The sequence below is a fragment of the Actomonas aquatica genome (genome assembly GCF_019679435.2).
Classification (GTDB): Bacteria; Verrucomicrobiota; Verrucomicrobiia; order Opitutales; family Opitutaceae; genus Actomonas; species Actomonas aquatica.
On the sequence record NZ_CP139781.1, the window covers coordinates 3,516,508 to 3,574,178 of the forward strand.

The 57,671-nt window shown below is 64.4% G+C and carries 48 protein-coding genes (2 of these 48 only partly in view); 29 read left to right on the forward strand and 19 right to left on the reverse strand.

The features are described from left to right. From K1X11_RS13680 to K1X11_RS13735, 12 genes are all read left to right on the forward strand, one after another. Positions 1–2,182, forward strand: partial view of an MASE1 domain-containing protein gene (locus K1X11_RS13680; RefSeq protein ID WP_221032677.1) — the 3' portion only. It extends 329 nt beyond the left edge of the window; 2,182 of the gene's 2,511 nt are visible here — the last part of the coding sequence; its start codon lies off the left edge, out of view; its stop codon occupies positions 2,180–2,182. Between the two features lie 189 nt (positions 2,183–2,371). Then, positions 2,372–3,469, forward strand: coding sequence for a mannonate dehydratase (locus K1X11_RS13685; protein WP_221032678.1), 1,098 nt, complete (start codon positions 2,372–2,374; stop codon positions 3,467–3,469). 108 nt (positions 3,470–3,577) lie between these two features. Continuing rightward, positions 3,578–5,242: an ASKHA domain-containing protein gene (locus tag K1X11_RS13690; RefSeq protein WP_324725982.1), complete on the forward strand. Its 1,665-nt coding sequence runs from the start codon at positions 3,578–3,580 to the stop codon at positions 5,240–5,242. 145 nt (positions 5,243–5,387) lie between these two features. Further along, on the forward strand, positions 5,388–6,620 hold the full coding sequence (locus K1X11_RS13695; RefSeq protein ID WP_221032679.1) for a hypothetical protein: 1,233 nt from the start codon (positions 5,388–5,390) through the stop codon (positions 6,618–6,620). A gap of 101 nt (positions 6,621–6,721) precedes the next feature. Then, complete coding sequence (locus tag K1X11_RS13700) at positions 6,722–7,057, forward strand: hypothetical protein (protein ID WP_221032680.1); 336 nt, start codon at positions 6,722–6,724, stop codon at positions 7,055–7,057. A 171-nt stretch (positions 7,058–7,228) separates the two neighbouring features. Next, the gene (locus tag K1X11_RS13705) at positions 7,229–8,284 is read left to right on the forward strand and encodes a uroporphyrinogen decarboxylase family protein (RefSeq protein ID WP_221032681.1); all 1,056 of its coding nucleotides are present in this window, start codon (positions 7,229–7,231) and stop codon (positions 8,282–8,284) included. A 76-nt stretch (positions 8,285–8,360) separates the two neighbouring features. Next, positions 8,361–9,326 carry a virulence factor gene (locus K1X11_RS13710; RefSeq protein WP_221032682.1) on the forward strand — a complete coding sequence of 322 codons (966 nt, stop codon included), beginning with the start codon at positions 8,361–8,363 and terminating at the stop codon, positions 9,324–9,326. Between the two features lie 132 nt (positions 9,327–9,458). Beyond that, complete coding sequence (locus tag K1X11_RS13715; RefSeq protein WP_221032683.1) at positions 9,459–11,009, forward strand: methylenetetrahydrofolate reductase C-terminal domain-containing protein; 1,551 nt, start codon at positions 9,459–9,461, stop codon at positions 11,007–11,009. A gap of 171 nt (positions 11,010–11,180) precedes the next feature. Further along, on the forward strand, positions 11,181–12,128 hold the full coding sequence (locus K1X11_RS13720; RefSeq protein WP_221032684.1) for a dihydropteroate synthase: 948 nt from the start codon (positions 11,181–11,183) through the stop codon (positions 12,126–12,128). A gap of 139 nt (positions 12,129–12,267) precedes the next feature. Then, positions 12,268–13,557, forward strand: a complete 1,290-nt coding sequence (locus K1X11_RS13725; RefSeq protein WP_221032685.1) for an amidohydrolase family protein — start codon at positions 12,268–12,270, stop codon at positions 13,555–13,557. 56 nt (positions 13,558–13,613) lie between these two features. Continuing rightward, positions 13,614–13,865 carry a hypothetical protein gene (locus K1X11_RS13730; protein ID WP_221032686.1) on the forward strand — a complete coding sequence of 84 codons (252 nt, stop codon included), beginning with the start codon at positions 13,614–13,616 and terminating at the stop codon, positions 13,863–13,865. Then, on the forward strand, positions 13,865–14,299 hold the full coding sequence (locus K1X11_RS13735; protein WP_221032687.1) for a TA system VapC family ribonuclease toxin: 435 nt from the start codon (positions 13,865–13,867) through the stop codon (positions 14,297–14,299). Before K1X11_RS13730 ends, K1X11_RS13735 begins: the two co-directional genes overlap by 1 nt. A gap of 19 nt (positions 14,300–14,318) precedes the next feature. Here the strand turns inward: K1X11_RS13735 and K1X11_RS13740 are convergent, their stop codons facing one another. From K1X11_RS13740 to K1X11_RS13755, 4 genes are all read right to left on the reverse strand, one after another. Further along, complete coding sequence (locus K1X11_RS13740; RefSeq protein WP_324725983.1) at positions 14,319–14,615, reverse strand: type II toxin-antitoxin system RelE/ParE family toxin; 297 nt, start codon at positions 14,613–14,615, stop codon at positions 14,319–14,321. Further along, entirely contained in the window at positions 14,612–14,833 is a 222-nt protein-coding gene (locus K1X11_RS13745; RefSeq protein ID WP_221032689.1) for an addiction module protein, read from the reverse strand. The genes K1X11_RS13740 and K1X11_RS13745 overlap by 4 nt, the downstream gene beginning before the upstream one ends. A 106-nt stretch (positions 14,834–14,939) precedes the next feature. Further along, positions 14,940–15,614, reverse strand: coding sequence for a spermidine synthase (locus K1X11_RS13750; protein WP_221032690.1), 675 nt, complete (start codon positions 15,612–15,614; stop codon positions 14,940–14,942). Continuing rightward, complete coding sequence (locus tag K1X11_RS13755) at positions 15,611–16,666, reverse strand: methyltransferase domain-containing protein (protein ID WP_221032691.1); 1,056 nt, start codon at positions 16,664–16,666, stop codon at positions 15,611–15,613. The genes K1X11_RS13750 and K1X11_RS13755 overlap by 4 nt, the downstream gene beginning before the upstream one ends. Positions 16,667–16,906: 240 nt before the next feature. On the opposite strand from K1X11_RS13755, the gene K1X11_RS13760 reads away from it, so the two are divergent. After that, a complete protein-coding gene (locus K1X11_RS13760) occupies positions 16,907–18,277 on the forward strand; it encodes a hypothetical protein (RefSeq protein WP_221032692.1) in 1,371 nt (456 codons plus the stop codon). A 168-nt stretch (positions 18,278–18,445) separates the two neighbouring features. Beyond that, positions 18,446–19,909 carry a sialate O-acetylesterase gene (locus K1X11_RS13765; RefSeq protein ID WP_221032693.1) on the forward strand — a complete coding sequence of 488 codons (1,464 nt, stop codon included), beginning with the start codon at positions 18,446–18,448 and terminating at the stop codon, positions 19,907–19,909. Positions 19,910–19,954: 45 nt separating this feature from the next. On the opposite strand, the gene K1X11_RS13770 is transcribed toward K1X11_RS13765, so the two are convergent. The 3 genes from K1X11_RS13770 to K1X11_RS13780 form a co-directional block, all read right to left on the reverse strand. Further along, positions 19,955–20,362, reverse strand: coding sequence for a DUF302 domain-containing protein (locus K1X11_RS13770; RefSeq protein WP_221032694.1), 408 nt, complete (start codon positions 20,360–20,362; stop codon positions 19,955–19,957). A 64-nt stretch (positions 20,363–20,426) separates the two neighbouring features. Continuing rightward, positions 20,427–21,020 (reverse strand): exopolysaccharide biosynthesis protein, encoded by a 594-nt coding sequence (locus K1X11_RS13775; RefSeq protein WP_221032695.1) that lies wholly within the window; start codon positions 21,018–21,020, stop codon positions 20,427–20,429. A gap of 77 nt (positions 21,021–21,097) precedes the next feature. After that, a complete protein-coding gene (locus K1X11_RS13780) occupies positions 21,098–21,952 on the reverse strand; it encodes a CvfB family protein (RefSeq protein WP_221032696.1) in 855 nt (284 codons plus the stop codon). A 91-nt stretch (positions 21,953–22,043) separates the two neighbouring features. On the opposite strand from K1X11_RS13780, the gene K1X11_RS13785 reads away from it, so the two are divergent. From K1X11_RS13785 to K1X11_RS13815, 7 genes are all read left to right on the forward strand, one after another. After that, positions 22,044–22,961, forward strand: coding sequence for a homocysteine S-methyltransferase family protein (locus K1X11_RS13785; RefSeq protein ID WP_221032697.1), 918 nt, complete (start codon positions 22,044–22,046; stop codon positions 22,959–22,961). 292 nt (positions 22,962–23,253) lie between these two features. Continuing rightward, complete coding sequence (locus tag K1X11_RS13790; RefSeq protein ID WP_221032698.1) at positions 23,254–24,033, forward strand: SDR family NAD(P)-dependent oxidoreductase; 780 nt, start codon at positions 23,254–23,256, stop codon at positions 24,031–24,033. 200 nt (positions 24,034–24,233) lie between these two features. Then, positions 24,234–25,181, forward strand: coding sequence for a DUF6807 family protein (locus tag K1X11_RS13795; protein ID WP_221032699.1), 948 nt, complete (start codon positions 24,234–24,236; stop codon positions 25,179–25,181). 144 nt (positions 25,182–25,325) lie between these two features. Then, a complete protein-coding gene (locus K1X11_RS13800; RefSeq protein WP_221032700.1) occupies positions 25,326–26,909 on the forward strand; it encodes a TolB family protein in 1,584 nt (527 codons plus the stop codon). A 43-nt stretch (positions 26,910–26,952) separates the two neighbouring features. Next, positions 26,953–28,359: a Gfo/Idh/MocA family protein gene (locus K1X11_RS13805; RefSeq protein WP_221032701.1), complete on the forward strand. Its 1,407-nt coding sequence runs from the start codon at positions 26,953–26,955 to the stop codon at positions 28,357–28,359. 313 nt (positions 28,360–28,672) lie between these two features. After that, positions 28,673–29,671: a TIR domain-containing protein gene (locus K1X11_RS13810; RefSeq protein WP_221032702.1), complete on the forward strand. Its 999-nt coding sequence runs from the start codon at positions 28,673–28,675 to the stop codon at positions 29,669–29,671. Between the two features lie 3 nt (positions 29,672–29,674). Next, complete coding sequence (locus K1X11_RS13815) at positions 29,675–31,057, forward strand: tetratricopeptide repeat protein (protein WP_221032703.1); 1,383 nt, start codon at positions 29,675–29,677, stop codon at positions 31,055–31,057. Between the two features lie 79 nt (positions 31,058–31,136). Here the strand turns inward: K1X11_RS13815 and K1X11_RS13820 are convergent, their stop codons facing one another. Beyond that, positions 31,137–32,630 (reverse strand): hypothetical protein, encoded by a 1,494-nt coding sequence (locus tag K1X11_RS13820; RefSeq protein ID WP_221032704.1) that lies wholly within the window; start codon positions 32,628–32,630, stop codon positions 31,137–31,139. Between the two features lie 189 nt (positions 32,631–32,819). On the opposite strand from K1X11_RS13820, the gene K1X11_RS13825 reads away from it, so the two are divergent. Next, a complete protein-coding gene (locus K1X11_RS13825; protein WP_221032705.1) occupies positions 32,820–33,509 on the forward strand; it encodes a DUF4412 domain-containing protein in 690 nt (229 codons plus the stop codon). Between the two features lie 50 nt (positions 33,510–33,559). On the opposite strand, the gene K1X11_RS13830 is transcribed toward K1X11_RS13825, so the two are convergent. Beyond that, positions 33,560–34,297 (reverse strand): helix-turn-helix domain-containing protein, encoded by a 738-nt coding sequence (locus K1X11_RS13830; protein WP_221032706.1) that lies wholly within the window; start codon positions 34,295–34,297, stop codon positions 33,560–33,562. Between the two features lie 188 nt (positions 34,298–34,485). On the opposite strand from K1X11_RS13830, the gene K1X11_RS13835 reads away from it, so the two are divergent. Next, positions 34,486–36,846: a TIR domain-containing protein gene (locus tag K1X11_RS13835; RefSeq protein ID WP_221032707.1), complete on the forward strand. Its 2,361-nt coding sequence runs from the start codon at positions 34,486–34,488 to the stop codon at positions 36,844–36,846. A 33-nt stretch (positions 36,847–36,879) separates the two neighbouring features. Here K1X11_RS13835 and K1X11_RS13840 read toward each other — a convergent pair whose 3' ends face one another. The 5 genes from K1X11_RS13840 to xylA form a co-directional block, all read right to left on the reverse strand. Next, positions 36,880–37,698 carry a PEP-CTERM sorting domain-containing protein gene (locus K1X11_RS13840; protein ID WP_221032708.1) on the reverse strand — a complete coding sequence of 273 codons (819 nt, stop codon included), beginning with the start codon at positions 37,696–37,698 and terminating at the stop codon, positions 36,880–36,882. Positions 37,699–38,075: 377 nt separating this feature from the next. Continuing rightward, positions 38,076–39,371: a family 8 glycosyl hydrolase gene (locus K1X11_RS13845; RefSeq protein ID WP_221032709.1), complete on the reverse strand. Its 1,296-nt coding sequence runs from the start codon at positions 39,369–39,371 to the stop codon at positions 38,076–38,078. 223 nt (positions 39,372–39,594) lie between these two features. Beyond that, positions 39,595–41,709 (reverse strand): alpha-glucuronidase family glycosyl hydrolase, encoded by a 2,115-nt coding sequence (locus K1X11_RS13850; RefSeq protein ID WP_221032710.1) that lies wholly within the window; start codon positions 41,707–41,709, stop codon positions 39,595–39,597. Between the two features lie 32 nt (positions 41,710–41,741). After that, entirely contained in the window at positions 41,742–43,349 is a 1,608-nt protein-coding gene (locus tag K1X11_RS13855; RefSeq protein WP_221032711.1) for an MFS transporter, read from the reverse strand. A gap of 155 nt (positions 43,350–43,504) precedes the next feature. Continuing rightward, on the reverse strand, positions 43,505–44,824 hold the full coding sequence (xylA, locus tag K1X11_RS13860; protein ID WP_221032712.1) for a xylose isomerase: 1,320 nt from the start codon (positions 44,822–44,824) through the stop codon (positions 43,505–43,507). Between the two features lie 194 nt (positions 44,825–45,018). Here xylA and K1X11_RS13865 point away from each other — a divergent pair, with 194 nt between their 5' ends. The 4 genes from K1X11_RS13865 (at position 45,019) to K1X11_RS13880 (ending at position 47,619) form a co-directional block, all read left to right on the forward strand. Next, positions 45,019–46,173 (forward strand): LacI family DNA-binding transcriptional regulator, encoded by a 1,155-nt coding sequence (locus K1X11_RS13865; protein WP_221032713.1) that lies wholly within the window; start codon positions 45,019–45,021, stop codon positions 46,171–46,173. 132 nt (positions 46,174–46,305) lie between these two features. Next, on the forward strand, positions 46,306–46,488 hold the full coding sequence (locus tag K1X11_RS13870; protein WP_221032714.1) for a hypothetical protein: 183 nt from the start codon (positions 46,306–46,308) through the stop codon (positions 46,486–46,488). 147 nt (positions 46,489–46,635) lie between these two features. Beyond that, a complete protein-coding gene (locus K1X11_RS13875; protein ID WP_221032715.1) occupies positions 46,636–47,361 on the forward strand; it encodes a sigma-70 family RNA polymerase sigma factor in 726 nt (241 codons plus the stop codon). Between the two features lie 120 nt (positions 47,362–47,481). Further along, entirely contained in the window at positions 47,482–47,619 is a 138-nt protein-coding gene (locus tag K1X11_RS13880; protein WP_221032716.1) for a hypothetical protein, read from the forward strand. A 157-nt stretch (positions 47,620–47,776) separates the two neighbouring features. On the opposite strand, the gene K1X11_RS13885 is transcribed toward K1X11_RS13880, so the two are convergent. From K1X11_RS13885 to K1X11_RS13905, 5 genes are all read right to left on the reverse strand, one after another. Then, positions 47,777–48,442 (reverse strand): trimeric intracellular cation channel family protein, encoded by a 666-nt coding sequence (locus K1X11_RS13885; RefSeq protein WP_324725984.1) that lies wholly within the window; start codon positions 48,440–48,442, stop codon positions 47,777–47,779. A gap of 59 nt (positions 48,443–48,501) precedes the next feature. Then, positions 48,502–49,500, reverse strand: a complete 999-nt coding sequence (locus K1X11_RS13890; protein WP_221032718.1) for a sensor histidine kinase — start codon at positions 49,498–49,500, stop codon at positions 48,502–48,504. A 107-nt stretch (positions 49,501–49,607) separates the two neighbouring features. Continuing rightward, complete coding sequence (locus K1X11_RS13895; protein WP_221032719.1) at positions 49,608–50,033, reverse strand: hypothetical protein; 426 nt, start codon at positions 50,031–50,033, stop codon at positions 49,608–49,610. Between the two features lie 124 nt (positions 50,034–50,157). Beyond that, entirely contained in the window at positions 50,158–50,619 is a 462-nt protein-coding gene (locus K1X11_RS13900; protein WP_221032720.1) for a hypothetical protein, read from the reverse strand. A gap of 87 nt (positions 50,620–50,706) precedes the next feature. Then, positions 50,707–52,440 carry a sodium:solute symporter family transporter gene (locus K1X11_RS13905; RefSeq protein WP_221032721.1) on the reverse strand — a complete coding sequence of 578 codons (1,734 nt, stop codon included), beginning with the start codon at positions 52,438–52,440 and terminating at the stop codon, positions 50,707–50,709. Positions 52,441–52,854: 414 nt separating this feature from the next. Here K1X11_RS13905 and K1X11_RS13910 point away from each other — a divergent pair, with 414 nt between their 5' ends. Together K1X11_RS13910 and K1X11_RS13915 are read left to right on the forward strand one after the other, a co-directional pair. Beyond that, complete coding sequence (locus K1X11_RS13910) at positions 52,855–54,384, forward strand: glycine--tRNA ligase (RefSeq protein ID WP_225919656.1); 1,530 nt, start codon at positions 52,855–52,857, stop codon at positions 54,382–54,384. Between the two features lie 468 nt (positions 54,385–54,852). After that, positions 54,853–57,671 carry the 5' portion of a hypothetical protein gene (locus K1X11_RS13915; RefSeq protein ID WP_221032723.1) on the forward strand. It continues 1,867 nt past the right edge of the window, so only the first 2,819 of its 4,686 coding nucleotides appear in the window; its start codon is at positions 54,853–54,855; its stop codon lies beyond the right edge, outside the window.

Sequence of the window (57,671 nt, forward strand, 5' to 3'; positions counted from 1 at the left end):
CGCCGTATTGGGCGCCGCGCTGGTGCGGCATTTTGTGGCCCCGCGGCCGCTGCTGCGCTCATTACGCGAGTTCGCGTTGATCATCGTCCTAGGCGGCTGCGTCGCGCTCGTGCCCACCTCGGTTTCCGGCGCGTTGTTGATCAATGGATGGTCCCCAGAGATCTCCCTCCTGAGCAACATCATCGCTTGGTATTCCAGCGACCTGCTGGGCGTCCTGCTGGTAACGCCCTTCATCCTGCTGTGGACGCAGCCCCGCACGGCCCCCGCCCGTCCTTTCACCATCGCTCAAGTGATCGAAGGCACCGTGCTCGGCTACGGACTCATCGTGCTCACCACGGCATCCTTTCTCGTCGGCTGGCCGGAACGCACCGAGACCCTCTACGCCTCCTTCCCCTTCGTCATTTGGGCCGCCGTGCGCTTCGGTCGCCGGGGCGCCGCCGCCACCATTCTCATCGCCGCGATCATCGCCCACTGGTTCAATGCCTTCGGCTACGGCTCCATCGGCAGCAGCGACCTCACCCCGGCCGCCAAGAGTATCGAGATGCTGCTCAGCATCGGTCTCTTCGTGCTCGTGGGCATGGTGCCCGCCATCGTCATCTCCAACGAACGTCGCGCCGAAGCCCGTGCCCGCCAGAGCGAACAACGCCGCGCTGCCGCCGTGCGCAGTTCCAACGCCGCCACCTGGGAACTGCACCTGCCGACTCAGCAGATCGAGATTTCCGGCCGCTTCCGCAAACTCCTCGGCTTCGGCGCCGAGCCACTCCACGAACCACTCGAAACGTTCCTGCAGCGCATGTCCACCGACGACATCAACGCCGCCCGCCGGGCGATCGGCGCCCTGCGCGACGACGCCAGCATGCCGCTCGACGTGGATGTGCGTTTCCCCGACGCCCAGCACCAGCTCCGCTGGTTCAACCTGCGTGGCGCGCTCGTGCAAAATCATCGCGGTCCGGCCACCCACCTCACGGGGTCGCTCATCGAGATCACGGAGCGCAAACAGCTCGAAGCCCGGGTCCAGCAGGCCGACAAACTCGCCGTGATCGGCCAACTCGCCGGCGGCGTCGCCCACGATTTCAACAATCTCCTCGCAGCCATGATCATGAACATCGAGCTGCTGCAGATTAAAAACCCGCGCGGACCCATCGCAGAGTCCCTCGGCGAGTTGCACGGGCTCTCTAAACGCGCCACCCGCCTCACCGAGCAACTGCTCATGTTCGCCCGCCGCCGCTCCATGCAGCTCGAGCCCGTGGAGCTCGCCCCGCGTCTCGAAGAACTCTCGCGCCTGCTCCGTCGCCTGCTGCCCGAAAACATTGAACTGCAGATCGATTGTCCAACCGGACTCTGGATCGCCGCCGACCCGGCCATACTCGATCAGGCCTTGCTCAACCTCTGCGTAAATGCCCGCGACGCCATGCCGCGGGGCGGGCAACTCCACCTCAGCGCCACGACCATCGAAACGCGCAGCCGAGTTCAGATCAAAACCAACCAGCATACCCCCGCCCCCCCACCATCGTCAGCGCCTCCCTCGCCCCACGTGCGACTCTCCGTCCGCGACACCGGAGTAGGCATCAGTGACGAGGATCAATCCCACTTGTTTGAACCCTTCTTCACCACCAAAGGACCCGGCAAAGGCACGGGCCTTGGGCTCGCCTCCGCCGACGGCATCGTTCACCAACACAACGGTTGGATCGAGGTCGACAGCACCCCGGGCCGCGGCACCACCTTCACCCTTTTCATCCCCACCATCCCGGCCCCCCGGTCCTCCCCCGCGACCGCCAAACCCAACTTTCCCTCCCCGCCCCGCCAGGAGGTAGTCCTCTACGTCGAAGACGAGGCCGCTGTGCGCAAAGCCACCAGCGCCATGCTTGAGGAGCTCGGCTATACCGTGATCGCCGCCCACGACGCCGACCACGCCCGCCATTGCCTCGCCGAACACCCCGGCGCCGTCCACCTGCTCTTCTCCGATATCGTCATGCCCGGTGAAACCGACGGCATCACCCTCGGCCGCGAACTCCGCGCCGCCGATCCCGCCCTCCGCATCCTGCTCACCAGCGGCTACAGCCAACAAATCCTCGCCGGTTCCAACCTCAGCCGGGAAGGGTTCAGTTTCCTGCCCAAACCCTTCGATCGCCGGTCCCTCGCCACCGCCCTGCGCGCCGCCCTGGACGCCCCGATCGCGTAAGCGAATCCCCGCTGGCGAACGCGGACGTCCCCGCCCGCGTCATCCTGCCCCTCCGCTCCGTCTTCGTGGTCAATTGCCGCCCGAAAATCAACAGTTGAGCACATGCGCAGTAGCGCTCCACCAACCGGAGCCTACGCTCCTCATTCTCCCCGCCCCGGGAATCCAAATCCCCTCCCCCTCCCTGCACCCATGAAACTCGGTCTTGGCCTCTACCGGCACATGCTCACGCCTGAAAATCTGGCCTTCGCGCGCCAAGCAGGCGCGACCCATATCGTGGGCCACATGGTGGACTACTTCCGCGGTGGCCAACACGCCCACGCCGAAGACCAACCCACCGGCACCGATCGCGGTTGGGGCCTGGCCGGCGACCCCGACCAACTCTGGACCGTCGACGAACTCGTCGCCATCCGCCGCGACGTCGAAGCCGCCGGCCTCACCCTCGAAGCCATCGAGAACTTCGACCCCGCCCACTGGCACGACATCCTCCTCGATGGTCCGCAACGCGACCGCCACGTGGAGAACGTGCGCACCACGATCCGCCGCCTCGGCCAGGCCGGCATCCCGATCATGGGCTACAACTTTTCGCTCGCCGGCGTCGCCGGCCGCACCACCGGCAACTACGCCCGCGGCAGCGCTCCCGCCGTCGGCATGGAAGGTCCCTACGACCTGCCGATGACCCAAGGCATGGCGTGGAACATGATCATCGATCCCACTGCCGACCTCGACCAACCCCTACCCCCCGTCACCCACGAGCAATTGTGGGACCGCCTCCACCGCTTCCTCGACGATGTCCTGCCGGTCGCGGAGGAGGCCGGGGTTAAACTTGCCGCCCACCCCGACGACCCGCCCATGCCGACCATCCGCGGCACGCCGCGCTTGGTCTATCAGCCGTCGATGTATCAACGCCTCATCGACCTCAACCCGAGCCCGGCCAACACCCTCGAGTTCTGCGTCGGCTCCCTCGCCGAAATGACCGAGGGCGACGTCTACGAGGTGGTCGAAACCTACGCCCGCCAAAACCGCCTCGGCTACGTCCACCTCCGCAACGTCGTCGGCAAGGTTCCGACCTACAAAGAGTCCTTCATCGACGACGGCGACGTCGATGTGCTGCGCGTCATGCGCATCCTCCACGACTGCGGTTTCGACGGCGTCGTCATCCCCGACCACGCCCCGCAGATGTCCTGCGCCGCCCCCTGGCACGCCGGCATGGCCTACGCCCTCGGCTTCATGGCCGCCGGCCTCAAAACACTCACCGGCGCCAACGCCGCCGGAAATCCCAAATCCTAAATCCCAAACCCCAACCACCACGTTCCAGTGCGTAGTCGGTAGACGAAGCCATCCGTGTCCATCCGTGGTTAAAAAAATTCCCTGCCTCTAGGCCCATTCCCCGTCCACGTGCCCCGCCTTTTGCTCAACGCCCAGCCCGTCGACGTCGCCGCTGATTCCACCGCGACGCTCTTCGACCATGCCGAACACCTCGGCATCCGCGTGCCCACGTCGTGCCGCAAACAGGGCAAGTGCCGCGAGTGTATCATGGAAATCACTACGGGCGCCGAACACCTCAGCGCGCCCGGCCCCGAGGAGCAGCATCTCACCGCCGGCTTCCGCCTCTCCTGCCGCACCCGCCTCGCCGCCGACGCTCCCGCCGATGCCGAGGTTCACGCCCACACCATGCGGCGCGGCACCCTGCGCGTCGAAAACGAAGCCTACGAACTTCCCGTCCATGCCGCCGGTTTCACGCCCGAGCCCTGCGTCACCCGCGACGGCGAACGCATCCTGCTCGACGGCGTCGAAATCGACCGGCGCCCGGTCAGCGATCCCGCTCACGGCATCGCCCTCGACATCGGCACCACCACCGTCGTGCTCCGCCTGCTCGACCTCGAGTCCGGCGCCCTCGTCGCCACCTCCTCCTTCGAGAACCCGCAACGCTTCGGCGGCTCCGATGTCATGGCGCGCATCGCCTTCGACACCGAAGACAAGACCCGCTCTCTCCAGCGCACCCTGCTCGGTTACCTCAACCACGCCATCGCGGAACTGCCCGTGCCCGCCGACTCGATCTACGAAGTCGTCATCGCCGGCAACTCCACCATGCGGGACATGTTCTTTCGGCTCTCCGTCTACACCATCGGCCAGAGCCCCTACCAGTCGCTCACCGAACACGAGATGGCCGAGGGCAAGCGCGACTCCACCGTGCTCACCACCACGGCCAAAAAACTCGGCCTCGCCGTCCACCCGGCCGCGCGTCTCTACGGCATGCCCATCATGAGCGGCCACGTCGGCGCCGACACCGCCGCCTGCATGCTCGCCGCCGACATCCAGCACGAGGACCGCCTCGTTGCCATCATGGACATCGGCACCAACACCGAACTCGTCCTCGGCAACAAAGACCGCGTCGTCGCCGCCTCCTGCCCCGCCGGCCCCGCCTTCGAGGGTGGCCAGATTTCCTGCGGGATGCCCGGCCTCCCCGGCGCCATCGAAAAAGTGATGATGGACGACGACGAGGAATTCACCGTCTCCGTCATCGGAGGCGAAACCGAAACGCCCGTCGGCCTCTGTGGCTCCGGCCTGGTCTCCCTGCTCAGCGAACTTGTGCGCGGCGATCGCATGAACCGCCTCGGCCGTTTCGAGTTCGACGAGGAACCCATCGAGGTTGCCCCCGGCGTCACCTTCTCCGAAGCCGACGTCAACAACCTCGCCCAGGCCAAAGGCGCCAACGTCGCCGGCCTGCAGATCATCTTCGAACACTTCGGGATCAGCGCCGACCAGCTCGACGTCTTTTACCTCGCCGGCGGCTTCGGTCGTCACCTCGACCTCGAGGCCTCCAAACGCATCGGTCTCATCCCCGACATCCCCGACGCCAAGATCCGCCGCGTCGGCAACGCCGCCGTCGAAGGCGCCTGCATCGCCCTCCTCTCCAAAACCAAACGCACGGAACTCGAAGCCCTCGTCCGCCGCGTTGAACACTGCCGCCTCGAGACCCACCCCCACTTCTTCGACGTCTTCGTCGAAGGCTGCCAATTCGCCCCCTTCCAATCCACCCCCACCAACGAGTTTTCTTAACCACGAATGAACACGAATAGCTCCACTACCGTTTCACTTTTTTGCTCGGTTCCAGTGCGTAGCCGGTAGGCGAAGCCCTTCGTGTCCACTTGTGCGCCTCTGGCGCATTCGTGGTTAAAAAAACCGCCCTGCCCCTCCGCCCCTTTTGCCCGCCCTCGCTCCAGTCCCGGAAACCCTGCTCACCGCGCTGACCATCGACGTGCCCCGCGCCGAATATCACCGCCTGCTCGGTTACCCACCCGGTCACGAACCGGACGAACGCATCCACGCGCTCACCCAACAAACCGTCGCGTGGTATGCCACCCACGGCCAACCCTGGATCTACCTGCGCGAAGCCTCCCTCGATCTGAGCAACGACGCGCTCCACATCGACGGCACCCGCTTCAATTCGCCCAAACTGCTCGCCCACCTGCGCGACGCCGGCGCCACCCGCGTCATGCTCGCCGCCGTCGGAGCCGGCGCCGCCATCGCCACGCGCTCAAACGCCCTTTGGCAGGAAGGTAAACCCGACGAATATTTCTTTGCCGAAGTCTACGGTTCCGCCGTCGTCGAACACCTCGTGGCCTCCCTCCTCGGCCGCATCTGCGACCTCGCCGAACCCGCCGGGCTCATGGCCATCCCGCACTACAGCCCGGGCTACGCCGGCTGGGATGTCTCCGAGCAAAACCGCCTTCACGACCTGATCCGCCAGAACCAGACCCAACCGCTGCCCGAGCCCATCGAGGTCCTCTCCAGCGGCATGATTCGGCCCAAGAAAACCCAGTTCGGCATCTTCGGTCTCATCCCGCGCACCCCGGACGCCCTCGCGACACCCGCCCTCAAGCCCTGCCAGCGTTGCGCCTTCGAGCCCTGCCAATATCGCCGCGCGCCCTACCAACACGCCCCGGTCGCCATCGCCGAGCCCAAGCCCGTGTCACCGACTCCCCAATACACCGTCGCCCGCCGCGCGCTCCGCAAATGGGCCGACCAGCGCCTCCGTCTCGACTATCACGACAACGGCACCCTCACCGCCACCTTCCGTTTCGAAGGCAGCACCTGCTCCAACATGGGCCACCCGCTCGCCTTCGACTACCGCATCAAACTCGGTCCCGCCACCGACAGTCACCGGATATTGGATACGTCCTGCGAACCGGCCCCCGGCGACACCGGCCACACCCAGCAATGCGCCTGGCTGCGCGATCCCGAAGCCACCCAACGTCGCATCGCCGAACCGCCGCCCGTCGTCGGCCAGCCCCTCGACGCCGTGCTCTCCTGGCCCCGCGAAACCCGCCAAAGCGGCTGTTACTGCGACGCCACCTCCCGCGCCCACAAATGGGGCCTCGCCCTCGAAACCCTCCACTACGCACTGAGCGAAACTCAGCAAAATCCAAAATCCTAAAACCCCAAATCCTAACCACCGGGAGGACCGACCCCGCGCCTGCAGGACGTCAGCCGAACCTACTCACTACTCGCTACCCGCTACTCAATACTTCCAACACAATGATCAAACTCTGCGATATCGACCCCGCCACCGACGAGAAACTGCCCGGCAATTTCTCCGACAAGTCCGGCGTCGGCGTGCACTACGCCAGCGCCTTCATCAAACAACTCACCGTCAAACTCGACGACGGCACCAAGGTCATGTGCAAGCGCAAGGGCCTGAAGCTCATGCTCCGCATCAACAAGGCCAAAGGTGAGGGCCTGCTCCGCCGCCTCGAGCACGGTCCCGACGTGAAGAACATGCTGCACAAGGCCCTCGAAGAAGCCGCCACCGACGCCGGCGCCCAAATCGAAATCCGCGGCAAAGAAGTCTACCTCCAACCCCCAGCTGAATAATCCGTCCGTCTGCTTTTATAACCACAGATGAACACAGATAGACACAGATCAAAAGGCCCTGCTGTGCGTAGCCGGTAGGCGAAGCCATCCGTGTCCATCCGTGGTTAAAAACACCGCCCTGCCACTCAGCCAGCTCACCTAAAACCTAAATCCTAAAACCCACCTACCCCTATGCGCCCCGAACAATGGGAAATCTTTAAGAAAGCCGCCCACGGCGAACGCCTCGATAACATCCCGATGGCCATGATCATCGATAGCCCCTGGATCCCGGGCTATTGCGGCGTGAAGCACATGGACTTCTTCCTCGATCCCGAGGTCTGGTTCAACTGCCACCTCAAGATCCACCAGGAGTTCCCCGACGTCATCTTCATCCCCGGTTGGTGGATGGAATACGGCATGGCCGCCGAACCCTCCGCCCTCGGCGCCAAGATCAAGTTCTGGCCAGACAACACGCCCTCCGAATACCATGGCCTCTTCCGCATCGAAGACGTCGACAAGCTGCACGAATACGAGGTCGAGGCCGACGCCTTCATGGCCATGACCCTGCATCGCATCCGCATGCAAAAGCAGCGTGTCTTCGACGCCGGTTACATCATGCCCATCGTCACCGCCCGCGGTCCGATGTGCACCGCCGGCTTCGTCCGCAACACCGCCGACTTCATGCTCGATCTGGTCGATAAGCCCGAGCACGCCCACAAGCTCCTCGACCTCTGCACCCGCCTCATCATCGACTGGCTCAAGGCCCAGGCCAAAGCCATCGGCGACTGCGTTGAAGGCATCTTCATTCTCGACGACATCGTCGGCTTCGTGAACGAGGAACACTATCAGGAGTTCTGCCACCCCTACCTCAAGCGCATCTGCGATGCCTTCCCGAAGGATTGGGTGAAGATCTATCACAACGACGCCTCCATCGAAGCCTGTATGGAGCACCTCCCCGACGTCGGCTTCAACGTGCTCAACTGGGGCAAGCAGACCGACATCGAGGACGTCAAATTCCAGATCGGCGAAGACATGACCCTCATGGGCAACGTCAACCCGCTCGAGATCGGCGTCCGCGGCACCCCCGAGGAGTGCTACGAAGCCACCATGGACGTGCTCAACAAGTCCGAAGGTGAACGCATCATCCTCTCCGTCGGCGGCGGCACCTCACCCGGCATGCCCAAGGCCAACATCGAAGCCATGCTCTCCGCCCTCAACGCCTACAACGCCGCGAGACGCGGCGAGTAGCCTGAAGCGATAAGCCAAAAGCCACCAGCCTACCGCCTCTTTCACCATTCACTCTTCACCATTCCTCATTCTCCCCATGCCTGATTACGCACTCATGAACCAATTCCTCTACGAGGGCAACGGACCCAAGGTCGCCGAAATGACCCAGGCCGCGCTCGACGAGGGTAAGACGCCCCAGGAGGTGCTCTCCGAAGGCCTCATCGCCGGCATGTCCGTCGTCGGCGAGGACTTTAAACACAACGTCCTCTACGTCCCCGAAGTCCTCATCGCCGCCCGCGCCATGAAGGCCGGCATGGCCGTGCTCAAGCCCCTGCTCGCCGGCGACGAAGAGGGCGGCAACTCGTCCAAAGTCGGCACCCTCATGATGGGCACCGTCCGCGGCGACCTGCACGACATCGGCAAGAACCTCGTCTGCATGATGGCCGAAGGCGCCGGCTTCGAAGTCGTCGACATCGGCGTCGACCAAAGCGTCGAAAAGTTCATGGCCGCCGCCGACAACTGTAAGCCCGACATCATCGGCATGTCCGCGCTGCTCACCACCACCATGACCTACATGAAGACCGTCATCGACGGCTTCGAAGCCGACGGTCGCGACGTGAAGTTCGCCATCGGCGGTGCGCCCATCAGCCAGATGTTCGCCGACGAAATCGGCGCCGATGGTTACGGTGCCGACGCCTCCTCCGCGGTCGACCTCTTCCTCTCCTTCATGGGCAAGGGCGACGCCCCCACCAACAAACCCACCGCCGCCCCGGCCGCTGCTCCCGCCGCCGATCAACCCAAGGGCACCCAGACCACCTACCAGATCCTTTACTGGCAGGACCTGCCGGCGCAGATCAAAGCCAGCGACGAATACACCGAGGTGAAACTCGAGCTGCCCACGCCCTTCATGGAGCGCATCGACGCCGCCGCCCAACGCCTCGGCCTCACCGCCGAAGTCGACTACACCGCCCAGTTCAAATGGGGCGACGAACAAGACCGCGCAGGCGACGCCGCCACCGTAGCCGCCGCCGTCCAAGCCGAACTAGAAGCCTCCGCCAGCTAAGCGACTGCCCACGGAACACACTGAAAACACGGAATCGGAAAACCTCTTTCGTGTATTTCGTGTGTTTCGTGGTCTCCCCAACAGAGCCCTGAAGGTTTCCGGGTATTCCGTGTGTTCCGTGGGCAAAAAATAATGCTGACTCTCCGCCAACGCCTCGCGCAAGACGATCGCTTCCTCCTCGGTTGCGAGCTCGTCTCCGTGCGCGGTTCGATGGCGGAGCGCAACGCCGTCAAAACCCGCGGCTTCGCCAACGACCTCGTCGCCGCCGAACACATCGACTGGGTCAGCATCACCGACAACGCCGGCGGCAATCCCCAGCTCGCTCCCACCGCCCTCGGCAAGCCGTTGCTCTACGCTGGCAAGGAGGTGGTCATCCACCTCACCTGCAAGGACCTCAACCGCAACGGCCTCGAGAGCGAAGCCTGGCTGCTCAACAGCGAGGGCTTCCACAACATCCTCGCCATGACCGGCGACTACCCGATCTCGGGCAACGCCGGCACCGCCAAACCCGTCTTCGATATCGATTCAGTCGGACTCATCTCGCTGCTCAGCAAGATGAACCAGGGCCTCGATCCCCACCCCGATCGCTCCGGCAAGGCCCGTCCCAAGTTCGAGCCCACCGCCTTCCTCATCGGCGCCGTCACCAGCAACTTCAAGCTGCGCGAAGGTGAGCTCATGCCGCAATACGCCAAGCTCGCCGCCAAGCTCAACGCCGGCGCCCACTTCATCATCAACCAGATCGGATTTGATGCGCGCAAGATGAGCGAGCAGCGCGCCTACATGCAGTGTAACGGGATGGCGGATACACCGCTCATCGGCAACGTCTACCTGCTCAACCGCACCGTCGCCCGCATGTTCAACGAAATGCGCATCCCCGGGGTCGTTGTGTCGGACGAGCTCCGCGAGATCTGCGAACGACAGGGCGCTTCGCCCGACAAGGGCCGCGCCTTCTTCCGCGAACTCGCCGCCAAGCAACTCGCCATCTACCGCGGCCTCGGCTACCGCGGCGGCTACATCGGCGGCGTGCACAACATGGCCGCCGTGCAGGCCATCCTGGATATCGAGAAAACCTTCGCGCCCGACGATTGGAAACAGTTCGCCCGCGAATTCCAATACTCCCGCCCGCACGAGTTTTTCTTCTACGGCCGCACGCCCGACGGCCTCTGCGATCCCACCACCCGCGGCGAGCCCGATCCGCACCCGACGAAACACGTCACGCTGACCTACCAACTCTCGAAGTTCAGCCACGCCACGATGTTCACGCCGGGCAAGCTGCTCAACGACCTCGGCGCCAAGGTTTGCGCCAAGTCGGCCAACCCGCGCCAAGGCCCCGCCATTATGCGCTGGGTCGAACACCTCTCCAAATCCGCCCTCTTCTCCTGCAAAGACTGCGGCGACTGCTCCCTGCCCGAAATCGGCTACCTCTGCCCCGAGTCCCAATGCGCCAAGAACCAGCGCAACGGACCCTGCGGCGGCACGCGCGGCGGACGCTGCGAAGTCGACGGCTACGGCGACTGCATCTGGCTGCGCGCCTACGAACGCGCCAAGGCCGATGGCACCGAATCCGAGCTCCTCGCCCACGCCCCGGTCATTCAGGACCAATCCCTCCGCGGCACCTCCGCCTGGGCCAACAGCTGGCTCGGCCGCGACCACACCTCTCCCAAACAACCCGAACCCTCATGACGCAGGTTTTCTAACCACGGATGAACACGGACGGGCTCCACTACCGTTCCGCCTTCCCTCCCTGTGAGACCATAAATCGTCTCAGTGCGTAGTCCCGCGACTGCGGGACGAAGCCCATCCGTGTCCATCCGTGGTTAAAAAATACAGCCCTGCCCCTCAGGACCAACCGACATGCCCATCCCGAAACTCAACATCATCGGCGAACTCATCAATAACTCCTACGCCCGCGCGCGCCGCGCCTTCACCGATCGCGACGTCACCAAATATCAGGAGCTCGCCAAAGGCCAATCCGCACTCGGTGCCGCCTACCTCACCGTCAACCTCGACGGCACCCAGCGCATCTCCGTGCGCGCCGAGGAAATGCTCGAGTTTCTCCCCGAGGTCGTGCCCGCCCTTCAGGAAGCCACCACCACGCCGCTCGCCTTCGACAACCCCTCCGTCGACTACCACCGCGTCGCCCTCGCCCACTACGACGCCTCCAAAAGTGGCCGCCCCATTCTCAACTCCCTCGCCGCGTCCCGCACCCACCTCGACGAAATGATCGGGCTCGTCAAAGACCACGACACCCGCGTCGTGGTCATGGCCTCGGAATACTTCACCGACGAAGGTGGCTCCCAATGCCTTGACCCGCGCGACTCGCACTCCGCCGCCAAACGCTTCATCGACATGCTCGCCACCCAGGCCGACCGCCAACCCGACGACATCATCATCGACGTCGGCCTCGCCCCCGTCGGGGCCGACACCTACGGCCTCATCAACATCGGCCTCGACGCCATGAAACTCATCACCGCCGACCCTGACCTCAAGGGCGTGCACTTCATCGTCGGCCTATCCAATTTCGCCTGGGGCACCCCCAAAGGTGTCCGCGAACAACTCGAAAACGCCTACCTCACCATCGCCGGTGAACTCGGCCTCGACTACGCCCTCGCCAACGTCGAGAAGCAGCCCGCCGCCCTCCCCGCCGACGACCCCCTGGTCGCCCAACTCCGCGACGCCCTCGAACAAGGCCGTCGCCAAGGCGACGAAACCCAGGAGCAAGCCGGCTTCCGCCAAGCCGAGGCCATCATGGCCATCTGCGCCGCCAACAAAGAAGACGAAGACGACGACTGGGACGACTAAGTCGATCTTAACCACGGATGAACACGGATAGGCTTCACTACCGTTTCGCCTGGTTACTCAAAAAAAGACGGAGCGTTAGCGGAGTCATCCGTGTCCATCCGTGGTTAAAAAACCAATCCTGCCTCTAGGAACCAAATCCGTGGTTAACCCAATTCCCTCTGCCTCTCCCACCCGCCGCATCTGGCTGCACGTCGGCACGCTGCTCGACGGCACCTCCACCACACCCGCGCGCGATGCGCATGTTGTCTACGACAGCCAGCGTATCCACTTCGTGGGCACCAACGGCAATCGCCCGCCGCCCGACATCCTCGCCGATCACCAGACCGCGCCCGATGTCTCCGCGCCCGACGCCACCCTCCTCCCTGGCCTGATCGAAGCCCACGCCCACCTCTTCCTCGAAGGCGGTGAACTCGACTTCGAAAAACGCGCCACCTACCTCACGCAAACCGCGGACGAACTCCTCGCCGCCGCCCAACCGCGCCTCGCCCAACTCGTCACCCTCGGCATCACCGGCGTGCGCGACGCCGGCGACAAAGACGGCGTCGGCCTCGCCCTCAGCCGCCAATACAAGCGCCCGGCCGCCGAACGCCCGCTCATGCCCTACTACGACTCGCCCGGCGCGGCGATTCACCACGAGGGTCGCTATGGCAAATTTATGGGCGAAACCATCGAGGCCCACGGCTCCATCGATGCCACCGTCGACGCCCGCGTCGCCGCCGGCGCCGACCGTATCAAACTTCTCCCTACCGGCATCATCAACTTCAAGAAGGGCCTCGTCACCGCCAAGCCCCAGATGGACACCGCCGAGGTCAGCGCCATCGTCGCCGCCGCCAAACGCCACGGCCGCCAGACCTTTGCCCACTCCTCCGGCGACATCGGCATCGATCACGCCATCGACGGCGGCGTCGACACCATCGAGCACGGCTTCTTCCTGCGCGACGACCAGCTCGCCAAACTCCGCGATCAGCAGATCGGCTGGGTGCCCACCTTCGCGCCCGTGCAAAAACAGGTCGATCACGCCGTGCTCTTCGGCTGGGACGAACAGATCGTCGGCAACCTCCAACGCATCCTCGACAACCACGCCCGTTCGCTGGTCAAAGCACACGACATGGGGGTGCTCATCATCGCCGGCTCCGACGCCGGTAGCTGCGGCGTCGCTCACGGCCTAGGTTTCCTCTACGAATTGGAGCAGATGGAAAAGGCCGGGCTCTCGGCGCTCGCGGTGATCAACGCGGCCACCGGCGTGAGTGCCGGTCGCCTCGCCTACGCCGACCCCATCGGCCGCATCGCCCCCGACCACCTCCCCCGCATGATCCTGACCACTGCCCCGGTCCTCGACAGCGTAACCCACCTCCGCGCCCCCAAAACCGTCATCTTCGACGACCAGGTCCTGATCCAAGACAAAACCTTCAGCCCCACCGGCCTCTAAAGAAGACCGCCCGGGCCACGATTGACTTCATCATCTGATGCGATTGCATCAGATGCATGCGCACCACTCTTGATATCGACGACGACGTATTGAGCTTGGCCAAAGAGCTCGCCGCGAAGGAGCGTCGCACCGCCGGCTCCGTCATCTCCTCGCTCGCCCGCCAGGGTTACCAATCCGGCGGGAAACCAACGACGACCCGCAGCCCCGCCAAACCGCGCCAGCGCAACGGCATCGCCATGCTGCCCAAACGTGCGACTCCCGTCACCATGGCTCACGTGCAAAAACTCATGGACGAAGAGGGTCTCTGATGCGCGCGCTGCTCGATGCAAATGTGCTCATCGCCCTCTTCGATGAAGCCCACGTCTTCAACGAACGCGCGCATGATTGGCTGGAGGTAAACGCCGCCCACGGCATCGCCACCTGCCCACTCACCGAAGACGCCTTGGTCCGTATTCTGACCAACCCAAACTACAGCGCCGAACTTCAGGTGACTCCGGCGCAAGTGATCGAAATTCTGACCCAATTTGTCTCCGCGCACGATCACGCCTTCTGGAGCGACGACATCAGCCTGCGTGCGCCCGAGCTATTTGATCCCGCTCGCATTCTTGGTTCCCGGCAACTGACAGATCTCTACCTGCTCGCCCTCGCCACCCGTCACAAGGGTCGGCTGGTCACCTTCGATGAGCGCATCGCGATTTCTCCGGTTCGCGCCGCGAAGCCGCGCAACCTCCTGACGATCTAGCCACTCACCCAGACCGCCCCTATCTCCGTGTAGTCAGATGTCGTGGATCTCGGCGGGCATGAAACACCGCCAACACCACGATACGGTCTTTTTCGGCAACAAAGTTGAGCGTGTAAGGAAAACGCTTCAGCACAATCCGTCGAATCGGCCCACGGACCTTACGAAACAAGGTCGGGTGAGTAGCAGCTTCGCTCAGACTCTCTCCTACTGCCTGCTGGAAATCCAAGCCCAGTCCCTGCCGCGCTTCCTCATAGAAAATCAACGCTTCGTCGAATTCCAACCGCGCCTCGCGCCGAAATACGACCGCCCTACTCACTGCCGTCGATCTCGATTGGCTTGCTGAATCTCAGCCCACGAAACCACGTCTTCGGGAGCAGCTTCGTGCGCAGCCAAACGGCGGTCCAGCTCCTCTGCCTGTGCAGCTGTTATCAGCAAATCATCCTCGGCAAATTCGCTCCATATCTGAGCGACTAAATCACGACGCTCCGCCGGCGAGAGCGACCGCATCGTTTCGAGAATCTCCCCTGCACTCATAGCCGTAAGGTAGACCCGACGCCCACCGCCGCAAGATCGATCAGCCGCCTGACCGGAGCGCCCAAAACCCTGCTGCGCAACAAAGCCGTCCAACTGCTACCAACCCTCACCCCGCGCTCGCCGCATACAGCATATACGCCGCGCGTTTGGCGTTGGCGTGAACCTTCGCCGGGATGGCCTCCACCGCAAAGCCCACCTGCCTGAGCCGCGCTGCGAAGGCCTCGTCCGGTCCAGCCGACCAAAACACCACCCGCCCTCCGGGACGCAGCGCCCGCCGCACTGCTCGCAGTCCCGCCGCCGCATACAAACTCGCGTTGCCCGCCGCCACCATCGCGACCGGGCCGTTGTCCACGTCGAGGAGCAGCAAGTCGTAACGGCCACGCGGGGCCTGCCGGATCATCGCCGCCACGTCACCTTCCCGCACGACCACCCGCGCGTCGTCCAAACAGGCGCCGTTGAGTTCCCGCAGGTGCTCGCGGTTCCACGCCACCACCGCCGGCACCAACTCCGCCACCTCCACCACCGTGTCCGGCCCGGCCAACTCCAGCATCCGCCGCAGCGTGAAGCCCAAACCAAGTCCGCCGATCAACACCCGCCGCGGCGCCGCCGTGCCCAGGTCGGCCCAACCCACCTCCGCCAGCGCCAACTCCGAGGCATGCGCGCGCGAGTGCATCAACTCCTGCCCGTCGAGACTGATCGCCCACGCGCCGTCCTGTTCGCTCAGCACCAACCGTCGTCCCGCGGCCGTGCGCGCCTCCGCCACCGACCGCCGCGGTTTCACGCCGAGTCCTCCACCCACACACTCCATTCCCAGGAGTCGGGATTCTCCCAGCGCCCCACCTCCAGCTCGATCATCACGACGTCACCCGCCTGCACCAGCATGGTATCCGTTCGCAGAATACGATAGGCCCAGTGCGGCGCGCGTCCTAGATCACGCGGGCCCGAGCTGAGCCGCAGGCCGCCGTCAGCCTCCACTTCAAAATACACCGCCAGTCCGTCGATTTGGCCCGCCTCCGCCACCGGTCGTTGGAGCAACAGTGTGCGCGGCAGCGCCATCACCCCCGCGATGGTCTCGAGGTCGAGACGCAAGGCCGGTTCCGGGGTGCCCACAAAACGATCCACCACCCCCAGGTCGCAGCTCGCCCAGCGGTAATACTCCCGCTCGTCCGGCTTCTCCGCGCGCAGGCAACTGTAGTCGTAACCGTGCGAGTTGATCTCCCACACCATCGGCACGCGCCGCTCCGGGTGCAGCATCACCGGCTCACAGAACCACGCAAAACGACTCGGCAGGATGCGCCCGCCCGGCTTGAGCAGGCGGTCCCGCAGGTCACACACGTTGGTCACCATGCTTTCATCGAAGAGGTAGTCCCCCATCTGCTCGTGCACGATCAGATCGACCTTCTCCTCCAGCTTAAAATCGGTGCTGTGCTGCGCCACCCACTCAACCCGCTCGATGCCATTGGCGGCCGCCACCGTGCGCGCCGTATCGAGGATGTTCGAATGGTCCAACGCCCACACCCGCTCCGCCCCCGCCCGCGACGCCCACGCCGCCAAAACGCCCGTGCCCGTGCCGAGGTCGATCACGTGATCACCCGGCTTCACGCCCCGCTCGATCAGCGCATGATAAAAATCCATCCGCGGCCCATCCGCCAACATGCGCTCTTGCTGGTCGATCATGCCAAAATACCAGCCGTTAAACTCCCGATATTCCGCTTCGGGATTTCGCGGCGGCTCCGGCGCATACACCCAGCCGCTCAACCACGGCGTCGAGTAGACGCGCCGTCCCAGCCAGCTCAGGCCCCCGCGCACGGCGGACCAAAATGAAACACTCAAACGTTGCAGCGATGTTAACATAGCGGATGCCGGACAGCACCCAACGCAGCCGGAACCTCCATCTCGCCCCAGCCCCCGACGAGGCGCAACTCGCAATCCACCTTCCGTCCGATTGCGCTCTCTCCCTCCCTGCGGGCCCGCGGCTCATCCCAAACGACGGGATTCGCCACCGCCTGGGGTTAAGTTCCGTGTGCCTGAGTCGCTCAGGCTTTGCCCCGATCTTTGGTCCTCGCTACCCCAATGCCCTCTCCACGTCTGCGCTTTGTTCTTCGCGCCAGTGCCACCTTCGCCGCCACGTTGCTCGCCCTGCCCGCGGCGGCCGACGACAACGCCACCGCTCCGCCCTCCGCGCCCGACATCCGCCTCTTCTCCGGCATCGAGCTCGCCGTCCGCCCCGCCGACGCCCTCATCCCCGTCATCGGCATCGAGGGCAACCGCTTCGTCTTGGACGACGACACCCACTCGCGCATCTACCCCAGTGACGCCGGCTCCTTCAGCGCCCACCACCGCATCAAACTCAGTCGCACGCCCCTCACCATCGATCGGCTCCAAGCCGTGCGTTCCTACACGCCCGAAAAAGACCCGGTGCTGCAGGGCATGATCCTGCACAACGAGATGGCTGCCCAAGCCCAAATCAAAACCGCTGCCGCCGAGCTGAAACACTTCGGCGGAGAAGCATCGCGCGCCCAAAACTACCGCTACGCCAAGGTCAATTCCGACGCCCGCGACGCCGGTCAAAACCAACCCCACGACGGAATAGGCACCGCCGAGGAGATGGCCGTCGCCACCAGCGAGGCCTTCGACGAACTCATGACCGTGCACACCGAGGTGGCCACCAGCCTGGAATCCACCATGGCCGACGACCTGCGCTCCCGCGGCGAGTCCGCCGGCGACTTCGATGCGCTCGACATCTCCTTTCTCCTCTCCACCCCGACGCCCGTGCGGGACGCCTACGCCGTGGTCATCGCGTCCGTCGCCGAGGAGGGGCAAACCCGTCCCCGCTCCTTCTACGAAACCATCGGCGATCTCGGCCCGAAACCGCGCCGCGTTTACCTACGCCGCACCGGCTTCAAAGCGGGCTTCACCGTCGAGAATGTCACCGTGCATGTCTACGCCCGCGGCCAGGAATTGGTCAGCAACCTCTCCGCCAAAAACACGCCCCTCACTGCCGAGCAGACCCGCGACTACCTGCTGCTCAGCTACCTCAGCGAACACGCCACCGAGTCCCTGCCCGCCCAACCGGTCTGGTCGCTCGCCCCGCCCGCGCTGCTCGCCGCCGAATCGGCCAGCGCCTTCGATCGCACCGTCGCCATCAACCTCGATGCCGACGGCAGCCTCATCAGCATCCACGACTCGCGCGCCGCGGCCGAGACCTTCGCCGCCAGTATCCACGACGCCAGCACACTGCGCGCCGGCAACCCAACCAAGACCGGCACCTTCGCCGACAGCATGCGCCGCAGCGAAACCAGCGCCGTCTCCCTCAACCAAAGCGCCCGCGTGCCCGCCCACATCGTCGCCGCGCTGCAGGACATGTATTTCCTCCCCGCCCTCGACGGCGGCGAACCCGTGATGAGCACCACCGAGATCAACCTCGCCACCTTCTTCCCGTAGCCCGCACTCCAGCAAGGCCATCCCCCACCTTCCTTTGCGACCTTGGCTACCTTGGTGTTAAAAATCCCGGTTTGCGAGCGACCCGCCGCCCCAATCGCCCACGCATCCCACCAGCCAGGATTGCGTTCCCCATTTGAGCTTTGCCGCAATGCGCCGTAGAGAGTCGTCATGCCTCGCCTCCTGTGCGCCCTGATCCTCCTGGCCACCTGCGCTCGCGCCCACGCCGAGCTCACGCTCCCGCCCATCTTCGATGACCACATGGTGCTGCAACGGCACCAAGCGGTGCCCATCTGGGGCACCGCCGAGCCCGACCAACTCGTCGTTGTCCGCTTCGACGATCAGGTGGTGCACGCCACCGCCGATGCCACTGGCCACTGGCGCACCCATCTCGCGTCCATGGACGCCGACGCCACCCCACGCCCGCTCACCGTCGAAGCCTACGCCGACCCCTCCAATCCAAAATCGAGCATCGAAAATCGAAAATTCCAGGACGTGCTCGTCGGCGAAGTCTGGCTCTGCACCGGGCAATCCAACATGGAGATGGCCCTCGGTGTGCCCGCCGCCGGCGCCGCACCCTACGCCGAGTTCGACGAAGCTCTCGCGCGCGACCTAGCCACCATGGACTATCCCACCATCCGCTTGGTGAAGGTAAGCCAAGCCAGTCGCGAAGCCGGGGCCCTGCGCACGCACGGCTGGTCTCAGGCCCATGGCGACGCCCTCGCGCGTTTCTCCGCCGCCGGATTTTTCTTCGGCCAAAAACTCTCCACCGAACTCAACGTCCCCATCGGCCTCATCCTCTCCGCCTGGGGTGGCAGCGCCTTGGAGGAATGGATCTCCGATGCCGCCTACGCGCCCCTCGCCGAAACCTTGGGCGACCACGCCGAACGCGGCTTCGATCGCAGGGCCGAGTTTGTGAGCCGCAACTACGACGTCATGCTCGCCCCGCTCGCGCCCTACGGCCTGCGCGGCGTGGTGTGGTATCAGGGCGAAACCAACCTCACCTTCTATCGCGACGGTGAACACTACGCGGCCAAGTTTGCCGCGCTGGTGCACGACTACCGTCAGCTCTGGGCCAACGACACCCTGCCGTTCTACGCGGTGCAGCTCGCGCCCTTCAACTACAGCACCTTCCACCCGCGCATCAGCTACGCCGCCGATGAACTGCCGCGGCTCTGGTATGGGCAACTCAAAGCGGCCCGCGAGATTCCGCACACCGGCCTCGTGCCCATCGGCGACACTGTGAAGGACCCGACCGACATCCATCCCGGCGGCAAACGCACCGTCGGTGAACGCTTGGCCGCCCTCGCCCTCAATCGCACCTACGGCCGCACCCAAGTGCCGGCCACCGGCCCCTTCGTCACCCGCACCACCTTCCGCCCCCGCGGTGCCATTGTGCACTTCACCGGGGCGCCCGGGGGGCTCACCACCACCGACGGCGAGCCACCCGCCCACTTCGAACTCGCCGGTGATGACGGCGAGTTCCTCCCCGCCGATGCCACCATCGAAGGCAGCACGGTCATCCTCACCTGCCCCGACATCCCCGCGCCCACCGCCATGCGCTTCAACTGGCACGAAACCGCCCTCACCAACCTCACCAACCAAGCCGGCTGGCCCGCGTATCCCCAACCCTAAGGGGTCAATCTTATATTCTTGAATCGCCGTCGGCCGCGCTGTGGTTCAGGCCACCAGCGCATCCATGATCGCCGTCATGGTGGCTTCGACGTCCTCGGCTTCCGCTTCGACTCCCGGCGCATCATACATGCCCAGCATCTCCGTCGGCTTCATCGTCGAGAGCACGGTCTTGCCCTCCTCCGTGTAGATCGCGAGTCGGCACGGCAGCGCGGTGGCGATGTCCATGTTGGCCGTGAGCACCCCTTTGGCCTTCTGCGGATTGCACACCTCAAACACCGTGCACGGTCGATCAAACGCCACGCCCTTCGCTGCCATCTTGGCCTGCAGATCCACCACGCCGATCAGGCCGAACTTGTTCGCTTTGCAGGCGTCCTCCACGCCCGCGCAAACTTCGGCGAACGGCTTGGTGGTGGAGCGTTTGATCAGGCGGTCGGCAGGGGTGTTTGCATTCATGCTCATATTTTAAAACATAACGTCGCCTCACGCTACCCCACCCGGCACTTTTCCGCGCGCAACCTCACGCCAACAGCTGCGTCACCACCAACCAGCCGATCACCCCCGTAAAGGCCGTCGCGATGAGCGCGAGCAACCCATCACGACCCACCAGCGCCAGTCCGAAGGTCGCCAGCGCCATGCCCGCCGTGCTCGCCACAAACGGCAGCAGCTCCAGCGGCGGCATCGTGAGCGCGATCAACACGCACAACACCGCAATGCCATAAGTCGCCAGCCCGCGCGTGAGCTTCACCCAGCGCGGCCGCACCATACGATCGACCACGCGCGCCGGTTTGTGCAGCCACTGGATGCCCCGTTTGAGCTTCTTCCGCTCAATCGTGCGACGCGTGATCCATTGCGGCAGCCAGAAGTGGTCCCGCCCGATCAGCAATTGCACCGACACCAGCGCCACGATGGTGCCAATGATCGACGGCACCCCGGGAATTCCGCTGATCGGCGACACCGCCAGCAATCCCAGCAACAATAGCATCGGTCCATAGGAGCGCAGCCCGACCGCCTCGAGTAGGTCGGCAAACGCAACCTTCTCCTCGTCCATGGCGGACTCCTCGATCTGCTGCAGCAGATCCTGCAGGTCGGTGGATCGACTGGCGGAACTCATGCCTATCTGGACCACCATTCGGCAAAACGGTTTTCACGTCGCCGCCCCGACGCCGATTCGTCACAGACGTCGCAGCCTCACTCGTCGCTTCGCACCCGCCGAATTCCGCCTGGCTCCAGCGTGATCCGCCCCTCGCGCAACAGCGCTCCCACCGCCTGTTTAAACGCCTTCTTGCTCACGCCAAATTCCGTCCGGATCGCCTCCGGCGCACTGCCATCATGAAACGGCAGCCACCCACCCGCCTCCGCCAGCCGATCCACCAGTTCGGCCTTCACGCGCCGGATCCGCCCGTAACCGGACGCATGCGGGGTGAGGTCAACCTTACCATCCTCCCGCACCTGCCGCACATACACCTCCAACGTCTGCCCCACAGCCAACGGCTCAGTGAAATCGCTGTGATACAGCAGCCCGCGATGCTCGTGGTTGATGATGACCCGATAACCCAGCTCGGTCTCGGCCTCGACCATGGCATCCACCACCTGCCCGTCCGCATAATCCGGCGCGTCCAGACTCAGGTGCCGCCCGATCCGCGCACTCGCCACCACCCGATGCGACCGATGGTCCACGTGCACCCGCACGATCAACCAGTCTCCCACCCGCGGCTCCCGCCCCGCCGAAGGCCACTCCCTTCGCGGCAACAGCAAATCCTTTTCAAGTCCCCAGTCGAGAAACGCACCGATGCGCCCATCCACCGCCACCACGCGCAGGTAGGCAAACTCGCCCGCCACCGCCAGTGGCTCCGCCGTCGTCGCCACCAGCCTGTCATCAGAATCTCGATACACAAACACCTCCACCTCGTCGCCCAGCCGCATGTCCGGCGTGCGCCAGCGCGTCGGCAGCAGCACTTCGCCCAACGCTTCGCCGTCCACATAAAAACCCTGGGGAGCTTCGCGCACGAGGCGCACCCGGTTGCGTTTGCCGATAAATGCCATGTCGCCGCAGCCTGCGTCGCCCACCGCGCCCTGTCTAACACCTTCGCTTCGGCTTGCGAGTCGGCCCGCGCTCCCGCCAAATGACAGCTCCATGGCCTCTTCCCCCTCCCGCCTCCTCGCCGCCCTCGCCACCCGCCGCCTCGTCTGCGACGGCGGCATGGGCACCCAGCTCATGCTCGCCGGCCTCGAACAAGGTGCCTCCGGCGAAGCCTGGAATCTCACCCACCCCGAGCGCGTGCTTGAGATCCAGAAACGCTACGTCGACGCCGGGGCCGACTGCATCATCACCAATACCTTCGGCGGCTCCCGCCTCATGCTCCAACGCCACGGCGTGGCCGACGACGTTGTCGCCATCAACCAAGCCGCCGTGCGCATCGCCCGCGAAGCCTTTGGTGACAAAGAGGGTTTTGTGCTCGGCGACATCGGACCGCTCGGCGCCATCCTCGAGCCCTACGGTGACCTGCCGTTCGACACTGCCGTGGAGGTCATCACCGAGCAGGCCAAAGCGCTCGTCGATGCCGGCGTGGACGCCATCATTCTCGAAACCCAAACCGGCAAGGAAGAGATCCAAGCCGGCCTCGCAGGCGCCAAAGCCGCCGGTGCCCCCTGCATCATCTGCTCCTTCGCTTACGACCTCTCGGCCGACAAGACCTTCTACAAAACGATGATGGGCTTCGGCCCCGAAGACGCCGCCGAGTTCTGTGAAGAAAACGGCGCCGACATCATCGCCCTCAACTGCGGCACCGGCATGGACATGCCCGGCGCGGCCTCCGTCGCCGAGATCTACCAGGACACCGTCGACCTGCCCGTCATGATCCAGCCCAACGCCGGTCTGCCCGTCCTCGAGAACATGAAGGCCGTCTACAAGCAGCCGCCCGAGGAAACCGCCGCCAAAGTGCCCGACGCCCTCGAAGCCGGTGCCAGCATCATCGGTTCCTGCTGCGGCTCCACGCCCGACCACACCCGCGCCATCCGCGCCCAGGTCGACGTCTGGAACGCAACGCACTGAGCGCGCTGACACCCGGCCTCACCGCGGCCGGCTATAACCAAAAACGGCCACCAAAACTGTAGCCGGAGTCGTTGACCCCGGTGCCACACCGCAAAAGGCGATGTCGGGCGTAAAGCCCGACCCACCTTAAAACTATCATAACCCACCTGTGGGTCGGGCTTTACGCCCGACAACCACGCAACCGCCGATCCCCCTCCGGCGACGGACTCAACAGTTGAACATCACCCCATTGTTCAACCCGGATGAAATTTCTTTTATTGGTCCTCCTCCCTCCCTCAACCCACGGAAGACCATGAGCCCCCTCGCTACTCCTTTCCCCGCGATTTTCTCCCTCGCCGGTGAGACCGCCCTCATCACCGGTGGCGGCACCGGCATCGGCCGCGCCATCGCCGAGTGCATGCATGCCGCCGGCGCGACCATCGTGCTCGCCGGCCGCCGCGAAAACATCCTCCAGGAGGAGGTCGCCCGCCTCGGCGAGCGCGCCCAATACGTCGTGCACGACATCACCAATTTGGAGGGTGCCCACATCCTGCGCGAGAAGACCGAAGCCCTCGTCGGCCCGGTCACCTCGCTGGTCAACAACGCCGGCATTCACATCAAGAAACCCGCCGTAGAAACGACCACCGCCGAATTCCAACGCGTGCTCGATACCCACGTGCTCGGTTCGCACGCGCTCACGGTTGAGTTCGCCCCCGGCATGATGGAGCGCAAACACGGCAGCATCCTCTTCACCGCGTCGATGGCCTCACTCTTCGGCATCCCCAAGGTCATCGCCTACACGGCGGCCAAGTCGGCCTACGTCGGCATGGTCAAAGGACTCGCCACCGAATTCTCGCCGCACGGCCTGCGCGTCAACGCCATCGCCCCGGGTTGGATCGACACCGACATGTCGCGTCAGGCCTTCGCCGGCGATCCCGAGCGCCTCAACAAGATCCTCAACCGAACCCCCACCGGCGAACTCGGCACCCCGCAGGACGTCGGCTGGGCGGCCGTCTACCTCGCCTCCCCCGCCGCCCACTTCGTCACCGGCACCATCCTCCCCGTCGACGGCGGCGTCAGCATCGGGTTTTAGGACTGTTTTGTTTAACCACGGATGGACACGGATAGCTTCGCCTACCGGCTACGCACTGAAACCATCAAAGACGGGTCAGTGGATCGGAGGCGAAACGGTAGTGGAGCCCATCCGTGTCCATCCGTGGTTTAAAAAACTCCGTTTAACGGGTCCGTAGTTCTCCGTGTTCAACCACCGCAATCCGTGGTTGAAACTTTGGCGTGAAACGCCCCCTACCCCTCGTCGCCGTTCTCGCCCTCCTCACCTGCCTCACCTCCGTCACCGCCCGCGCCGACTTTGTGCGCACCGATCACTCGATCGGCTGGGAACAGGACGGTGACCTGCTCTGGCAATTCTCCTTCTCGCCAGACGACGGCAAACCCTACTTCCACCCGCTGCGCGTGCCCGGCGGCCCCTCGCTTACCAAGCTCAAACCCGAGGACCACGTTTGGCACTACGGTCTCTGGTTCTCGTGGAAATACATCAACCACGCCAACTACTGGGAACAGTCGCGTGAAACCGGCCGCTCCGAAGGCAAAACCACCTGGGGCACGCCCCACATCCGCACCTTCCCCGACGGCGGCGCGGAGATCACCCTGCAACTCGACTACGCGCACCCCACCGGCCGCGTCGACCTCAGCGAAACGCGCCTGCTCGTCGTCTCGCCTGTCGCCGCCGACGGCTCCTACACCATCGACTGGAACAGCACCTTCACCGCCGGCCGCGCCGGCGCTTACCTCGACCGCACGCCCCTGCCCCACGAACCCGACGGCGTCGTCTGGGGTGGTTACGCCGGCCTGAGCATGCGCCTCGGCCACGGCCCCGATCCGGTCGCCATGGTCAACACCCACGGCCCCATGACCGACTGGGTCGACAACCGCATGCGCCCCCGCACCGGCGCCCTCGGCGTGACCGTGTATCCACAAAAACCCGACAGCGGCAGCCTCGCCGTGCTCACCGCCACGGACAACATGCCCGGCGACGGCGACGACCCGTGGTATTGCATCAACAGCCAACCCAGCCGCTTCTGGTGCTCGGCCGTGCTCGTGCCGAAGCCCCTGCAACTCGAGCCCGGCCAAGTCTGGCCCCTGCGCTACCGCCTCCAACTCCGCAAACACCCCTGGACCGCCGCCGACCTCTCAACGGCGCTCGAGTCCTGGCAGGAGTAACTTCCGCCATCCCCCTTGGCACTTAACGTCCAACGGGGGCGCGGTCGCGGGCGCGAGTCTTTCGCGCTGGATTGACGACCTTCTCGCGAGCGGCCCCGACCCACCCCGCTTCGTCGCTCGCGGCTTTCGTTGCCACCCCTCCCCATGAACGCTTCCCTGCTTCGCCCCCGCTCCCTGCTCATGTGCGCCTTCCTCTCCTCCAGCGCCCTCTTCGCCGGCTCGCCTTCCGCCATCAATCAACGCGCTCACGGTCCGGCCGTCGGTGACTTCGCCCACACCGGCGACGTGGGTGACCCCGCCATTCCCGGTAGCACCCGCTACGACCCGATCACGCAGACCTACCACCTGGCCGCCGCCGGCACCAACCTCTGGGGCGAGCGCGATGAGTTCCACTTCGCGTGGAACCAGATCGAGGGCGACTTCATCCTGCGCGCCCGCGTCAAATTCCTCGGCGAGGGCGTCGACCCGCATCGTAAACTCGGCTGGATGGTGCGCTCCGATCTCGATGCCGGCTCCGTTTACGTCGACGGCACCGTGCACGGCTCCGGTCTCACTTCGCTCCAATTCCGCGCCGCCAAAAACGGCGAGACCAACCAGATCATCCACGAGGCTTTCCCCGAGTTCGAGGCCTACCCCGACGTCATCCAACTCGAACGCCGCGGCAATACGTTCATCTTCTCCGCCGCCCACTTCGGCGAGCCGCTTCAGGCCATCTCCACCGCCGATGTCGCCGTCGACAATGTCGCCTACGCCGGCCTCTTCCTCTGCGCCCACAATCCCGAGGTCGTCGAGCAGGCCGTCTTCTCCGACGTGCGCCTAATCAAACCCGCCCCGCTCGATTTCCACCCCTACCGCGACTACATCGGCTCGCGCCTCGAGATCCTCGATGTCCACACCGGCGAACGCACCCAGATCTTCGAGAGCGCCGAAGCCTTCGAGGCCCCCAATTGGACGACCGACGGCCTCAAGCTCATCGTCAACGTCTCCGGCAACAGCCCCGACCGCGGCAAGCTGCGCACCTTCGACCTCGCCACCCGCCGTATCGAAACCCTGAATACCGGCGCGATCGTCGACAACAACAACGACCACGTGCTCTCCCACGACGGCACCATGCTCGCCATCTCCAGCTTCGCCGGCGACCACAAGTCCACCGTCTACACCCTGCCCGTCACCGGCTCCGACGCCCCCGAGCAGATCACCGATCCCGCCTGGGGCCACTCCTTCCTCCACGGCTGGTCGCTCGATAAAAAATGGATCGTCTACACTGCCGAGCGCAACGGCCAGTGGGACATCTGGAAGGTCAACGTCGAGACCAAGCAGGAGGAGCAGGTCACCGACGTGCCCACCCTCGATGATGGCTCCGAGTTCAGCCCCGACGGCGAGTGGATCTACTTCAACTCCACCCGCACCGGCCTCATGCAGATTTGGAAAATGCGCCCCGACGGCTCGGAGCAACAACAGGTCTTCGAGGACGGCTGGCAAAACTGGTTCCCACACCTCTCGCCCGACGGCAAATGGATGACCATGATCTCCTACGACCCTGCCGTCGTCGCAGCCGGTGACCACCCCTACTACAAACACACCATGCTGCGCCTCATGCCGGTCGACGGCAGCGCCCCGCCCAAAGTCATCGCCTACGTTTACGGCGGCCAAGGCACCATCAACGTGCCTTCTTGGTCGCCCGACTCCCGCAAGATCGCTTTCGTGAGCAACAGCGATGTGAAGTAGCCCCGCCTTCACTCGGCGCCCCTCACCCCAACCCCTCTACCCCATGTCCTCCGCGCCCCTCACCCCGTCCTTCAGCCGTCGCCGTTTTCTCGGCTCCGCCGCCCTCGCCGCCGCGCCGCTCATTCTGCCGGCGCGACTCTTTGGTGCCACCGCGCCCTCCAACCGACTGCGCATCGGCCAGATCGGCGCCGGCCGCATCGCCCGCGGCCACGACATGGTGAATGTCATCGGCTCCAACCTCGCCGACATCGTCGCCGTCTGCGACGTCGACCGCCAACGCGCCCTCGCCGGCCAGACCCTCGTCGACGAGATCCGCACCGAGCAACGCATCGCCGGCCCCGCCCCCGAGGTCTCCGTCCACGACCACCACGACGAGATCCTCGCCCGCACCGACATCGATGCCGTCGTCATCTCCACGCCCGAACATTGGCACGCCGAGCTCGTCCTCGCCGCCCTCTACGCCGGCAAGGACGTCTACGTGCAAAAACCGATCACGCTCACCCACGCCGAAGGCATCCTCGTGCGCGAGGCCGAGCGCGTGACCGGCCGCATTCTCCAGGTCGGCAGCCAACAACGTTCCTGGAAACAATTCCGCGAAGGCGTCGCGCTCGTGCGCGCCGGTCGCATCGGCAAGATCCGCGCCGTGGAGATCGGCCTGCCCATCGACCCCACCGATTTCGACGAGCCGCCCATGCCCATCCCGGCCGGCCTCGACTACGACCGCTGGCTCGGCCCCGCCCCGATGGCCTACTACACCGAGCAACGCGTTCATCCGCAGGACGGCTACGATCGCCCGGGTTGGTTGCGCAACGAAGCCTTCACCCTCGGCATGATCACGGGCTGGGGCTCGCACCACTTCGACATCGCCCACTGGGGCATGGACCTCGACCTCTCCGGTCCCACCGGCCTGCACGGTTGGGCCACCTTCCCGACCAACCGCATCTGGAATGTCCACAACGCCTACGAGGTGCAGCTCACTTACCCGGGCGACATCCAGATGACCGTCTCCGACCAACTGCCCAACGGCGTCCGCTGGATCGGCGACGAGGGCTGGATCTGGGTCTCGCGCTGGCGTCAGGAAGCCACCACCGGCGCGGGCACCGAAGAGGAACCGCGCCGCCTCAACGTCCTCGATGCGAGCGATAAGGCCCTGCTCGATCTGAGCACGCTGCCGGAGCCCGTGCCCTCGATCGCGTCGCATCACATCAACTGGCTCGAGTCCGTAAAATCCCGCGAGGCCCCGCTCGCCACCGCCGCCATCGGCCATCGCAGCAACGCCGCCTGCATCCTCAGTTGGATCGCGATGAAACTCGCCCGCCCGCTGCGTTGGGACGCCACCGCCGAACGCTTCATCGACGACGACGAAGCCAACGCCATGCTCTCCCGCCCCGAGCGCGCCGGCTACGGGGCGAACCACTTCATGGCCCACCGGAACGAAGCCCGCGCCTGAGTTTTTCACTGCGCCACGCCGACCGCAGCGCAGCACCGTTTGGCGCCCTCCCCCGAAGCGTCCTGTCGCACTTAGAACTAAGAACGCTCAAACCGCATGGGGGGTCGCGATCGCTCAGGTTCGCGAACGCGCTCCGTCCGCGCCGACGTGCGATTCAACGTGGTCTCCGATCCAGTGCGCACCGACAGCCCGCGCGTCATCACGCCTCTGCGCGAAACGCGGTCCCCTCGGCTGTCCCGGACACGCCCTTCGCGGGCTTGCTTCAACCGCTTCAGCTTTCAGCCTCAACGCGTCCCCACTCCCTCTCCCTTCGGTGCCCTCCCCTAACTCAGCGGTTTTTCTTTCTTACGCCTCTCAGGATGCGGTCGCTGCCCGGCGCATCGTCGCCACCCTGCGTGCAGCCAAGATCGAAGTCTGGTTTGACGAAGCAGAACTCGTCGGCGGCGACGCCTGGGATCGCAAAATCAAACAACAGATCCGCGAGTGCGCGCTGTTCCTCCCCGTCATCTCCGCGCACACCGAAGCCCGCCTTGAGGGATACTTCCGCCGGGAGTGGCGCATGGCCGTCGACCGCATGGCCGACATGGATGACGCTCTGCCGTTCCTTTTCCCCATCGTCATCGACGACACCAACGAGTCCACGGCTCGGGTGCCGGATCGTTTCCGCGAGCGCCAGTGGACCCACCTACCCGCCGGCGAAACCTCCCCCGCGTTTGTCGAGCGTCTCACCACCCTGTTGGCAGGAAACTCCGCGCCGGACCCGACACCATCCACGAGCCCTGCCGGCACCGCCCGCTTTCGGAACGGCAAACCGGGAGGAATGCCCACCTGGTTGATCGCCTGCATGGTCATTTTCGGCGTCGGCACCGGCCTCTACTACGCCGTGAGACTGCCGCTCCTCCAACAACGCGACCCCGCGCCGTCGTCATCCGTCGTCACGCCCGCGGAGACTCCGCCCCTTTCCGATGAACGTCCCTACTTCATCGGCACCCTCGCCGTCCCGCCCACTCAGGTGATCGTTCGCTCACCCGAGAGCACCGCTTTCGCCGAGGGCCTGCAGGAGGAAATACTCACCGAGCTCAGCCGGATGAGTGCCTTCGAAATCGTCGCCCAACCCACCACCGCCGCCACGACCGCCGGGCCCGCCGCCGATTTCGTCGTGGAAACCAGCCTGCAAGTCGACGGCACCGACCGCCGCATCACCCTGCGCATCATCGAAGCCGCCACCAACCGTCACGTCGCCGCGGAGACCTTCAGCGTTTCCGCCAGTGCCACAGACTCCGCCGCCCTCGAGCGCAAGGAACTCGCCTAGGATATGGCCATCCGGATCTTTCGCGAGCTGCGCGAAGAACGCCCGCCGTCCGCCGCCAGCCAGGAACGACTCGACCACGTCGTGACCAAGCTCTCCGCCGAAAGCGACACCCTCCGCGTTCGCTTCTGGGGCGACGACGGAGATCCCCCCGATTTGTCGCTTTACGAGCGTCTGATGGCCTTGACCCGCGACACCCTGGCCATCGCCCCCGACCACCCCCAGGCTCTCACCGACCACGGCTCCTTTCTCGGCCACGCCCCCTTCATCGGTCGGGCCAACTTTCTCGACGAAAACTGGCGGCAAACCACCTTGCTCACCCTGCGTCGCGCCGCCGCCAACAACCCCGACGACGTCGCCGCCCAACGCAACCTCGGCAACTACTACCTGACCACCGAGGGCCAGCCGAGCCTCGCCCTGCCCTACCTGCAAAACGCGGCCCACCTCGCCGACGCCGAGGCCCCCTACGCGAACAACTGGCCCTACTATCAATTGGCCAGCGCCCTCCACCAAACCGGCCAACCCGTGGCCGCCCTGCGCGTGCTCGAACGGGCACCACACGATCCCACGATTGATCAACTCAGCTACTGGACCGAACCCTTCATCGCCACCCGCCGATTCGATGAAGCCCTGACCTTTTTGCGCGCACACACCCCGCGACTCACCGCGGCCGATGACGGCCGCAACGCCCTGACCCTTGATCACCTCGTCACCGACATGGAGGCGCGCTGGAGCGGCGACCGCGAGTCCTTGCGCCCCTTCGTCGCCCGCCTCGACGACGAACCCTTCGCCACCGCCGGCATGCGTTGCCGATACCGACTCGCCGTCGGCGACTACACCGGCGTGCTTGAGCAGTTGGCTGCGGTCGAACCAGGCCGCGACCCCTACGCCCCCAACCCGATCGAGATGGCCCTCTTTCGCGGACTCGCCCTTGCCCGCACCGGCAACCAATCCCTGGCGCACTCCTTTTTTCGCAGCGTCCTCAACCGCTTCACCACCGGACCAGAAGCTGAGATGATGCTGCAACGCGTGCCCGGCATCGTGCACAGCTCCTCCGCCTTCATGCACGCCGGACTCGGCCAAGTGGACGAGATGCACACCTCCATCGCGGCCGCCCGGGCCTCCACTGACCCCGGGCGCAACCTGCAAAACTACCTGCAAACCGAATACCTCATCGCCCTCGCTTATACCGAAGCCGGCGCCGTCACCGAAGCCTGCGCCACCATCAACCAACTCCTCTCCGCGCCTTCCGCCGAATCCACCGGCTCCATCCTCGCCAACGTCTCCTTCGACGCACTGCACGACACCCCCGAGTTCCAAGCCCTCATCCGCCAGCATCAGAATCAGCTCAAGGATCCGGCCATCATCGACCGCCTCTTCACCGAATAAGGGGGAAAGCTGTGGCCGGGATCGCTGACCCGATTGTTACAGCGGAAGCAATGGCGCGCGGCTACAGTGCCGCGCCTGTTTAATGCGACTCAAGGTGGCTCATCAGGGTGTGCCACTCGAGGACTTCCTGCAGCAGGGTGCGCTCGGTCTGCCGCACCACCTGCTCCACGCTGTGCCAGGTTTGTGAATACGCCAGGCGGCGGCGGGCCGCTTCCAGAGTGTGGATCATTTCATGATAACGCGCCACCCGGCGGTGCAGATCGTTGATCGACACAAAGGCCATAAACGCCGCCGCAATCACCGGCAGCACGATGGGCAGAAAATAAAACACGAGCTCCTCCGCCATGCCGGGCAAAGGCGCGAGGTGCAGGGTGTGGTGCACCGCATAAATCGCGGTCGCGACGATCGCGACGATGGTGCTCACGCTGAACCCCAGGCGCAGGCGCTTGAGCAGCGGTTGCGCCTTGCTCAGCTGCCGCCGGTAGTAAGCCAGTTGGTCGTCGATTCGTTGCCGACCGTAACGCTCGCGAAAGGCCTTCAGGTCGGGCGTCTCTCCCGCATTGGCCCGCCGGTTGAGAATGTGCAGCGAGCGCAACAGCTGCCGCACCGACGGCAAATCGAGCTCGGCGAACAGCGGCGTGCGTCGCGGCAAATGCCAGGTGGCAATGGCCGCCCGCGCGATCTCCGCCGCGAGGCGACAACGGACCCAGTTGTGTTGCGCGCGGTAGTGGTGAATCACCCGCGCCACGCCCAGCGCGCCCACCAGACAGAGCAGCTTGATCCACGGCAGCACGATCCAGTGCAGGTGAAACGCCAGCGCCGCTGCCGCCACGATGGTCGCGATCACGTGTAACAAGACCGTCGATACAATCAGGCGGCGAAAATGCGGCGCGTTGGCCGTGGCCGCCGCATCGGTCTTGGCCTGAAAACGCAACAATGCGTCCGGCACGCCGGCCGCGACCTGTTCGTCCGACGGTGCGGTATCGACCGGCGCCTGCGCGTTGAGGAAATCCAGCTCAGCATCGCTGTGGCGAAACTGGTCAAAGTGCACCCGGCGTGACTCACCGCTGCGGGCGTCGATGATGATGGTCGGCGTCTTGAGCTCCGCCGCATAACTCACCACATCGGCCGTGCCGCCCAAGCCGCGCGCTTCCTGGCCATCCCACACCGCGATGAGCACGTCGCACGCGTTCACCGTCTCCAGCCCGCAATCCATGTAGGCTTCCTCGCGGGTGCCGTTGGATTCGATCACGCGCGTGCCCTGCGCCTGCTGCAGCAGGGTCTCAACCTCCGCCCATTTCTCCTCGCTGAAGTCCCGTTTAAACTCGGCCGGATCGAGCGGCAGCACCGCCGACCACGCCATGCCGCGCTCCATCGCTTCACGGGCAAACATCTGATCGGTGCCCTCCGCCGCCGAGGAGATGGCATTCCAATCACCGGCACTGAGTTCGTTGAGCGCCTCCAGCTCTCGGCCGATCGCCATGGCGATCATCGCATCATCAACAACGAAGCGGTGGCCGGTGAAACCGACCATGTGGAAAAGAGGCAGGGAGCTGGCGGAGTGGTCGGACACAGGCGATTGGGAGGCCGAAAACGGGTGCCAGCCGTCCGCGCCGAAGGCAAGGCGCAAGGCCCACCGGTTTGATCCGCTGTCGGTTCTGTCGCCCCAAATCAAACCCACCTCCACGCCACCTACGCAAAGATGCGAAGTCGTCACGCGACGCTCTTGCCGGGTCGGCGCGCCGCCGCTAGGGCAAACGGGATGCAATTTTCCCGAACCGCTTTCGCCGTCGCCACCTGCTGCCTCGCCTGCCTGACCCCCGCCGCTGTTTCCGCCGCCGCCTTCGAGGGGCAGATCGACATGGCGATGACCGAGGGACGCCAGACCTTCAACGTCAGCTACCAAACCAAGGCCGGCCATATGCGCATCGCCATGCCGGTGCCGGGCATGGGCGAAACCGCCGCGCTGGTCGACTTCGAGGCCGGCAAAATCATGACCCTCATCCCGCCGATGAAGGCCTACATGGAGATCCCTTTCGACGTCACCATGGACGAGGCGACGGATCGCGCGGCCTCGGCTGGGGAGCTGAAGAACACCGGCGAGACGACCGAAATCCTCGGCTACACCTGCACCAAATACATCTACGAGGAAGATCAGGGTCCGGTGGAGATTTGGGCCACCGACCAGCTCGGCCAGTTCATGGCCATGCCCAAGGGAAACCCCATGCAGGGGGGTGGCGCCGTGAAGACGGGCTGGGAATCCGCCATCAAAGGTAACTTCTTCCCCATGCGCCTCGTCGCCCTCACCAAGCGCGGCAAGGAGCGCATGCGCTGGGAAGTGACCGCAGTGAAACCGATGTCGATCCCCGACTCAGCCTTTGCGCCGCCCGCCGGCTACAAGCCCTTCGACATGGGAGCCATGATGCAGGGCCTGGGTGGCTTCGGCGGCTGAGCGAATCGCCGGTTGGTCGGCGACTCGTTCGCCGATTGCTCCGCCCCGGCTTAGCGCGGGGCCTCCGCTTTCGTCGGCATGTCCCCCTGCGCGCGCCGCGCCAAAGCCGCCTCGACCGACTCACGAAACACCTCTGGCGCATCCGGCGAAACCAACACCGGCCGACCTTCGCCAAATCGTAACACCACCCCGTTGGCCGGATTGGTGAGCAGCGCCCGGTAACGTCCCAGCACTTCGTTGCGAAACGAGCCGATGTAGCCGAAGAAGCCCCCATTCCCCCACAAGCGAATCGAGCCCATCATCGCGTGAGGATTCACACTTACCTCAGTGAGGTCGGCCAAGGGAAAACGCGTCGCCCACCCCAGCCGATGCACCACGATCTCTTCGTCGCGCACACTGTAGCCGCTAACGCTGAACGCCGCGGCCAGAGCGATCGTGCCCATGAGCACAAAGGTCAGCCATCCGCCGAGGAATCCGCTGAAGACCATGCCGAGGATGAGGAGAACCAACACCACCACGGTGACCACTTTCACCGTCTTCGCCGCCGGCGCACCAAAGTCGCGCCGCACGTCTTCCGGCCGCAGCGCCGTCACCGTAACGCCCATGGCCGTCGCCAAGGCCCGCAGCGTTTCCGCCGAGGGCTCCTCGCCACCCTCCACGCGCTGCACCGTGCGCACGCTCAGCCCGGCGCGCTCCGCCAGGAGCTCCTGCGTCCAGGCCAGCTTCGTGCGCTGCAGTTTGATCCGGGCGCCAAGCGCCGCCCCGCGGTCGGTTTTGCTGCTGTTCATCACGCCGCCAGTCTAGCGTAAGCGTCCCGCCGCGTCCACGACAGCGACCCGCCAATCACCCGCCAAAGACCGGACCCGCGCATTCAGCGGCAACCCCTTCGCCGACGGTCCACTTCCTGCTCGACGCCTTGACCTTTGCCCGGCGAACCGACTTCCCTGTGCTGCACCGGTTGCCCCAGCACCCGCCCATGCCTTCCACCCGACCCATCTTTCTGAGCTACGCGCACGAAGACGCCGAGTCCGTCCGCGCCATTGCCGAGGCCTTGCGTGCCTTCGGGCTCGAGGTGTGGTTTGATCAAAACGAGCTGCGCGGCGGCGACCAATGGGACAATAAGATCCGCAACAACATCAAAGCCTGCGGCCTCTTCATTCCCATCATTTCCCGCACCACCGAGGCCCGCGACGAGGCCTACTTCCGCCTCGAATGGAAACTGGCCGACGACCGTTCCCACCTCATGGCCCCGGGCAAAGCCTTCATCGTGCCGGTCGTCATCGACGACACCCCGGAATACGAAGCAACGGTGCCGGAGTCCTTCACCCGCGCCCAGTGGACTCGCCTCCCCGGCGGCACGCCCACCCCTGCTTTTGTGGAACAGGTGCGCAGCCTCGCCAGCGGCGCGCCGCCCGCCAACACGAGCAGCGGCACCCACGCTCCGCAGTCCTACGCGACCAACAGCACTCCGCCAACCTCTCCGGCGCCCGCCAAGGCCCCGTTCCCCGCTTGGGTGCTGATTGTCTGCGTCGCGATCGTCGCGGTCGCCTCCGTGGCTATCTTCTCCGATCGTGGCGACAGCACCCCTCCCACGATTTCCCCCCCGGCCGATGTCGCCCCGGCGCTCAGCACCGCCACCGCCGACGCGGCGGAACTCGAGTCCACCACGCCGGCCATCGACCGCCGCAGCATCGCGGTGTTGCCTTTCACCAACATGAGCGACGACGCCTCGGCGAATTCGTTCTTCGCCGACGGCATCCACGAAGACCTGCTCACCAACCTCGCCTTCATCGGAGAGCTCCGCGTCGTCTCTCGCACTTCGGTCATGCAATACCGCAACACCGAGAAGCCCGTGCGTCAGATCGCCCAAGAGCTGCGCGTCGGCACCCTGCTCGAAGGCAGCGTGCGCCGCGCCGGCGACCACGTGCGCGTGACCGCCCAGCTCATCGACGCCACCAACGACGAACACATCTGGGCGCAAACCTACGACCGCCGCCTCGAAGACATTTTTGCCATCCAGGGCGAGCTCGCCAAGGCCATCGCCAACGCTCTGCGCGTCGCCCTCACCGACCAGCAGGAGGCCGCCCTCGCGCACGCGCCGACCGACAACCCCGCCGCCTACGAGCTCTTCCTCCGCGAACGCGAACTCGCCGAACGCAACGGCAACAATGCCGATCGCGTGAAAGACAGCATCCTCCTGCTCCAGCAGGCCGTCTCCATCGACCCCAGCTTTGCCCAGGCTTGGTCGCTGCTCGCGGTCAACCACGCCCAAAACCATTTCTGGCATTTCGACACCTCGCCCGAGCGGCTCGAACTCGCTCGCAAGGCCATCGAGAAGGCCCTCGCCCTCGATCCCGACGACCTCACCGTCAAAATCGACGCCGGCAGCTACCACTACTACGGCTTCCGCGACTACGCCAAAGCCGCCGACTACTACCAGCAGGTGCTCGACGTCGCACCACAGCACGTCGACGCCCTCGCTTCCATGGGTTTCATCCGGCGCCGCGAGGGTAAGTGGGCCGAGTCCGTGGCCCTCCACGAAAGGGCGCTCGAGCTCGATCCCCGCAACGTGAGCGTGCTCCGCGGACTCGTCGGCACCTACGAAAAACTGCGCCACTACGACCGCGCCATTGAGCTCAACCAGCGGGTGCTCGAGGTCATCCCCGCCAGCCTCACCGAGACGATCTACCTCGCCCGCTTGCAGTCGCTGAAACAGGAATCCATGCAGCCGGTGATGGACGCTCTGGAGCAGTTCGACGCCATCCGCAGCGATGTGCCGCAGCCGCTCTGGTATGCCCGGGTCAATGCCCTGACCTCCGTCGGCAAATTTGATGAGGCTCTCGCGATGTTGGACGATCCGCCCGCCGGCGCGACGCACAACGATGTGGTGATCTCCAAAGCCTTCACCCTCTTCTCGGCCGACCGCCTCGATGAGGCCCGCGAATTGGTGCGGCCCTGGGTCGAGGACGCCGAGGCACGATTCGCCGCCAACCCCGAGGAGCGCGGCCTGCTCAATTCCCTTTTCAGCGCCCACTGCCTGCTCGGCAACAAGGAGCGCGCGACCGTATTTCGCGACCTCTTGGTCGCCGAACAAAAGCAACTCAACGACGCTCTGGACGGGGAGGGATGGCGCACCGTCGACGCCTACTGGCTCATGTTCTTCAGCACGCCCGAGGCCGTCGCCGAAGCCGTGCGCGAAGCGCTGAAGTATCCCGGCAGCAACCTCCACCGCCTCAACTTCCGCACCGAGGATTTCCCGATCGAGATTCTGAATACGCCGCCCATCAAGGCGCTGGTCGAGGACGACGAAGCCTGGGCGCCCTTCCCGTTGGACTGAGCCGAGCGCCCGGCTTAAATGAGGCAATGCGATCTACGCGGCGGACCCGCCGGCGAGGGTCGCGCGACGCCGACGCCAGAACCCAAACCCGAGGCCGACGAGTCCGATGAGCGCGGCCGTCTCCGCCGGTTCCGGCACGGCTGAAAGGTTCTCGGTGAGACTCAGGCCCTGCAGGTAGAAGTCGGGATTCACGCCCGGATCGAACGCCATGACCGTCACACTCAGGGTGCCGTCCACGCCGGCCGTGACGTCGTCAAAAGCCAGCATCGCCCCCGCGTCGTTGTAACGCGTCGGCGCACTCACGCTCGCACCGTCAAATGTGCCGTCCGGGTTGGTCAGCGTGGCGGTGGCATACTTGTCGCTCGAGGTGCCAGTGCGGTAGTTGTGCAGGAAAGCGAGGTCGTAGGTCGCACTCGCAGTCAGCCCGGTGAACAAAAAGGTCACGCTGGGCGTGCCGCCGTAATTCTCGTCGGCCCGCATCACGCCATCCCACCGCTCGGCGCCGGTCGCGCCATACGCCGCGTCAAAGGTATCCAGCGCGTCACCACCGGTCACCGCCTCGCCCGCCGCCTTGCTGCTCGAGCCGGTGCGATACTCCATGCCCTCCGGGGTGATGGAGAGCGTCCAGCCGGTCGTGGCGCCGGTCGCATAGTCAATGAGCGCGACCGTTTCGACCGCCACCGCGCCGGTAAAATCACTGCCCACGCTGGGGCTCACCACCGACACATTGCCGGACGCGGCATCGGCGCTGACGAAGTCGACCAGCGCGGTTTGGGCCAAGCTGGCCGAAGAGAGCATAAGGCCCAGCGGCAGGCAGCCGACGAGCGGTTTGAGGATGGGTTTGAAGGACATTACAGACGGGCTCCGGGATTAGGTTTTAGGAAAAACGCGAAGGAGCTCCGAACCGCCGCACTCCACATAAATGCGACTGCTTCGAAGACACCTTCGACATTAGTAACCTTAACCCATTCCGGCGGCGTTCAGCTGCGCGTCACTTGAACCCTAGTGTAACATTCCCATGACCAGAAATGACTTACGCTGCGGCACTGCGCCTCGTATCTACCCGACACGGCGTCAGTTATGGCTCAGCCTGAATCTCTGATGTGCCGATTTTGGCATCGATTCGATTCATGCCGCGTCGGGCCTTCCTCTTGCCCAAAAGAAACCGGCACCGGGCTGTCCCGGTGCCGGCTCTAGCATTACACCCAACCATTATGGGTCGGTCTCACTCAGGGTGAAACCGGACCATAAACTCGGAATTGGCCGCTGGCATGCAGCAGCCCAAACATCGTCAGCAGCCCGTCGTAGTAGCGCCAGCTGCGCAGCTCGCCTTCGGCCATGGTGCCATCGGTATCGCGACCGACGTCGCTCGGCATCTCCATGTTCCAGAGACGCTCGACCATCGGCTTGCCCAACTCGGGATCGGCCGCCAGCGCGGCCACCGCCGCCATGCCGGTGAGCCCCGGGGCGATGCCACCGCGACGCTCCACCGTGCCGTCGAGCTGCATCTTGTCGGGCCAGTCGTCGGCCGGCTGCGAGGCGTAGAAGCGCAGTATGCGGTTGGACTGCTCGACCATCCATTCGTCTTCGCCCCACCACGACCAGTCCATCGCCGGCCAGCCCAGCGTGCGCCAGGCATCGGCATCGAAGACGCGTCCCCAGCGCTCGAGCGCGGAGCCGTCAAAGTTGGTGTAGTTCGGCATGATGCCGGTGGTCGGGTCGGCCGCATCGCGGAAGTGTTGGCGGCTGGTTGCGGCCACTTCCTTGAGGAAGGCGCGGTCAGCCGGATCCTCCGCCCAGCGGGCAAAGAGCTCGGTGTAGTGGGGAGTATGATACGACGGATCGGTGAACTCCGAAGCCGGACCCTCCGGCACAAACCGGATCTGCTTGTGCACGGGATGGAACATCGCCTTCACCCCGCCATGTTCGCTGGGCGCATCCTTGTGAATCATCATCTTCAACAGGTCCTGCGCTTCGCGGCCGTAGTTGAAGATACCTTCACCATCACCCCAGCGGTGCGACGCGAAGAAAAGCGCCATCACCATCCAGTTTTCCCCGTCGGGGGCCGGACCTGCACCGCGGATCTCAGAGCCGTCGGCGCGCGTCATGTCGCCATCGTAATCACGGTGCCAAGCAAAGTAACCCTTCAGCGGACCTTCCTCGTAAAACATGTGGGTTTTGGCCCACTTCCAAATGGCGTTGAACTCGGTCTGCTTGTCCATCTGCACCGTGATCATCATCCCGTAAGAAATGCCCTCGGAGCGCACGTCACGGCTGCCCACATCGGCGAGGTAGGCGGTGTCCTCGGAGCCCATGTAGTAGATGCGCTCGGTGAACGGATCGCCGTAAAAGAGCTGGTCGAATGCCGCCGCCAGCTTCGCTTCAACCTCCGCATCGGATTTGCCGAGGTAGGTTTTGAAGAGGTTCGGATACTCGCCGGTGAGGGCGGCTCCGCCGGGAGGGGGTGCGGCATTGGCAAAGGGGGTAAGAGCCAACACGCCCGCGAGCAGCAGGTGGGGTTTCATTAAGGAAAAACCGTAAAGAAAAACGCCCCGATCAAACGATCAGGGCGTTGGAAAAACATTGGACTGAATGAAGAGACCGACGACCTGCCTCGCTGTAGCCGGGGTCGCCGACCCCGGTTCGGTTCGATCGCGATCCACACCAAACTCGATCGCAACTCGCGCCCGTCCATCGCACCGGGGTCAACGACCCCGGCTACAACAACGGATGGATCCGAACCTCGCCTCAATAATCTCCCGGATGGCCCGGGAAGAAGCGGCGGTCCACATCGATGTAGTGCTGCAGATCATACGCCGGCGCTTCGACGCCTTCCGGCAACGGGCGCTGCGAAAACTGCTGGAAATACAACAGGCAGGCGTCGCGCCATTCGATCGCGTCCTTTTCCTGCAACGCGAGCCGCTGCCGCACCGCGTCCCAGCGCTCTTCGTCGATCCCGCCGCGCAGGTCCGCCCACGTTGCCCGCATGGCGCGCACTTCGTCGACGCCTTGCTGATAGCGCAGCGCGAGTTCGTTCCACAGCGTGCGACCGCTGCGCATTTCATAGTCCCACGGCACGTGGTGGAACCACAACAGCAGCTCGTCCGGCACATTCGCGAGTTGGCCCCACTGCTCCTGCAGCTCGGGCGCGTATTGCTCGATGGCGTTGGTGCCACTGGCGATGCGATTGGCGCCGAGGCCGACCTCGTCGGCTTGGTGATAGTAGGGCGAGGTCCAGTCGGCCCGACCGCCGGTCACCCACGGACCCGGTCCGTAGTGATGGCCGCGCTCCATGATGTGATGCAGGCCGAGCGGCATGGAGTAGTTCACCACCGTCTCGCGCGAACCCATCAGCAGGTCGACGATCTGGGTGCTGGCTTCCTCGTCGGCGTCAAAGGTGAGGCCGGTCCACTCGGTCGCGATGTCGCGGGCACCAAGTTCGTGATCCCAGGCGAGACGACCGTAGGCATACCAATTGGCCTGCGCCAGCGGATGGCCGGTCCAGTTGCGATCGTCACCCGTGTTGGCGACGCCGGCAATGGCGGACACCGGATGGTTGAAGAGGCTGCCGTCGACGACCTTGCCGATGGTCGAGCCTTCGCCCGCCACGTAGGTGTCCTGGTCGAGCACTTCCTCCCACATGGTGCCGAGGTAAGCGAGTTGGATGGAGGCGCCGAGATACTCCTGTGTGATCTGCAGCTCGACCATTTGGTTGGTCTGCGGCGTGGCGCCAAAGAGCGGGCTAAAGGCCTCGCGCGGCATGAAATCGAGCGGACCGTTTTTGATCTGCACCAGCACGTTGTCGGCGAACTTGCCGTCGAGCGGGACAAACTGGTTGTAGGCCTGCTTCACGCGATCGGTCGTGTCCTCAAAGGCATACACAAATGCGCGCCACATCACGATGCCGTCACGGCCGGCGGCGGCGAGCGGCTTGGCCAGGAGGTTCGCGCCGTCGGCGTGGTCACGGCCGTATTCCCACGGGCCGGGCTGGCCCTCGGAATTCGCTTTCACCAGGAAGCCGCCGAAATCAGGAATGTGCTCGTAGATCTCGGCCACCTTGGCGTCCCACCAGGCCTGCACCGCGGGATCGAGCGGATCGGCCGTTTCGAGTCCACCGATCTCCATCGGGGCGCTGAAGCGGGCTGTAAGGTAAATCCGGATACCCCAGGGGCGGAACACGTCGGCCAGCGCCTTGACCTTGGTGAGGTATTCCGGCGTGAGCACGAGGGCGTTGGCGTTGACGTTGGTGACGACGGTGCCGTTGAGCCCCACCGAAGCGAGCGCGCGGGCGTAGTCGGTGTAACGCGGCGAAAGAATGTCGGGGAGGTAGTTCCACTCCCACAACGAGAAGCCGGCGTAACCGCGCTCCACGAAACGGTTGAGGTTGTCCCAGTGGTTGAGCAGGCGGCGGTCGATCTTCGGCACCGAAACCTCGTCGAGGGCATCGAGCGACTCGCGGAGCTGCATTTTGCGCAGGAGCGCAAAGGCACCGTAGAGCGCGCCGGCATCGGAGTTGGCGGTGATGCGCACGGCGTCGTCGCCATCGACGGTGACGTTGGTGAGCGCGTAGCCATCGGCGCCGAGGTCGTCGCGCGTCTCGCCCGCGACGAGGTGCACGGTCGGGTCGCGACCGATGAGGCCATCAAGTCCGCGAGCGAGCTCGGCTTTGAGGGCGTCGATGGTCGGCGAGGCTTCGCCGGTGGGGGTTTGCACCACGATGGCTTCCACCGCGCCCCGGTAATCGGAACGGGTTTCGCGGGATTCCACCCGATCGTAGCGCAGCCAGAGCCGGTAACCATCCTCGGCCATAACCGAGGTGGCACCGACGCCGGCGAGCAGAGCTGCCAGCAGATAACGTTTCATAAGGAGGATTCCGGTTACTCCGACCTGAGCGATCAAGCTTCGGCCGGTTGGTTGCCTTCAGCGATGCGGCGCTTTTCCAGTTCGTCGCTCATCTCTATGGCGACCTGCTTGGAGATCGGATAGAAGAACATGCAGATCACACCGAGGAAGAAGAAGCCGCCGGAGAAGAAACCGATCATCTGGCGATAGCCCATGAGCAGTCCATCTGCGGAACGCGCTTCGAAGACCATGGCGTCCAGCAGTTGCTTCGCCGCGGCGGAGTCCTGCGCCAAACCTTGGGCGGCAATGGCTTCCATCCAGGCCGGGGTCAGGTCGCCCTGTTCGGGATAACCATACATGGCGAGCAGCCATCCGGTGATGGCACCACCGATGCCGAGGCCGCCCTTGAGGGCAAACACGATGCCGGCAAACACGAAGCCGGTGGCGCGACGGTTGTTTTTCCACTCACCCCAGTCGGCGCAGTCGGCGATCATCGCCCAGAGCAGCGGAATGGTCGGGCCGTAGCAGAGGCTGGTGAGGAAGGTGAGGGCAAACATGGTCGTTACCGAGGCCGCGCCGACAAAGAAGAAGGAGGCTTGGAAGAAGGCCGCGCCGGCGAGACCGACCATGAACACCGTCTTCTTACCGAAGCGGTCGGCCAAGGGCTTGGCCATCAGCACGCCCAGCACATTCACCAGACTGCCGGTCATGTTGAAGAGCGAGAAACCGACGGCTGTCGGGTTATCGCCTTCCTTCACGATCAAACCGAAGAGATCGAGGATACGCCCGCCAAAGGACAGGCTGTCGGCAGTCGCGGCCGAGGCAAAGAGTCCCGCCTTATTCACGAACGCTGTGAGTGCGTCGCTATCCACAAAATAGGTGAAGTAGTAATATTGGGAACCACCACGCACCGCGAGGGTGATGAAGACAAAGAGCGTCATGCAGAACATGGCGATCCACGGCACGTTTTTGCTGATGTCCTTGAAGTCCTGCTTGAGGTCGGGCTTCTGGCCCTTCGGCGGCTCCACGCGCTCCTTGGCGCTGAAGAAGGTAATGACGAAGAACACCACCGCAATGGTGGCGAAAAGGCTGATGGTGAGCATCCAGCCCTTGGCGTCGTCGCCGTCACCGAGCTTGTTGACCAACGGCAGGGTGAGCCCCTGCACCACGAAGGCCGCGACCATGGCAGAGAAGAAACGATACTGCGACAGGCTCGTGCGTTCGCTGCTGTTGGAGGTCATGACCCCGTTCAACGCGGAATACGGCGCGTTGTTCATGGTGTAGGCCATCATCAGCACCGTGTAGGTGAATACTGAATACCAGAGGCGGGCGCTCGGGCTCAGCCCGTCCGGCACCGAGTAGGCCGCGACAAAGAGCAACGCGAAGGGGATGGCCGACCACAAAAGCCACGGGCGGAACTTGCCCCAACGGGTGTTGGTGCGGTCGGCGATGGCACCCATGATCGGGTCGGTGATCGCGTCGCTGAAGCGGACCAGCAGCAGCATCCAGGCGACGGCCGAGGCACCGATGCCCATGACGTCGGTGTAAAAGGCCGTCTGGAAGACGATCATCATCTGGAAGACGAAGTTCGCGCCAGCGTCGCCGAGACTGTAACCAAACTTCTCCCGGAAGGAGAGCTTCACATTGGTGGTATCACTCATGCGGTGGGGGTGGGGTCAAAAAGGGGAAGGGGGGGAGATGGAGAAAATAAGATCGGCGGTAGAGAAAGGGGTTCCGCCGCGAACCCGGGGTGGTGAGGGGTAACACACAAAAGGGGCGCCCTGTGACGGGCGCCCCTCGAAAGGCTCAACGGCGCTTAGCCGTGCAGGTAGGTGTTGAGGAGATTCTCGAGATACTCCTGACGTCCCGAGACCGGCTTCGGTTCACCGAGCTTGAAGGCGATCTTCTCGAGGTCCTTGAACCCGATCTTCTTCTTCTCGATGTCCTTGCCGAAGCCCTTGTCGAAGCTGCTGTAGCGGTCCTTCACGAAGCCGCTCAGCTTGCCGTCGGCGAGGATCTTGCGAGCCGTCTTGAAGGCCAGCGCGTAGGCGTCCATGCCGCCGATGTGGGCGTAGAACAGGTCCTCCTTGTCGATGGACGGACGGCGCACCTTGGCGTCGAAGTTGAAACCGCCGCTGCCAAGGCCGCCGGCGCGCAGGATCGAAACCATGGCGAGGGTGAGGCCCTTGACGTCGGTGGAGAATTGGTCGGTGTCCCAACCCAGCAGCGTGTCACCGGTGTTCGCGTCGATCGAGCCGAGCATGCCGGCCGCGGCGGCGACTTCGATTTCGTGCTCGAAGGTGTGGCCGGCGAGGGTGGCGTGGTTGGTCTCGATGTTGAACTTAAACTTCTTGTCCAGCTTGTAGGTGCGCAGGAACGCGATGCCGCTGGCGACGTCGAAGTCGTATTGGTGCTTGGTGGGTTCGCGCGGCTTCGGCTCGATCAGGAACTGGCCGGTGAAGCCGATCTCCTTGGCGTAATCGAGGGCCATGTGCATGAACGCCGCGAGGTGGTCCTGCTCGCGCTTGAGATCGGTGTTGAGCAGGGTCTCGTAACCCTCGCGGCCGCCCCAGAAGACGTAGTTTTCACCGCCGAGCTCGAGGGTGCACTCGAGGGCCTTCTTCACCTGCGCCGCGGCGTAGGCGAAGACGTGGGCGTCGGGGTTGGTGGCCGCACCGCACATGAAGCGCGGGTTGCTGAACATGTTGGCCGTGCCCCAGAGGAGCTTCACGCCGGTCTGCGCCTGCAACTTCTTGGCGTGGGCAACGATGGCATCGAGATACTTGTTGGACTGCTTCAGCGAGCTGCCTTCCGGCGCGATGTCGCGATCGTGCCAGCACCAGTAGGGGGCCTGGATCTTTTGGAAGAACTCAAAGGCCGCATCCATGCGCTTCTTGGCCACGGAGACCGGGTCTTTGCCGGACTCCCACGAACGCACGATCGTGCCGGGACCAAAGGGGTCGCTGCCGACGCCGCGGAAGGAGTGCCAGTAGGCGATCGAGAACCGCATGTGGTCCTTGAGCGTCTTGCCGTCGATGACCTCGTCGGGGTTGTAGTGACGGAAGGCCAGCGCGTTGTCGGTGCCAGTGCCTTCGAAGGGGATCTGCGGGATGCCCGCAAAGTGACGTGACTTCATGGTGATATAAGCGAGAGGGGTTGCTCAGGGGCTGGAGCGGGACGCCGATGAACCGGCGCAGCCGACGGGCTCTCAACGCGCCGACCATACTAACATTTGACTCCTGTCAAAAACCCAGTGTGTCTTGCGCTCGCCCTCGCGGTCAAACTCCATCGCCGCGCCTCACCCCCACCCCCTTTCGCCCTCCCCTTACCATGTCTGCCCCCCGTCGCGTCACCCTTTCCGACATCGCGAAACAGGCCGGTGTGCACGTCACCACCGTGTCCCTCGCCTTGCGCAATCACCCCCGTTTGCCGGAGCGCACCCGCAAACGGATTCAGAAGATCGCCAACGAACTCGGTTACCAGCCCGACCCCGTGCTCCAAGCCCTCGTCGCCTATCGCGGCAAGGTCATGGCCCGCCGCAATCCCCCCACCCTCGCCTACCTCACCAACTGGAGCACCCGCCTCGGCTGGCAAAACGTCACCGCCCACCCCGAGTTCTACGCCGGCGCCCAAGCGAAGTCCAAAGAGCTCGGCTTCAACCTCGAACACTTCTGGATGGGCGAACCCGGCCTCACCCACACCCGGATGAGCAAGATCCTCCAAACCCGCGGCATCAACGGCCTCATCATCGCCTCCCACCGCCGCGAAGCCGACGTCGCCCTGCACTTCGACTGGTCCTCCTTCTCCGCGGTTAAAATCGACTACTTCCCCCACGAGCCCGAGCTGCACAACGTCACCAACGACCAGTGCGCCATCATCCGCCAAGCCATGCGTCAGGCCCGCGAACTCGGCTACAAACGCATCGGCTGCGTCATGCACCGCGGCTGGGACCACAGCGTCGATCGCCTCTGGACCGCCGGCTTCATGGCCGAGCAATCGCTCTACCCCGAAAGCGAGCGCGTGCCCATGTTTGTCTTCCCCGACGCCGAGCCCGTCGAGGCCTGGATGTCCGAAAGCAAAGCTCACGTCGAAGCCCCCGCCGGCTCCTTCAAGACGTGGTTCAAGAAGCACCAACCCGACGTCATTCTCTCCAAACGTTCCTTCGTCGAACCCTGCTTCGCCGCCACCGGCCTCAGTATCCCCCAGGACGTCGCCTTCGTTGACCTCTTCCTCGATCAGTTCGACGGCCACACCGCCGGCGTCCGCCAAAACCACGAGGTCGTCGGCCAACTCGCCGTCGAAATCCTCGCCGGCCAGCTCCACTATAACAAATACGGCGTCCCGGAAATCCCCACCACCACCTACGTCGAAGGCACTTGGTTCGCCGGCGAAACCTGCCCGCCGAAAGCGCCCGCCGCGCCCGTAAAAACCAAAGCCAAAGCCCCCGCCCGCAAGGCCAAGACCACCGCCAAAGCGAAGTCGTAACCTGCCGCGGGATCTTCGGGATTCCATTTTCTCAAAAAATTTCTCATACCCCCCTTGATCGCCCGCACCGCACCGCCGTTAACCCGGGCGAACCTACTTCACTTCCCTCACCCTCCTCCTCCCGCACCTTTCATGACCTACGCCACTGACATTACCAACATGTCCATGCTGCCGGCGGCCGTGATGTGCCCGATGACCAAGGGTAAAGCCGTCACCGGTTTTGGTTGGCTCCAACGAGATCTCTGCGCCCGTCGCAACCGACTCGTATCCGTCACCAAGCACGGCCGCAACAACCAGGGAAGTGGTGTAACTTAACCCAAGCGAACAACGATTTTCGCCGCTCACACCGCCCACTTCCCGCCCGGAAGTGGGTTTATTTTTGCCCGCGAAACCCACCTCCGGACGAGACCACCCCCCAACTGAAGTGGACCTCGTGAAACCTCCCGGCGGGCGTTTCGCACCATGATCACACCCAGCTCTCTCTGTCCTGCGCCTCCCGCCGAATGTAGCCGCCCGCCCGACCCGGTCGCGCTGCTCGATTTGGTTGACCGCGCCCTCGCCGGCCTCGCGCCGCGCCTCCCCGCCCACGTCGACCGCGACGACCTCGCCTCCGCCGGCCGCGAAGCCCTCATGCGGGCCACCCGCCGCTTCCGCGGCTCCCGCGAAGACGCCCGCGCCTTCTGCTTCGTCCGCGTCCGCGGCGCCATGCTCGACGAACTCCGTCGGCTCGACCCGCTCGCCCGCCGTAGGCGCGAGCGCGCCCGCGCCGTCTCCCGGGTCGAGCACCAGCTCACCCACGAGCTGGGCCGCACACCCTCGACCTTCGAGATCGCCGAGGCCCTCAACTACTCGCTGCCCGAGGTTGAGAACGCCCTCGCCGACCTCGCGGCCGAGGAAGCCGGCACGCCCGTCCTCGATGAGAACCTCGCCGATCCCGCCTCGCCCTGCCCGGCCGCCCGCGCCGAGTCCGGCGACCTCATGGAACGGCTGAGCGACGCCCTCGACCGCCTGCCGCCCAAGCAGGCCTACGCGGTCCGTCGTTATCACCTCGAGGAAGCCACGCTCGATCTTATCGGAGGGGAACTCGGCGTCTCCCGCGAACGCGCCCGCCAGCTCCGCGAAGCCGGTGAAAAGCGCCTCCGCGCCGACCTCGAGATCCTCTCGCTCTGGGACGCCATCATCGCCTGAGCCCCAGCCATCGTCCTCCGTGGCCCCCGCTATCCCCCGTGGCGCGGGGGCCACTCGCCCCCCCAAAGTTGTCACCCATTAGGTGACAATCCCTCCTAACCCCCTCTTTAAATTACTGTTATGAAAGCAATTTTCCGGCGTTGGCTGCGCTGGGTAAACGCCGTGACCGACGCCTGGCTCGCTCCCGAGTTTGTGTCGCGCACCGGCGAATCCCCGTCCGCGGCCAAACCCACCCATCACTTCCCGCGCGTCGGCTAAACCGGCCACCGCCAAGGAACGATGTCGGGCGTAAAGCCCGACCCACAAATAGGTTATATATGCATGATGTGGGTCGGGCTTTACGCCCGACATCCCCTCCGCAACCCGTGCCGTTCTCCTCTGCGAGGCGGCACGGTTTTTTTTGCCCAGCCCTGTCTTAGATCGAGGGTGGCGCCTGCGGCGGCGGGGCGAGTGGCGCCGTCTTCCAATTGAAAACAATCGTGAGCACCCGAAAGACGAAGGTGAGCACGATCACGATGCCCGCCGACCACGTCGGCCGGATCGCCAGCTCCACGGTGAGCACGACAAACAAGGTCGAGGCCGCCAGCGCCACCAGCGCGTAAAACTGCCCCGGCCGGAAGACCAGCGGCTCTTCGTTGGTGATCACGTCACGCAAGAGACCACCGCCCACCGCCGTCACCACGCCGATGAGAATCGCCGCCGGAATCGGCAGCCCCGAGCCGAGCGCCCGCTGCACGCCAAAGGCCGCGTAAGCCCCCAGCGCGAGCGCGTCGACCGCCGCGATCACCCGGCGAAACCGCTCCACCCGATCCCCCAACAGCGCCCCGACCGCCGCGCCCAACAACGCCCCTTGGATGTAGAGTGGATTCGTCACCACGCCCGGCGGGCCTTGCTGAATAAAAATGCCGTCGCGAATCAAACCTCCCCCCAGTCCCACCAGCAGCGCCAGCGCCGCCACGCCCACCACATCGTAGCCGCGCTTCATCGCTACGATGCCGGCGGTCATCGACAGCAGGATCACAGCCGCCAGCTCGAACCAGATCGGCAGGAAAAAGGGGTTGGTGAGAGATGGATGCGGCACGATTCCCAGCGGCATGAACCCTCAACTCCTCTCTGGCAATGCCAGCCCACTACCCATTTCTACGCCACTGCGGCCGTCTCGCCCACCTCGACGACCGGGAAGAAAAGCGCGAAGTGACAGCCCACTCCGACCTCGGAATCCAACTCCACCCAGCCGTCGTGCTGCTGCATGGTGCGCATGACCGAAGCCAGGCCCAAGCCGGTGCCTTGACCCGGCTGCTTGGTGGTGAAAAACGGCTCAAACACCTGCACCCGCTGGTCGGGCGGAATCCCCGGGCCGTTGTCCCGCACGGAGATCTTCACGAACTCACCCGAGCGGGGCCGCCCACAAAACACCGACATGTGCTGATCCAGCTCACAACGCTCCGCCGTCAACTTCACCTGACCGCCGGCGCGACCCGCCAACGCATCGCGCGCGTTGACCAGCAGGTTGAGCAACACCTGCTCGAGAGCCGAGGGATTCACGCAGATCGTGCCCAACTGCTTCGGCACCGAAAACTCCAGCACCAGGTGTTTCGACGCCGCCTGCTGTAGCAGCGGGTTGAAGCTGCGGAGCAACACGCCCGCTTCCGTCTCGGTGAGCTCCTCGCCGCTCCCGCGCACAAACGCCGAGAGCTGGCGCACCAGCTCACTCGCCCGCACCACCGCGCCTTCGATTTCTTCCAAACGCGCCGGCGGCAGCGGCTCGCCGCTCTGTTGGTCGAGTTTCGCCAGCTCGGTCATGCCGCGCACGACCATCAGCATGTTGTTGAGATCATGCGCCGTCGTCGCCGCGAAGCTGCCCACCACCTCCAGCTTTTCCGACACCGCCAACATCGACTCCATCTGCTTAAACCGGTCCTCCAGCCGATTCATCCGCTTCACGAGCACGAACAGGAGACCGGTCATCACCAGGACGAAGCCCATGCCCTTCACCGTCTGCGCCATTTCCAAGAGCTGCTGATCGTGTCCGAACAACGCGGCCACGAGACGATCCGATAGTAGGATCCACAGGGTCGTCGCCACCAGATAGGTGAGCGCGACCTTCTTCGCCATGGAACGTCGATGGGGCTGGTTCATCACAAGCGCGTAAGCGCCACCGCGGCAACAATCGGCAAGAGCCACGGCGAACGTGAGCCCGAGTAGAGAGCCGCTAGGGCATTTTGCAAAGCCTAAGGCCGTTCGTCTTACGCCGCGCGCTTGTCCCCGCCCTCTTCGAGCATGGGATCCTGCGCCATCACAAAACGCATGCCGAAGCGATAACGCCACAACCAGCACGCGCCATCCCGACGATCATGGATGAGCACAAAATCCGGCTCCTCCGTGCCCGTGGTCATCACGTCGAACTGCCCATGCGTGAGCATGTCGAGCGAGTCCGGCACGTTGATGAGCGGCGCCACCGGATCCAGCAACACCGTCCACGGTCCCGCCACGGCCACCGGATCACCATCTTTGAAGTAGTAACCAAAGAAGCGCGGCGGCTCGAAGACCTGACCTGATCCCATGCGCAACAGATGCTCCTGCACGAGCGCCACGAACTCCGTCCGCCACGGAAGATCGGGCGGCAACATGAGGCCGGGTAGCGGCACCAGGACGTTGTCGGTAGTGTGCATACTGGGATGGAGACCCACTCCCCATCGGCACAGCCCCGGCTCCACTTTAGCCGCGAGCCCCGATCCGCGGCACGAACCCCGCCCTTAACCTTCTCTCTTGAACTGGCGGCACGAAAGCGCCGCCTCAGCCCCGCCCGGCCGCCAGCACCAGCACCCGCGCCAGATCGTGTTTCTCAAACTCCGCCCAATAGGCGTCCTCGATCTCCTTCAGGCGCGCATCGGCGTTGATCGGCGGACCGTCCTTGCCCGACAACGCGGACAGCGTCTGCTCCACCCCGAGATCGCGGTCGGCCAACCGCGCCACCAACTCGTGCCAGAAAATGTCATTGTCCGCCTCGCCCAACAGTTTGCGCAGGCGCTCGTTCTCATCGATTTTCGCCGCCGGCACCAGTTGGCCATTGCCCCCCACATCCACCATGTCGCTGCAGCCAAACACCTCGGCCAGACCCAGGATCTTCTGCTCGATGCCGGCGTAACGCTCAAAGTGGGGCGACTCCGATCCCTGCCGCGACATGACCGTGCGCATCCCGAGGTGCACGAGCTCGATCAACCGGGCGAATTCCTTCTGCGTAAACGATACCTTCATGGCGACAAAACGCCCCGTCGCGGGGCAAGCGCGCACCTTCGCGCCCTGTCCGCCAGGGCGCAATCGCGGAGTTCAATCGCCCGCGGCCTACTCCTCCGGTTCGACGTGACGCCCCGGCCCCCAACGCAGCGCGGCCCCGCAACCCATCGCAAAAAACGCCAGGCCTAGGATGGTGAGGCGCTCCGCCAATCCGTTGGGCACCAGCAGAAAGCCCAGGATCAAGGCCCCGGTGAGCAGCACCAGATTACCCGTGATGCGCGCCTGCGCGCCGTCGAGCCCCGTGCCCACTTCCTTCGCAAAATCGATCGGCGTATGCACCCGCTCCCAGAACGAGGCTTCCCGGTCCCGATCGGCGGCCGAACGCTTCGCGCGGAAAATCTGCGCGATCAGCAGCGCCACCACCGCCCCGATCAACACCGCCAGACTGCGGTCCTGCACCGACCACACTTCGCCGCTCATCTTTTCATCAATCAAAGACCAGACCGACGGAATCAGCCCGCCCAGCACCATAACGAAGTAGTGCCAGCCCGGCATGCGCTTCACAAAAATGCCCGCCACCAGCGGCAGCGTGAGCGGCACCGTGATCACCGAGCCGATGACCAAAAACGCGTCGAACAACACAAACCGCGTCTGCCGCGACAGCAGGATCGCCATCGTGATGATGATCGCCCCCAGCGCCAACGTGATTGAGCGACAGAGCAACAGCTGCGCCTTGTCCGACAGGTCCGCCTTCCCCCGCCAGCGCCGCAACGGCAGCCACAGGTTGTTCACGATCACGCCCGTCGTCGTGTTCATGCCGAAATCCATGCTGCTCATCGTGGCCGAGAACATCGCCGCGATCATCACACCCAACAGCCCGTTGGGCAGCACGTTCATCGCCGCCACCGCATAGGCCGTCGTCGCCGGATCATCGAGGTTGGTCGCCATCACCTGATCGGCGTAAAGGAAGCGCGCCACCATCGGCGGGATGAACCACACCACAGCGCCGATCGCCATGAGGCTCATGCAAAACCAACTCGCCCGCGACGCCTCGCGCCCGTCCTTCGCCGCCAGGTATTTGTTACCCGCCGTCAGGTTGATCTGCGACACGATCTGAATCACGAAAACCATCGCGATCCACAGCAGGGTGTATTTGTCCTGCGGAAACGCCCCAGCCGGCTTCACAAAGGCAAAGCTCCCCTCCGCCTGCATCGCCTGAAACTGCGTGATGAAGCCGCCCACGCCGCCCACCTCCACCACGCACAGGATGGCCATCATCACCGTCATGCCATACAGGATCACGCCCTGCACCACGTCGGTCGCCATCACGCCCCACATGCCACCCGACGTCGAGTAGGCCACCGTGATCACGCCGATCAGCACGATCATGGTCGTGAGCGGAAATCCAAAAGCCGCACTCACAAACACCGCCAACGCCCACAACTGCACCGCGGCCGAGAGCGGATTCAGAATCGCGCCCGTGATCACCATCGTTTGCTCCGCGCCCACGCCGAAGCGCATGCGGATCAAATCGGCCGACGTGTAACCCCGACTCTGCCGCAGCCAGCGCCCCAAAAAGAGGCCGCCGATGATGAATCCCGTCACATTGGCCACGTAGATGATCAACGCCGATGGACCCGCCGCAAACACCGCCGACCCGTTGCCGGTGAAGGTAAACGCGCTGATGCCCGCCATCAGCATACTCGTGCCGACCATCCACCACGTCCCCTTGGCCCCACCACGCACGTAGTCGCTCAAGTTGCGGTTGAACCGCGTGAAAGCCATGCCGATCACGATCAGCAACACGAAGTAAACGCCCAGGGTCAGGTATTCCAAATGCATGCGAAAGAGGGGTTAGAAAACAGCTTCGCCAGCGGCAAAGGGCACCCCTGATGCGCAGCGAATCACCATTTCGCAACGCAATTATAAACAACGTCTTCCAAATCCATTCGTCCCGATGAATGAATGAAATTTCACCCCCTCGCCGCCCACTTTTCTTACCCCCGAAACACCACCAACTAACGCACCTCAATCCCTGTGGGAGCGGCTTCACGCCGCGACATCGTTCCGCCCACGAATCTCGTATCCGGTTTCCCACACCCCGCATCCCGTATCGCGCATCCCGTATCGCGAATCCCGCATCCCGCATCCCGCACCCCGCACCCCGCACCCCGCATCCCGTATCCCGCATCGCGAATCCCGCCACCATTTAGGATTTGAGCGCCCCGCGTCCGTATCTCTATGACCTGTCCTCTTATGTCCACGTCCGCCGAGTCCTCCGCCAACTCCATGGAAGCCATTGTGTCGCTCGCCAAGCGCAAGGGCTTCGTCTTCCAGTCGTCCGAAATCTACGGCGGCTACAACGGCTTCTTCGACTTCGGCCCCCTGGGCATCGAGCTCAAGAAGAACATCCGCGACTGCTGGTGGAACGACATGGTGCGCCGCCGCGACGACGTTGTCGGCATCGAGACCTCCATCATCATGCACCCCAAGGTCTGGCAGGCCTCGGGCCACGTCGACGGCTTCACCGACCCGCTCGTCGACTGCAAGGTCTCCAAACAACGCTACCGCGCCGACCAACTCTTCTTCGCCCCCGTCACCGTCGATGGTGAGGTCAAAGGCTACGTCTCCGCCCTCGAGTCCGAGGACACCACCGCCGACCTCCAGGCCGCCGCCGAGACCTACAAGCGCAAGAAGGCCCTCCAAGGCACCCTCGCTCCCGTCACCGCGATCGAGTTCACCGAGGCCACCCCCGAGCAGATTCCGCTCATCCCCTCGCCCGCCACCGGCGAGCCCGGCAGCCTCACCCCGCCGCGCGCTTTCAACATGATGTTCGAGACCAACGTCGGCGCCCTGCGCGACGGCTCGTCCCTCTCCTACCTGCGCCCCGAGACCGCCCAGGGCATGTTCGTCGACTTCAAACCCGTCGTCGACACCGGCCGCGTGAAGCTGCCCTTCGGCATTGCCCAAATCGGCAAGTCCTTCCGCAACGAGATCACCCCGCGCAACTTCATCTTCCGCTCCCGCGAGTTCGAGCAGATGGAGATGGAATACTTCATCCACGAAGACGCCGACTGGGAAAAGGCCCACAAGGATTGGATCCAGTGGTGCTGGGATTGGCTCAAGTCCATCGGCCTGCCCGACTCCCACCTCAGCCTCTACGATCACGAGAAAGCCAAGCTCGCCTTCTACTCCCGCGGCACCACGGACATCATGTTCAAATATCCCTTCGGTGTGCAGGAGCTCTGGGGCATCGCCGCCCGCGGCAACTACGACCTCAGCCAACACGCCAAGGCCTCCGGCAAGCCGCAGGAAATCTTCGACGAAGACTCCAAGAAGAAGTTTGTGCCCCACGTCATCGAGCCCGCCGTCGGCGTCGATCGCATCTTCCTCGCCGTCCTCTGCGCCGCCTACGCCGAAGAGGAAATCACCGACGAGAAGGGTAAGACCGACACCCGCACCGTGCTGCGCTTCAGCCCGCGTATCGCGCCGGTGAAGGTCGCCGTGCTGCCGCTGCTCAAGAACAAGGAAGCCCTCACCGACCGCGCCAAGGCCCTCTACCAAAAGCTGCAGCGCCGCTACGCCGCCTTCTACGACGAAACCGGCGCCATCGGCCGCCGCTACCGCCGCCAGGACGAAATCGGCACGCCCTACTGCGTGACCATCGACTTCGACACGATTGAGAAAGAAGGCGACACCTTCACCCTCCGCGAACGCGACAGCATGGCCCAAAAACGCATCACCGAAGCCGAGCTGTTCGCGCTCCTCGACGAACAGGTTTACTGAGCGCACTTGTCCGCCGCAGCTCCAACCGGAGCGACGGAGGATCAACGAGGCCGGGTTATTCGGCCTCTTCGACAAGCGAGTTTGCTGAGTTGTTCGGGCAGTTTCGCCGAAACTGCCTCGCTGGGTTCTTATTCGGCTTTCTGTGTCAATCGCACATTGGCGTTGCAGGGATCTGCTGAAAACGGTCATGCAGTCCTGTGGTTCCCGTCTGGCCACCGGAACCCATTCCAACGACCCCAGATGAGAACCTCGTTTTTTTCAGGCCAGCTGGGCCTTTTGGCCTGTCTCCTCCTCCCCGCAACATCCATAGCAGCGCCCACGGTTGAAGTGGCCGCTGCCCTCCGGCAACAGGTCGCATCCGGCGGTGAACTGACGTTCGCAGTCACGGCATCAGGCGATAGCGAGCTGGCGTATCAGTGGCTCCACGACGGTCGACCCATCCCCGGGGAAACGGAAAGCACTTATACGTTGTCGAACGCCAGTCGCGGCGATGCCGGTTGGTATGCTGTCGACGTCACCGACCAGGCAGGCACCACCCGCTCGCAGGCCATGTTTGCCTTGGTCTCCACTGCACCTGACGAAGTCGTCAGCACCGAGCTGCGCTTTTGGGGCGACAGCCGCTTTGCCCCGCCCGACGGGATCTCCCAACCCATCGCCATTTCGGTCAACAGTAACTACAACGTTGTGCTTCAGGCGGACGGCACGGTGGTGGCTTGGAACCACGCCCCCGCCGACATCCCGGCCGACCTTGAGAACGTCGTGGCGGTGGCTGCCGGCTCCCAAAATGGCATGGCCTTGTTGGCAGACGGAACAGTCCGCGTATGGGGCGCCGACTCGTTCGGCATGTTGAACGTGCCAACGGACCTCTCGGATGTGGTCAAAATCGCAGCGGGCTACTATCACTGTCTGGCCCTCAAGGCAGACGGCACCGTAGTGGGCTGGGGGGCCACCTACCCCATCTACAATATCACCATCAAAAACGGCCAGGCAGACGTTCCGCCCGATCTGGTCAATGTCGTTGATATCGTTGGCGGCAGTAACTTCAGCATCGCGATCCTCGAGGACGGAACCGTTCGCTATTGGGGATGGCAGGTGGCGAACGATCCCACTGCCGGCTCCATCCACAATGTCTACCACATTGAGGGGCCGCCCTGGGCGGCCTTTGTGCAGCACCACGACGGCTCCCTGGAGTCCTTCGGCGAATCAGCTCAGACAATCCCCGCCGACCTCGGCCTGATCCGCCAGTTCGCGTGGGGGAGTGTGCACGCGATTGCGCTCACAACCGATGACGACGTGCGAATCTGGGACTGGAACAACAACTACTACGGCCAATCGACCATCCCGGACAACCTCGATGCCGTGTTGCAGGTCGAAGCCGGACTCAGCTACTCCCTCGTCCTGCGCGATACCAGCGCCGATACACCGCCGGTGCTCACGGACATCGCGGCGCGCACCATCACGGAATTGGAAGATCTCAACCTGTCGGCAACGATTTCTGGACCCGGCCCCTTCACCTACCAATGGCAACACAACGGCACCAACATTTCCGGGGCCACCACCCCGGAACTCACGATTGCCGAAGCCCAGCTCTCCGCCGCGGGCGACTACACCCTCGCTGTCACCAACCGCCTCGGCACGACCGTCAGTGATCCGATCACGGTCACGGTCAATCCCCTGCCGGTCGTCACCGACCAAAGCTCCCGCCGCCAAGTGCTCGCACCTGGCGCTACGTTGAATTTGGAAGTGACCGCCACCGGAAACGGCAACCTCAGCTACCAGTGGGTGCGCAACGGCCACCCCATCGCCGATGCCACCTCCCCCAATTTCAACCTCGACCGCCTGACGCTCACCGACGGCGGCTGGTTCGCGCTCGACATCACAGACGACCACGGCACCCGACGAAGCCCGGCGATGTTCGTAATCATCGCGCCAGACGAAACCAAGGTCACCGGCTGGGGCTCGGGCTATGCGGAAGCCAAAAACGTGTCGCGGGAAACCAACGACATCGTCGCCATCGAAACGGGTTCAAGTCACTCGCTGGCCCTCACTCGCGATGGCGAAGCACTGTCCTTCGGTATCGAAAGCGCGCCTCAGAATGAGATTCCGGTCGCAGCCCGAAGTGAGGTCGTGGCCATCGCTGATGGCTACACCCACGCCCTCGCCTTGCGCTCCGATGGCACCGTGGTGGCTTGGGGCTCCAACAGCGACGGCCAGATCAATGTGCCGGAAACCTTGCACGACATCGTGGCCATCGCAGCGGGCGGCTACCATTCGCTGGCCCTACGCTCGGACGGCAAGGTTTATGCGTGGGGTCGCCCGCCGTGGTCGCAGTCCCCCATGCCCGGCGATCTATCCGACGTGGTGATGATCTCCGCCGGCGAGCTTCATTCGCTCGCCCTAACCCGGCTCGGCGAGGTGCGGGCCTGGGGATACACTCCGCAAGGTATCGTCGACGTCCCTCCAGACCTCGATGAGGTGGTAAGCATCGTCGCAGGGACATCCCACTCCTTCGCAGTCGACGCGTCGGGAACCGCGCGAGGTTGGGGTGCCAGCGGCTGGCATGAGTCCTCCGTGCCCGCCAGCTCCCGTGGACATGTCCTGCGCGCCTGCGCGGGTTTCCAGCATTCGTTTCTGCTGCTGCGCGACGGTTCACTCTACTCGTGGGGATCAAACGTCGGCTACATGCGGGATCATCCCGCGGGATTGACCGGCGTCTACGACCTCAAGGGCTGGAGTGCGCATCATCTCGTGCTGGAAAGCGCCGGTGCACCCGGTATCTACGCACCACTCGCCAACGTCGCGGTCAATGAGGGACAACCCGTGGAGTGGCTGGTCCACAGCACGGGAACCGACCCACGCACGTATCAGTGGTTCAAGGACGGGGATCCCGTCGCAGGGGCCAATTCGCCGCGCCTGCGCTTTGAAGAGGTCGAGCTCGCCGACGCCGGCAGCTACGAGTTGGTGATAAGCAACGCCCATGGTTCAGTCCGCAGCCGCCCGGCCTCACTCAGCGTCGCCCCCGTGCCGGTTATTACGGCATTCAGCGACCTGCGTCATGTCGTCGCGCCAGGCCGCGACCTCGCGTTCTCCGTGAGCGCGACCGGCACCGGGGTCCTTCACTACCAATGGTCACATCGCGGGGCCGACATACCGAATGCAAACAGTCCTACCCTCGAACTCAGCAACCTGACTGCGACCGATTCGGGTTGGTATAACGTCGAGATCACCGACGACATCGGCACCCGCCGCAGCCCCGCCATCCTCGTCGAGGTGGTGCCCGCCAAGGT

Excerpts from the sequence above, each read along its gene's own strand:
- K1X11_RS13685 (WP_221032678.1), top strand. The coding sequence starts at position 2,372 with ATGAAACTCGGTCTTGGCCTCTACCGGCACATGCTCACGCCTGAAAAT.
- K1X11_RS13700 (WP_221032680.1), top strand. The coding sequence starts at position 6,722 with ATGATCAAACTCTGCGATATCGACCCCGCCACCGACGAGAAACTGCCC.
- K1X11_RS13705 (WP_221032681.1), top strand. The coding sequence starts at position 7,229 with ATGCGCCCCGAACAATGGGAAATCTTTAAGAAAGCCGCCCACGGCGAA.
- K1X11_RS13710 (WP_221032682.1), top strand. The coding sequence starts at position 8,361 with ATGCCTGATTACGCACTCATGAACCAATTCCTCTACGAGGGCAACGGA.
- K1X11_RS13715 (WP_221032683.1), top strand. The coding sequence starts at position 9,459 with ATGCTGACTCTCCGCCAACGCCTCGCGCAAGACGATCGCTTCCTCCTC.
- K1X11_RS13720 (WP_221032684.1), top strand. The coding sequence starts at position 11,181 with ATGCCCATCCCGAAACTCAACATCATCGGCGAACTCATCAATAACTCC.
- K1X11_RS13730 (WP_221032686.1), top strand. The coding sequence starts at position 13,614 with ATGCGCACCACTCTTGATATCGACGACGACGTATTGAGCTTGGCCAAA.
- K1X11_RS13735 (WP_221032687.1), top strand. The coding sequence starts at position 13,865 with ATGCGCGCGCTGCTCGATGCAAATGTGCTCATCGCCCTCTTCGATGAA.
- K1X11_RS13745 (WP_221032689.1), bottom strand. The coding sequence starts at position 14,833 with ATGAGTGCAGGGGAGATTCTCGAAACGATGCGGTCGCTCTCGCCGGCG.
- K1X11_RS13760 (WP_221032692.1), top strand. The coding sequence starts at position 16,907 with ATGCCCTCTCCACGTCTGCGCTTTGTTCTTCGCGCCAGTGCCACCTTC.
- K1X11_RS13765 (WP_221032693.1), top strand. The coding sequence starts at position 18,446 with ATGCCTCGCCTCCTGTGCGCCCTGATCCTCCTGGCCACCTGCGCTCGC.
- K1X11_RS13770 (WP_221032694.1), bottom strand. The coding sequence starts at position 20,362 with ATGAATGCAAACACCCCTGCCGACCGCCTGATCAAACGCTCCACCACC.
- K1X11_RS13775 (WP_221032695.1), bottom strand. The coding sequence starts at position 21,020 with ATGAGTTCCGCCAGTCGATCCACCGACCTGCAGGATCTGCTGCAGCAG.
- K1X11_RS13780 (WP_221032696.1), bottom strand. The coding sequence starts at position 21,952 with ATGGCATTTATCGGCAAACGCAACCGGGTGCGCCTCGTGCGCGAAGCT.
- K1X11_RS13785 (WP_221032697.1), top strand. The coding sequence starts at position 22,044 with ATGGCCTCTTCCCCCTCCCGCCTCCTCGCCGCCCTCGCCACCCGCCGC.
- K1X11_RS13790 (WP_221032698.1), top strand. The coding sequence starts at position 23,254 with ATGAGCCCCCTCGCTACTCCTTTCCCCGCGATTTTCTCCCTCGCCGGT.
- K1X11_RS13800 (WP_221032700.1), top strand. The coding sequence starts at position 25,326 with ATGAACGCTTCCCTGCTTCGCCCCCGCTCCCTGCTCATGTGCGCCTTC.
- K1X11_RS13805 (WP_221032701.1), top strand. The coding sequence starts at position 26,953 with ATGTCCTCCGCGCCCCTCACCCCGTCCTTCAGCCGTCGCCGTTTTCTC.
- K1X11_RS13815 (WP_221032703.1), top strand. The coding sequence starts at position 29,675 with ATGGCCATCCGGATCTTTCGCGAGCTGCGCGAAGAACGCCCGCCGTCC.
- K1X11_RS13825 (WP_221032705.1), top strand. The coding sequence starts at position 32,820 with ATGCAATTTTCCCGAACCGCTTTCGCCGTCGCCACCTGCTGCCTCGCC.
- K1X11_RS13830 (WP_221032706.1), bottom strand. The coding sequence starts at position 34,297 with ATGAACAGCAGCAAAACCGACCGCGGGGCGGCGCTTGGCGCCCGGATC.
- K1X11_RS13835 (WP_221032707.1), top strand. The coding sequence starts at position 34,486 with ATGCCTTCCACCCGACCCATCTTTCTGAGCTACGCGCACGAAGACGCC.
- K1X11_RS13840 (WP_221032708.1), bottom strand. The coding sequence starts at position 37,698 with ATGTCCTTCAAACCCATCCTCAAACCGCTCGTCGGCTGCCTGCCGCTG.
- K1X11_RS13845 (WP_221032709.1), bottom strand. The coding sequence starts at position 39,371 with ATGAAACCCCACCTGCTGCTCGCGGGCGTGTTGGCTCTTACCCCCTTT.
- K1X11_RS13850 (WP_221032710.1), bottom strand. The coding sequence starts at position 41,709 with ATGAAACGTTATCTGCTGGCAGCTCTGCTCGCCGGCGTCGGTGCCACC.
- K1X11_RS13855 (WP_221032711.1), bottom strand. The coding sequence starts at position 43,349 with ATGAGTGATACCACCAATGTGAAGCTCTCCTTCCGGGAGAAGTTTGGT.
- xylA (WP_221032712.1), bottom strand. The coding sequence starts at position 44,824 with ATGAAGTCACGTCACTTTGCGGGCATCCCGCAGATCCCCTTCGAAGGC.
- K1X11_RS13865 (WP_221032713.1), top strand. The coding sequence starts at position 45,019 with ATGTCTGCCCCCCGTCGCGTCACCCTTTCCGACATCGCGAAACAGGCC.
- K1X11_RS13870 (WP_221032714.1), top strand. The coding sequence starts at position 46,306 with ATGACCTACGCCACTGACATTACCAACATGTCCATGCTGCCGGCGGCC.
- K1X11_RS13875 (WP_221032715.1), top strand. The coding sequence starts at position 46,636 with ATGATCACACCCAGCTCTCTCTGTCCTGCGCCTCCCGCCGAATGTAGC.
- K1X11_RS13880 (WP_221032716.1), top strand. The coding sequence starts at position 47,482 with ATGAAAGCAATTTTCCGGCGTTGGCTGCGCTGGGTAAACGCCGTGACC.
- K1X11_RS13890 (WP_221032718.1), bottom strand. The coding sequence starts at position 49,500 with ATGAACCAGCCCCATCGACGTTCCATGGCGAAGAAGGTCGCGCTCACC.
- K1X11_RS13895 (WP_221032719.1), bottom strand. The coding sequence starts at position 50,033 with ATGCACACTACCGACAACGTCCTGGTGCCGCTACCCGGCCTCATGTTG.
- K1X11_RS13900 (WP_221032720.1), bottom strand. The coding sequence starts at position 50,619 with ATGAAGGTATCGTTTACGCAGAAGGAATTCGCCCGGTTGATCGAGCTC.
- K1X11_RS13905 (WP_221032721.1), bottom strand. The coding sequence starts at position 52,440 with ATGCATTTGGAATACCTGACCCTGGGCGTTTACTTCGTGTTGCTGATC.
- K1X11_RS13910 (WP_225919656.1), top strand. The coding sequence starts at position 52,855 with ATGTCCACGTCCGCCGAGTCCTCCGCCAACTCCATGGAAGCCATTGTG.